Below are 44,393 nucleotides of genomic sequence, written 5' to 3'. Positions count from 1 at the left end.
CGTCCGGCCGGGGCCCGTGAGCGGGGCACCTGCCGATCCTTCGCCGCATGACCTGGGCATACCCGGTCACGTCTCTTGGGGAGGGGGTCGTTTCGCTCCGCCCGGGGCTGCGCGATCCTCGCGCTCTGCTCCGGGCCTGGCCGCCCCTGGGGCGTCCCGGCCGGAACGCCCGCTGCCGGGCAGGCGCGGGCCGCTTCACGGGAGGCGGCGACCGCCGGCCAAGGCTCCACCACTCCGGCGGACGCGACGGACGCGACGTCGTGGACGCGCGTGGCGGCCGGGTGTGGCGGCCGCGCATGGCGGACACCGTGCCGAGCGGCTCCGTTCCGCCTGTCGGCTCCCTGAGGTCATCCGATCTACCGATGACCGTACCCCCTGATCCCTACCGGTATGCGGGAGATATACCGTCTGCGGAATCATGCCCGATCCGCTCTTCCTCCTCGTCGCCGGGGCCGCCGTGGTCGCCGGCGCGGCCGTGCAGAGCAGCGTCGGCCTGGGGCTCGGACTGGTCGCCGCCCCGGTCATCTCGCTGCTGGACCCCACCCTGATGCCCGTGACCCTGCTCATCGCCACCGGCGTGCTCCCGGTGTTCACCCTCGTGGCCGAGTGGCGGCACGTCGACTGGAGCGGCCTGGTCTGGGGGGTCCCCGCCCGCGTCCCCGGCTCCATCGTCGGGGTGTGGGTGGTGGCCACGCTCGACCCGGGCATGCTCGGCGCGGCCGTGGGGGCCATGGTGCTGGTCGCGGTCGGCCTGTCGCTGCTCCCGGTCACGGTGCGGCCGACCCCGCCGGCTCTGCTCACCGCCGGGGTGGTGTCGGGCGCCATGGGCACCGCCACCTCCATCGGGGGCCCACCCATCGCGCTGGTCTACCAGCACGAGGACGGGCCGCGGGTGCGCGCGACCCTGGCCGGGTTCTTCCTGGCCGGAATCGCCATCTCCCTGGTAATGCTCACCGCGACCGGGCAGGCCGAGCCCCGGCAGCTGGCCGCGGGCGCCGCCCTGCTGCCGTGCGTGGTGGCCGGGTACCTGCTGGGCCGCCCGCTGCGCCGCCTGGTCGACGAAGGGCTACTGCGCACCGCCCTGCTGTGCACGGTCGCGGTCTCGGGCACGGTGCTCATCGTGCGGGCCTTCGTGTGAGCACCGCCGATGCGCCGCGGCCCGTGCGGTAGGCTCCGGCGACCATGGGCACAGGTGAACGCGCAGGCGAACGCACCAGGGGCGGGCGCAGGCCCACCGCCGAGGAGCTGCGGGCGGCGCACGGCACGGTCATCCCCGACGTCACCGGCCCCGGCCTCAGAGTCCTGTTCTGCGGGATCAACCCGGGCCTGTACTCCGGGTGGACCGGGCACCACTTCGCCCGCCCCGGCAACCGCTTCTGGCCCGCCCTGCACCGCGCCGGGTTCACCCCGCGCCTGCTGCGCCCCGAGGAGCAGGACGAGCTGCCCCGGTGGGGCCTGGGCATCACCAACATCGCCGCCCGCGCCACCGCCCGCGCCGACGAGCTCACCCCCGACGAACTGCGCGAGGGCGGACGGGCCCTGGCCGAGCGCACCGAGCGCCTGGCCCCCGGCGTTCTGGCCGTCCTGGGCGTCACCGCCTACCGGTCGGCGTTCGGCGCCCCCAAGGCCCGCATCGGCCCCCAGGAGGGCGTGCGGGTCGGCGGGGTCCCGGTGTGGGTCCTGCCCAACCCCAGCGGGCTGAACGCGCACTGGACGCCCGAGGCCATCGCCGGGGAGCTGCACCGCGTGCGCGAGCGGTACGGCGGCGGCCCCGCCGAATGACGCGGGGCCCGGGCCGCGCCCCGATCCGCGCGCGGCGGGCGAACCGGGGGCGGTGGGCGTCTACGTGGCGGTAGGTTCGGGTAATGCAAGGGTCACGGCGACCGTAGACTCGGGGGGACCGCGCGTCGGGCCGCCGCCCGCACCCGCGAGTCGGAACGCTGACTGAGGGGACTGACGAGAGTTGACGCTGCTCGAATCGGTGCGCAATCCGGACGAACTGAAGAGGCTCCCGGCCGAGCGCATCCCGGCGCTGGCCGCCGAGATCCGTGAGTTCCTCGTCTCCGAGGTCTCCCGCACCGGCGGGCACCTGGGCCCCAACCTGGGGGTGGTCGAGCTGACCATCGCCCTGCACCGCGTCTTCGACTCCCCGCGCGACCCGGTGCTCTTCGACACCGGCCACCAGTCCTACGTGCACAAGATGCTCACCGGGCGCCGGGACTTCTCCCGGCTGCGCAGCGAGGGCGGGCTCTCGGGCTACCCCTCCCGGGCCGAGTCCGAGCACGACTTCATCGAGAACTCCCACGCCTCCACCGTGCTCTCCTACGCCGACGGCCTGGCCAAGGCCAACGAGGTGCGGGGCCGCGCCGAGAGCACGGTCGCCGCGGTGATCGGCGACGGCGCGCTGACCGGAGGCATGGCCTGGGAGGCGCTCAACAACATCGCCGAGTGCAAGCAGCGCCGCCTGGTCATCGTCGTCAACGACAACGGCCGCTCCTACTCGCCGACCATGGGCGGGCTCGCCGACCACCTGGCGACGCTGCGCATGACCCCCGGCTACGAGCACGCCCTGGAGGCCGCCAAGACCGCGCTCAACCGCGCCCCCGTCGTCGGCCAGCCCATCTACGACGCCCTGCACGGGTTCAAGAAGGGCCTCAAGGACGCCATCCAGCCCCAGATCATGTTCGAGGACCTGGGCCTGAAGTACCTGGGCCCCATCGACGGCCACGACGAGGCCGCGGTGGAGAAGGCCCTGCGCCGCGCGCGCGACTACGGCGGCCCGGTGATCGTGCACTGCATCACCCGCAAGGGCAAGGGCTATGCCCCGGCGGAGAACCACGACGAGGACCAGTTCCACGCCCCCGGGGCGTTCGACCCCGAGACCGGGCAGGCCAAGTCCTCCCCGGGCGGCGGCGTGAAGTGGACCAAGGTCTTCAGCGAGGAGATGGTGCGCCTGGGCGCCGAGCGCGAGGACCTGGTCGCCATCACCGCCGCCATGCTCCACCCCACCGGCCTGGCCCCGTTCGCCGAGGCCTACCCCGACCGCACCTTCGACGTGGGCATCGCCGAGCAGCACGCCGCCACCTCGGCCACCGGGCTGGCCATGGGCGGGGTGCACCCGGTCGTCGCGGTCTACGCCACCTTCCTCAACCGCGCCTTCGACCAGGTGCTCATGGACGCCGCCCTGCACCGCCAGGGCGTCACCTTCTGCCTGGACCGGGCCGGGATCACCGGCACCGACGGCGCCAGCCACAACGGCATGTGGGACCTGTCCATCCTGCAGGTGGTGCCGGGCCTGCGGCTGGCGGTGCCGCGCGACGCGCAGCGGCTGCGCGAGGAGCTGCGCGAGGCCGTGGCCGTGGACGACGCCCCCACCGTGCTGCGCTACCCCAAGGGCGCCGTGGGCGAGGACATCCCGGCGGTGGACCGCATCGGCGGCATGGACGTGCTGCGCAGCGCCGCCGACGCCGGCCACCCCAAGGACCTGCTGCTGGTCGCCGTCGGCGCGATGGCCCGCACCTGCTGCGAGGCCGCCGACCGCCTGGCCGACGAGGGCATCGGCGCCACCGTGGTCGACCCGCGCTGGGTCAAGCCCCTGGACCCGGCCCTGGTCGAGGAGGCGGCGGAGCACCGCGCCGTGGCCGTGGTCGAGGACAACGGCCGCGTGGGCGCGGTCGGCGACGCGGTGGCGCGGGCGCTGCGCGACGCCGAGCTGGACATGCCGGTGCGCACCTTCGGCGTCGAGCAGGAGTTCCTCGACCACGCCTCGCGCGAGGCGGTCCTGGAGAAGATGGGCCTGACCCCGCAGGTGCTGGCGCGGCGCCTGATGGGCACCGTCTCCCGGCTCACCGACGCGGGCCGCTCCGAGCGCGCGCTGGCCGACGGCGAGCCCGCGCAGAACTGACCGGACCGCCCGGACCGACGGCCGGTTCCGGTGATCCCCCCGCAGGGCGCGGATGCGGGAGAATGGGGACATGAGTTCTCCCGAGCCCCTGCGTGTGGCGGTCATCGGTTCCGGTCCGGCGGGCATCTACACGGCGGACGCCCTGACCCGGCAGAATCGTGAGCACGTCGCCGTCGACGTCCTCGACCGGCTTCCCACCCCCTACGGGCTGGTGCGCTACGGCGTGGCCCCGGACCACACCAAGATCAAGGGCGTGGCCCGCGCACTGCGCAAGGTGCTGGAGCACCCCCGCGTGCGCTTCCTGGGCGGGGTGGAGTACGGGCGGCACATGGGCCTGGACGACCTGAAGGGCGCCTACCACGCTGTGGTGTTCGCGACCGGCGCCCCGACCGACCGGCGCATGGGCGTGCCCGGGGAGGACCTGCCCGGCAGCGTCGCCGCCACCGACTTCGTCAACTGGTACTGCGGCCACCCCGATGCCGAGGTGGAGCGCTTCCTGCTGGACGCCGAGGAGGCGGCCGTGGTGGGCGCGGGCAACGTCGCCCTGGACGTGGCCCGGATGCTCGCCAAGAGCGCCGACGAGCTGCGCGCCACGGACGTGCCGCAGCCGATGCTGGACGTGCTCGCGGCCAGCAAGGTGCGGCGGATCAGCGTGCTGGCGCGCCGGGGGCCGCTGCAGGCCAAGTTCACCGCCCCCGAGCTGCGCGACATCGGCGAGCTGGCCAACGCCGACGCGGTGGTCGACCCGGCCGAGGTCGACATCGACCCCAACGGCGAGGAGATGCTCGGCGCCGCGCGCGCGGCCCGCACCAACCTGCGCTACCTGAAGGAGTGGGCCGAGCGCGGTCCCGCCGGGCGTGCGCGGGAGGTGCGGTTCCGCTTCTGGCGGCGGCCCGTGGAGCTGAACGGGTCCGAGCGGGTGCGGTCGCTCACGGTGGAGCGCACCGTGCTCGACGCCGACGGGCGCCTGCGCGGCACGGGCGAGACCGAGGAGGTCCCGGCCGGGNTCGGCTCCCGGGGGCTGCCGCTGCCGGACCTGCCCTTCGACGAGGACGGGGCGACCGTCCCGCACAGCGAGGGGCGCGTCGTGGACGCCTCGGGGGAGCGGCTGCCGGGGGCGTACGTTGCCGGCTGGATCAAGCGCGGCGCGACGGGCGTGATCGGGACCAACAAGTCCGACGCGGCCGCCACGGTCCGCTCGCTGATGGACGACGCCGACCGGCTCCGGGCCGCCGGCGCCCCGGCCGAGGAGCCCGACGCGCTCCTGGAGCGCTCCGGGGCCGAGGTGAACGACTACTCGGGCTGGCTGGCGATCGACGCCGCGGAGGCGGCGCTGGCCGACCGCCTGGGCCGCGGCGACCGGGTGAAGCTCCTCGGGTGGGAGGAGTTCCGCCGCGCCGCCCGCGGCTGACCGGGCCGGGCCGCCCCGAGCCGCCCCGACCCGGGGGCCGGTCGTCAGTCCACTTCGGAGGCCGAGGCCTCGAAGGTGTTGCACGACGCCAGCCTCTCGCCGGTCGTCCCTGCGTCGTACCAGTGCAGGCGGTTGTCGGAGGTGCCGTGCGTCGGCAGGTCGCCGCCGCCGTTGAGCACGTCGTTGACCCGGTCGATCTCCCCGGGGTCGAAGCCCAGGCCGCGCATGGCGATCCCGCCCATGCACTCGGCCTGCAGCTCGGTGCGGCGCAGCGCCCGGAGCGAGGCCTCCTCGCTCTCGGCCTCGAACTCCATGTCGTAGGAGCGGTCCAGCACCCCGGTGACCTGCTGGACGTGGTGGCCGTACTCGTGCCCGATGAGCGCGGCCCAGATCGCCTCCTGGTCGCGGGAGGGGAACTCCCGCGAGAGCTCGGTGACGTTGGGGACCACGACGGTGACCGTCTGCTCCCGGCCGTCGTAGTAGGCCATGGTGGTGCCCTCGTCGCCGGCGAACATCTCCGGGTCGGTGTCGGTGGTGGCGAACTCCGGGTCCGCCACGCGCAGGCCCAGCTCCTCCAGGCGCGGGCGCCACAGGTCGTTCAGGCACACGCCCAGCTCGTCGGTGAACCGCTCCCAGGAGGCCTCCGAGGAGGGGTGCAGGTCGGGCACGGCGCAGTCCACCGGTTCGGGCATGTCCAGCGCGTAGGCGGGGTGCTCGTACACCGAGACCTCGACCGCACCGGGCGCCTCGGTCAGTGCGGCCGCGTACTCGCCGCTGACGCTCTCGGAGCGGACCGGGTCGGTGTCGCTGCCCGTGGACTGGGTGAAGACCAGCATCAGCGCGGTCAGAGCCGCCCCGACCGACACCAGCGCCGAGACGGTGATGGCCGTCCAGACGGCCGCGCGCGAGGGGCCGCGCCGCCGGGGCGGGGGAGCCGGGGGGTACGGCGGGTACGGGGGAGCGTACCCGGGGTACGGGGCGTAGGGGCCCGGGGGCGGTACCGGCGCCGCGGGACCGGGCGCCTGCGGAGGCGGCGGGGGCCCCGCGGGGGCGCGGTCGCCGCCGGGTGTGTGCTCCACTGGGCCCCGTCCTTCCGCCTGGCGTCTCCTCCCGGCCCGGGTCCGGGCAAGGGTGGATGATCAACCTTAATCGGACACGGGAGGCGACGGTAGCGCGAAAGCCGCCTCCGGGGCGAGCGGAGGCGGCCGGGGCCCTTCAGTCCCGGTCAGTCCCGGGAGGGCGCCCGGTACTCCACCCCCGGGGCAAGGATGTCGTGGAGCTCGGCCTCGAACAGGGGTTCCATGTCGCCCATGATGGGCGTCATGTGCTCGGCGACCTCCATGCTGACCAGCCCGTACAGGCGCACCCAGCACGACATGAGCACCCGCAGCGCCCCGTAGGAGGCGTTGTCGATGGTGAAGCCGGTCTTGGCGGCGAACGCGTCCAGGCGGTCGCGCAGCTCCGGGCCGATCTCCTCGTCCGCGGGCAGGGGGATGCGCCGCTCGGCCAGCAGGCGGTCGAACAGGGCGAAGAACGAGGCGGCGAACTCCTGTCCGGCGGCCAGCACGCGGGCGTCGGGGTGCTCCTGCGGAGCGGGTGTGGCGAACAGCAGGGAGAACTCGGCCCGGTGGGCCAGTGCCCAGGTGCGGAAGGCGCGCAGCGAGGCGAGGATGCGCCCGTCGGTGTCGTCGGCGGGCAGCGGCCCGGCGGCGCCGGCCACCGCTTCGGACAGTTCGTGGAACAGGTCCGCCCGGACGGCGTTGAGCAGGTCGTCCAGGCCGGAGAAGTACCGGTACAGGCCCGGGGCGGTCATGCCCATGTCGCGGGCGATCGCGCGCAGCGACACCCCGGACGGCCCCTCGGCGGCCAGGCGCCGCCGGGCGATGTCCTTGATCTCCCGGAGTGTGGCCTCGCGCACACGTTCGCGCCGCCCGGGCGCCGCGGCCGCCCCCGGCCCCGCCTGCGCCTCCGGGTCGCCGCCGGTCCGCGCCGACGCCTCTGCGGGCACATCCGCCTCCTCGTTCACCGCCGCGGCGGACCCGGTCCGCGCGGCACCCCGTTGACAAGTGTGAGCAGTGTCAGTTTTAGTGAACGCCGTAAAGCTTACGGTGTTCACCGGCATCTCACGTTAACAGCAAGCCGAGGTCGTCCATGTTCTCAGCGCTGGGGCGTTTCACCCACAGGGGCCGCGTGTGGGTCCTGGCCGTCACCGTCGTGCTCGCCGTCGCGGCCGGGGTGTGGGGAGGCGGGCTCTTCGGCGCCGTCAGCGACGGCGGCTTCCAGGACCCGGGGTCCGAGTCCGCCCGTGCCGCCGAGACCATCGAGCGCGAGCTGGGGCACGACGGGGTGGACGTGGTCGCGGTCGTCAGCAGCGAGGAGATCCGCTACGACAACCCCACCTTCGCCAACCTGATCACGCGCATGCGCGACGGCCTCCCCGAGGAGCAGGTCGCCTCCGCCACCACCTACCTCGACGACGGGCTCACCGACACCGAGCGCGGGATCCTGCTCGCCGAGGACGGCCACGCCACCTACGTGCCGATCACCATCGAGGGCTCCACCAAGGACGAGCGGATGGAGAACTTCAAGGAGATCGCCGACGAGATCAGCGCGGGCCCGCTCCAGGTGCGCCTGGGCGGCCCCCTGCCGGTCGAGCAGCAGATCTCCGAGCGCGCCGAGAGCGACGTGGTGCGCGCCGAGCTCGTCTCCCTGCCGCTGCTGCTGGCGCTGCTGGTGGTCATCTTCGGCGGCGTGGTCGCCGCGCTCACCCCGCTGGCCGTCGGCGGCCTGGCCATCATCGGGTCCCTGGCCCTGCTGCGCACGCTCACCCACGTGACCGAGGTGTCGGTGTTCGCGGTCAACGTCGCCACCCTCCTCGGCCTGGGACTGGCCATCGACTACGGGCTGTTCATCGTCAGCCGCTTCCGGGAGGAGGCGGCCGCCGGGCGCCCGATCGCCGAGGCCGTGCCGCGCACGCTGTCCACCGCAGGGCGCACCGTCGCCTTCTCCGGCGTCACGGTGCTCATCGCCTTCGCCGGGCTGCTGTTCTTCCCCCAGCCGGTGCTGCGCTCCATCGGCCTGGGCGGCATCGCGGTCGTACTGTTCGACCTGGTCGCCGCGCTGGTGGTGCTGCCCGCGCTGCTCGCCGTGGTGGGGCGGCGCATCGACGCGCTCCCGGTGTTCGGCCGGGTGCGGCGCCGCCGCGCCCTGGGCGCCACCGCCGCGGCCGCCGCCGGGGCCGAGCGCGCCGCCCGGGCGGCGGCCGCCGGGGGCGGGTGGGCCCGCCTGGCGCACAGCGTCATGCGGCGGCCGGTGCTCTACCTGGTCGCGGTGGGCGGGGTGCTGATCGCCTTCGCCTCGGCGCTGGCCTCCACCCACGTCGGCTCCACCGACCAGCGGTACCTGCCCGCGGGCGCCGAGGGGCGGGTCGTCAGCGAGAAGCTGTCGGAGGAGTTCCCGGCCGGCGACGTGGCCACCGCGGACGTGGCCGTGACCGGCGACCTGACGGGGGCGCAGGGCGAATCGGCCCTGGAGGCCTACACCGACCGCCTCGGAGAACTGGACGGGGTCGTCCGGGCGGAGGTGGAGCGCGTCGGCGACGGCGCGGCGCACGTGTCGGTGGCCTACGAGGGCGAGGTGGACGACCCCTCCACCCAGCGCCTGGTGGAGGAGCTGCGCGCCGAGCCCGGGCCCGAGGGCGCCGAGGAGGTCCTGGTGGGCGGCGTGGCCGCGCAGCAGAAGGACACGCTGGACGGCATCATCGAGGCCGTCCCCGCCACCCTGGGGTTCGTGGTGGCCGTGACGCTGGCGCTGCTGTTCATGGCCTTCGGGTCGCTGGTCCTGCCGGTCAAGGCCGTGCTGATGGGCTTCCTTTCGCTGGGGGCCTCGCTGGGCGTGGTGATCTGGGGATTCCAGGAGGGGCACCTGGCCGGCCTGCTCGGGTTCGACGCCGTCGGCACCATGGACCCCACCTACCTGGTGCTGATCCTGGTGGTCTCCTTCGGCCTGGCCATGGACTACGAGCTGTTCCTGCTCAGCCGGGTGCGCGAGGAGTACCTGCACACCGGCGACAACGCGCACTCGGTGGCGGTCGGGCTGCAGCGCACCGGCAGGATCATCACCAGCGCGGCGCTGCTGCTGGTGGTGGTGCTTGCCGCGATGGGCTCCTCGGCGCTGCTGTCGCTGAAGATCATCGGCATCGGGCTGGCGGTGGCGGTGGTCGTCGACGCCACCCTGGTGCGGGCGCTGCTCGTCCCGGCGACCATGCGGCTGCTGGGCACCGCCAACTGGTGGCTGCCGCGTCCGCTCCGGTGGCTGCACGACCGGATCGGCATCACCGAGGGCGGCGAGGAGGAGGCGGCCCCGGAGCGGACCGGCGCCCCGGCGGAGCCGTCGGCCCGGACGGGCGGCTGACCGGGCCCGCGGGGCGCGGCCGCCGGGGGCCCACCGCGCCGCTCACCGCCCTCCGGGCCGGCCGGCGGGGGAGGGGCGGCGGTCGGTGAAGGGCAGGTCCGGCCTGCGGCGGCGGGCCTCGGCGACGACCTCCTCGACGGTGCGGTCCCAGCTCGGCCGGATCCGCACGGCCGGCTCGGGGCGCCACGGGGAGGGCGGCAGCTCCGGAGGCTCCTGGCCGGTCAGGAAGACCAGGTAGTGCAGGTGGACGGTGCCGCCGCGGTGGTGCAGCGGCTTCGTGCAGGCGTGGATCCCGGTGACCTGGTCCCAGGGGATCACCAGGTCGTCGTCGGAGGAGCGCGGCCAGGGCGCGGGGAACCGGGCCCCCTCGGCGTCCAGCAGCAGGACCGGGCGGCGCGACAGGTGGCGGGAGGCGGCCAGCAGCCCGCCGCCGCCGAAGAGCACGATCGCCAGCACGCCCATGGTGATGTCGAGGGCGCCGCCCTTGGCGACCAGCGCGGCCCCGATGCCGGTGAACACGGCGCACGCCACGGCCAGCCAGGCCCCCTCCCAGGTGGCCCGGAGCCGATTGGCGACCGCGAAGGCGGCGCCGCCGTCGTCGGCGTTCATACCTCCAGGGTAGGCCGTCGCCCGGCGAACGCCGGGAAAGCGGTGGCCCACGGCGCGTACGCGCCCCCGTGGGCGCCATGCGCCGCACGGGGCCGAAGGAAGCCCTCGCCCGGTGCCCTGCAGGGCGTGCCGTGCCACCGGGTGGGGAGCGGCCGGACGTGCCTGTACGGGGTGGTGCGGGGCGGTGGCGCTTCCGGCCGCGCAGGTTCGCGGGGTCGGCCTCGGGGCCGGCGTTGCCGGTCTCCGGGTGCCCGGCTCGGAGGGCCTGTCCTCGCTTGACGGTCGAGGGGTGCCCTTCCCGAGCGGCCATGGGTGGGGCTCCCACCAGCCCCGCTGACGCCGCCCCGCCGGGTACGGCAAGGGCGGAGGCCGACCGGAGCTGCACGGGGGAGCGGGGACCGCACGGGTCGGGCGAGGCACGCACGGCAGGCGGCCGGTCATGACCGGAGCCGTGGGCGGAGCGGCCGACGCCGGTCATGCGGAGGGTCGGGGCGCCGTTCAGGGCCATGTCCGGGACGGTCCTGCCGGTCCCGGAACGGGCTCCGCCCTGTGCCGGGCTGTCGGCACAGGGCGGAGCGTGCGGCCCTCGTCGAGGCGGGGCCGGGCCGGTCCCCTACAGGGCCTTGTAGCCCTCGGGGTGGAACTTCGCGCCGTTGACGCGCTCGGAGACGCCGCTGAAGTCGAGGTACGGCGTGATGCCGCCCAGGTGGAACGGCCAGCCCGCGCCGGTGATCAGGCACAGGTCGATGTCGGCCGCCTCGGCGACGACGCCCTCGTCCAGCATGATCCGGATCTCCTTGGCCAGCGCCTCCAGCGCCCGGTCCAGGATCTCCTGCTCGGAGGAGGCCTTGCCGCCGCCGCTGAACAGCTCCTTGACCTCCGGGTCGATCTGGAAGTCGGCGCCGAAGACCTGCGTCTTGCCCGCCTCGACCATGCGCCGGTGCTGCTCGGAGACGCTGAAGCGGTCGGGGAAGGCCGTGGCCAGGGTCTCCGACACGTGCAGCGCGACCGCCGGGCCGACCAGCTGGAGCAGCAGCAGCGGCGACATGGGCAGGCCCAGCGGCGCCACCGCGCGGTCGGCGGTCTCGGGCTCGGTGCCCTCCTCCACGGCGCCCAGCACCTCGCCCATGAACAGGGTGAGCAGCCGGTTCACCACGAAGGCCGGGGCGTCCTTGCACAGCACCGCGGTCTTCTTGAGCTTCTTGGCGGTGGCGAAGGCCGTGGCCAGCGCGGCCTCGTCGGTCTTCTCGCCGCGCACCAGCTCCAGCAGCGGCAGGACCGCCACCGGGTTGAAGAAGTGGAAGCCCACGACCCGCTCGGGGTGCTCGAGCCTGCTCGCCATCTCGGTGACCGAGAGCGAGGAGGTGTTGGTCGCCAGGATCGCCTCGGGGGAGACCACGGCCTCTACCTCGGCGAAGACCTGCTGCTTGACCTCCATCTTCTCGAAGACGGCCTCGATGACGAAGTCGGCGTCGGCGAACGCGTCCTTGGTCAGCGAACCGGTCACCTGGGACTTGAGGCGGTTGGCCTTGTCCTGGCCGATCCTGCCCTTGGCCAGCAGCTTGTCGACCTCGCCGTGGACGTAGTCCACGCCCTTGTCCAGGCGCTCCTGGTCCAGGTCGGTCAGCACGACCGGCACGTCCAGGCGGCGGGCGAACAGCAGCGCCAGCTGCCCGGCCATCAGCCCGGCGCCGACCACGCCGACCTTGTTCACCTTGCGGGCCAGCGACTTGTCCGGGGCGCCGGCGGGCCGCTTGGCGCGCTTCTGCACGAGGTCGAAGGCGTACAGGCCGGCCTTGAGCTCGTCGGTCATGATCAGGTCGGCCAGCGCGTCGTCCTCGGCGGCGAAGCCCTCGTCGCGGGTGCGCTCCTTGGCGGCGGCGACCAGGTCCAGGGCGCGCACGGGGGCCGGGGCCGCGCCGTGCAGCTTGCCCTCGACCAGGAACCGGGCGTTGTTCACCGCCTGGTCCCAGGCCTCGCCCTTGTCGACCTCGGGCCGCTCGACGGTGATGTCGCCCTTGACGACCTTGGCCGCCCAGCGCAGCGACTCCTCGACGAAGTCGGCGGGCTCGAACATCGCGTCGGCGATGCCCAGCTCCCGCACCTGCGGGCCCTTGATCATCTTGTTCTGGTTCAGCGGGTTCTCGATGATCAGCTTGAGCGCCTTCTCCGCGCCGATCAGGTGCGGCAGCAGGTAGGTGCCGCCCCAGCCGGGGACCAGGCCCAGGAACGCCTCGGGCAGCGCGAAGGCCGGAACGCCCGAGGAGACGGTGCGGTAGCGGCAGTGCAGCGCCGCCTCGACACCGCCGCCCATCGCCGCGCCGTTGACGAAGGCGAAGGTGGGCACGTCCAGCTCGCCCAGCCGGCGGAGGACGTCGTGGCCCAGCTTGCCGATGGCGTGCGCCTGGTCGCGGTTCTCCAGCAGCGGCACGCCGGTCAGGTCGGCGCCGACCGCGAAGATGAACGGCTTGCCGGTGATCGCCACCGCGGCGATGTCGGTGCGCGCCGCCGCGGCGTCGATGGCCTCGTTCAGGCTCAGCAGGCCGCCCGGGCCGAAGGTGTTGGGCTTGGTGTGGTCGTGGCCGTTGTCCAGGGTGATCAGGACGGCGGTGCCGGCACCGTAGGGGAGTTCGACGTCGCGAGACAGGGCCTTGGTGACGACCTCGTCGGCGAAGAGCTCCCGCGCCTGCTCGATCGGGCTGCTCACTTGGCGTTTCCTTCCCAGTTCGTGTTCTCCCACAGCACGGTCCCGCCCATGCCCATGCCGACGCACATGGTGGTCAGGCCGTAGCGGACCTCGGGGTGCTCGGCGAAGAGCCGGGACAGCTGCATCATCAGCCGCACGCCCGAGGAGGCCAGCGGGTGCCCCAGGGCGATCGCGCCGCCCCACGGGTTGACCCGGGCGTCGTCGTCGGCGATGCCGAAGTGCTCCAGGAACGCCAGCACCTGGACGGCGAAGGCCTCGTTGATCTCGATGAGGCCGATGTCGTCCATGCTCATGCCCTGCCGGGCGAGCAGCTTCTCGGTGGCCGGGACCGGGCCCACGCCCATGACCTCGGGCTCCACACCGGCGAAGGAGAAGTCCACCAGCCGCATGCGGGCGTCCAGGCCCATCTCGGCGGCGACGTCCTCGGCGGCCAGGATGGCGCCGGTGGCGCCGTCGTTCAGGCCGGCGGCGTTGCCCGGGGTCACGTTGCCGTGCGCGCGGAACGGCGTCTTGAGCTTGGCCAGGTCCTCCATGGAGGTGCCCGCCCGCGGGGGCTCGTCGGCGCTGGCCAGGCCGAAGCCCTGCTCGACCGAGCGCACCAGGGTCTCGACCAGGTCCTGCTGGATCTTGCCCTCGGCGTAGGCCTTGGCGACCTTGTCCTGGCTGCGCACCGCGTAGGCGTCGGCGCGCTCCTTGGTGATGGAGGGGAAGCGGTCGTGCAGGTTCTCCGCGGTGTTGCCCATGACCAGGGCGGAGGGGTCCACCAGCTTCTCGGACAGGAAGCGCGGGTTCGGGTCGACGCCCTCGCCCATGGGGTGGCGGCCCATGTGCTCGACGCCGCCGGCGATGACGACGTCGTAGGCGCCGAAGGAGATCCCGGCTCCGGCGGTGGTGGCCGCGGTGAGCGCACCGGCGCACATGCGGTCGATGGCGTAGCCGGGGACGCTGCGGGGCAGCCCGGCGAGGAGGGCCGCGCTGCGGCCGATGGTCAGCCCCTGGTCGCCGATCTGGGTGGTGGCGGCGATCGCGACCTCGTCGACGCGCTCCGGCGGCAGCTGGGGATTGCGGCGCAGAAGTTCCCGGATGACGCGGACGACGAGGTCATCGGCGCGCGTCTCGGCGTAGAGGCCCTTGCCGGCCTTGCCGAACGGGGTCCTGGCCCCGTCGACAAACACGACATCGCGGGCGGTTCGCGGCACGATTGCCCCTCCTTCACAACCTGATGAGTGGTTTTCTCCCCACATGCTACTCGCCGGTAACTAGTGCCGCGAGCAACGGGGGCGCGCCGCGCGCAACACACTGCCGCACAGGCGCTCCCGGCGTGGCCCGCCGGGTCGGGAGGGGGCGGCGAGCCGGGTGGGGACAGGGAGGCCACGGGCGCGGTCCGCCGGGGTGTGCCGGGCGTGTTCCCGGGGTTCTCGGGGAGTTCCCTTCGCGTAGCGGTCGTGCCGCTCAGGCGCTCCCGGCGCGGCCGGTCGGGCCGGCGGTCGGTGGGCCGGGAGGGAGCAGGGTGGCCGCGGGAAGGGGCGGCCGGCAGGACAGGGAGAGAGGCGCGGGAGTGGTCCGTCGGGGGCGTGGGGGTATGTCCCGGGAAGACCGGGGATCCCCTTCGAGGGCCGTGCCGGCCTCTGCGGCGTCCGTACGGGGGCGGGACGAAAGAGCGCCCGCCCGGCCGGTGGCCGGACGGGCGCGTCGATCGGTGGGGCGGGACGCGCGGCTCTCGGGGCGCGCTCCTGGGAACAGGCCTCAGAACAGGGAGGCGGCCTCGCGGTGGCGGCCGGCGGCGCTGTAGGCGCCGGCGAGGTCGCGCCGCATCTTGAAGGTGAGCATCCGGATCTCGGGGTCGCCGACGGCGGCGAGCCCGTTCCGGTAGGCCTCGAGCAGCGCGTCGATGGCCTCCCGGTCCATGCCGGCCTGGGTGTAGGCGCGCCCCAGCCGGTGGTGGATGACCAGGGTGTCGTAGTGGCGCGGGCCGAGCCGGCGCGAGCGCTGGGCGAGCACCAGGCGCAGCTGGCGGATCGACTCCGGGTAGCGGCCGGCCGCGCTGAGCGCCAGGCTCAGCCCGACGCGCAGCCGCTCCCGCTCGACCGGGTCGGCCGAGTCCTCGATCGCGCGCTCGTAGTGGGCGACCGCCGCCTCGTGCTCGCCGGACCGGCGCAGCGCGTCGGCCAGGCGCGTGCGCGCGTCGACGGTGTCCGAGGCCATCGGCCCCAGCCGCTCGGTGCGGTGGCGCAGCAGCACCTCCCACAGCTCGGCGGCCTGGGCGGGCCGGGCGCTGTCGGAGCAGATCCAGGCCAGGTTCTCCCGGATGACGTCGGTCTGCGGGTGCTCTTCGCCGAACACCTTGACCGCCTCTTCGAGCGTCCGCTCGAACTCCGCGCGGGCGGCCTCGCGGCGGCCGATCTGTGCGTACTTGCTGGCCAGGTTGTTGCGCGCGGCGATGCTGCGCGGGTCCTGCGCGCCGAGGCGCTGGACGTGGTCGTCCAGGGTGCGCTCCAGGGAGGCGACGCGCATGCCGGGGGTGCGCCCGGCCGCCTCGGCATCGACGGAGGGCGCGGGTTCCTGAGCCGGCACGGTCCTGCCGCCGCGGCGCATCAGGTTCCGCCACAGGGACACCAGGCCCACCTCCCGTTCGCGCACTTCGTAACCCTCACCGGAGGACTGCACGGGCACAGGACCGCCCGCACGCTTCACTCTCCGGTCTTTTCCGCCCCGCAACGACAACAGCACGATTCCATAACTTAATCCGGTTCGGCGGGGCCTGGAAGCCTCCACGACGGGGTAATCGGGTGTGAACTCTATCACTTATCGGCTTTTTAGGGGCGCAAGAGGTTTAAGGCCCGAATCGCCGTTTTTGTCATCCTCTGGTGGAGGCGGGGGAAGGAGCCGCGCGGCCCCCGTCCAGAAGGCCGCCGGGCCCGACGGGCCCGCCACCGCCGGCCACCGGAGGAGGCTGCTCAGGCCCCGTACCCGAAGAGCCGCCGGGCACGCCCCGATCGGCCCACCCGTCCCGTCATGGGGCGGGTCGGCGAACGGCCCTGCCCGACCCTCGCCGCCTCGCCGTGCTCCGTCGCGTTCCGCCGCGGCGCCCCGCCCGCAAACGGCGTCCCATGGCACGGTGTCACGCCGTCCGTCCCGACGGGGGCGGGACGCCGCCCCCGGGACGGTGCGGGGCGTTGCGCGGCCGTGACCGTCCGTCGCCGGGCGGACTGCGGTCACCCGGCAAGGGTGCGTACTGGGGCCGGTGCCCCCGGCAGCCAGGGCGGGAGGAGCCCGCACCGCTCGACAGGAGAACGGTTCGCCAACAGGGCGGCGTCCGCCGGAGCCGGAGCCGCCTGGAGCGGCGGCGCCTTCACCGGCACAGGCCGCCACGGCGCCCTCCGGGAGGAGCCCGCCGATACGCCCCCGCCGAGCGGCCTTCAGGCGCCCCGTACGGGAGCCGGCGGTGGCGTCCGCCGCTCCGGGGCCGCCTCCGTCACTTCGCCTCGGTCTCCGCCCCGCCTCGGGCGTCGGCCTGGGCCACGGCCTCGGCCAGGGGTTCGGCCGTCAGGCCCAGCTGCCACTCGCGCGCTCCGTTGCCGCGCAGGTGCCCGGCCACGGTCTCGGCGTCGATGCGCTCCGGCGGGGACCAAGCCAGCCGACGCACCGAGTCGGGCTGCAGCAGGTTCTCGGCGGGCATGACCACCTCCTCGGCGATCCGCGACACCGCGGCGCGGGCGGCCTCCAGGCGGCGGGCCGCCTCCGGGTCGCGGTCGTGCCAGCGGTTGGTCGGCGGCGGGCCGTCCCCCGGGGCACTGGGCTGCGGAAGCTCCTCGGGACGCATGTCGCGGGCGCGGTTGACCGCCTTGATCCACTGGGGGACGTAGCGGCGGGCCAGGCGCACCGAGAACGGCTTGAGGGCGCCCAGCTCCTGGGCGCTGCGCGGCATGGCGGTGGCGGCCTCGACGATCGCCGCGTCGGGGAGCACCCGGCCCGGGGAGAGGTCGCGCTCACGGGCGATGCGGTCGCGCTCCAGCCACAGTTCGCGGACCACGCCCAGTGCGCGCTGGTTGCGCACCCGGTGGATGCCGGAGGTACGCCGCCAGGGGTCGGGGCGCGGCTCCTTGGGCGGGGCGGCCAGGACGGCGGCGAACTCCTCCCGGGCCCACTCCAGCTTGCCCGCCTCCCGCAGCTCCGCCTCCAGGGCGTCGCGCAGGTCGACCAGGACCTCCACGTCCAGGGCGGCATAGGTCAGCCAGTCCTCCGGCAGGGGGCGCACCGACCAGTCGACGGCCGAGTGCTCCTTGGCCAGGCGCAGGCCCAGCACCCGCTCGACCATCGACCCCAGGCCCACCTTCTGGTAGCCCAGCAGGCGGCCGGCGAGCTCGGTGTCGAACAGCGAGGAGGGGCGCAGGTCGACCTCGGTCAGGCAGGGCAGGTCCTGGTGGGCCGCGTGCAGCACCATCTCGGTGCCTTCCAGCGCCTCGCTCAGCTCGGCGAGCTCGGGGCAGGCGACCGGGTCGATGAGCGCCGACCCCGCCCCCTCGCGGCGCAGCTGCACCAGATAGGCGCGCTGGCCGTAGCGGTACCCCGAGGCGCGCTCGGCGTCCACCGCGACCGGTCCGCTGCCCTGGGCGAACGCCGCCACCGTGGCACGCAGCGCCGCGCCGTCGGCGACGACCGCGGGAAGCCCCTCCCTCGGCGTGCGCAGCAGCGGGGCGCGGTCCGCGCTCTGGTCCTGCGCCTGCGTCGATCCGTCCGGTTCGGGAGCACCTGTCGTTGAATTCAGCACGTTCGCCACAGCACTACGGTATGCGCTTCCGAGAGCGAAGCCGTGTCGGGAGTGCGGCCGGTGCGGGGCGCCGGGGGCCGGGAAGCGCCGTCCCCGAGGGCCTGCGGCGCCGCGGTGGAAACGGGCGAAACGCCACGTCGGGGCTTGTTCGGGAGGCGTCGGGCGGGCACGGCGGCGCGGTCCGTTCAGCCCTCCGAGGGCGCGCGCCGGGAGGACAGGTCGGCCACGTCCGCCGGCGGGAGGCCGGAGGCGGCCGAGAGCAGGGCGAGCCAGGCGGCCATGTCCCCGGACAGGTCCTCGCCCTCCGGGGACCACGATGCGCGCAGCTCCAGCTCCGTGCTGAGCCCTTGGTCGGCCTTGGCGGCGAAACCCTCCGTGGTCGCGCGGGTCACCGTCCCGCTGAGCAGGCGGTGGTCGGCGCCGCACGCCTCCAGGGCGTCGGTGAGCCAGCTCCAGGCCACCTGCCCCAGCAGCGGGTCCGCGGCGATCTCGCTCTCCACCTCCGAGCTGACGTAGGCCACCACCCGGAAAGGGCCTGGCCAGTCACGGGTGCCGTCGGGGTCGTAGAGCACGATGAGGCGGCCCAGGGCGGGCTCGTCGCCGCCCTCGGTGGTCACCCGGGCCGACAGTGCGGTCGCGTGCGGGGCCAGGCGGCGGGGGGCGGGGATCTCCTCCACCGTGATCTCGGGGCGGACCGCGGCGGAGTGCAGGCTCTCCACGGCGCGGCGGAACACGGGCGGCGCGTCGTCGACCCTACCGAGAGGGGGCATGATGGAAACGTCTGCCTTAATCATGGTCGTTGGGGAACAGCCGGCGCGCGGACCGGCGAGCCGGGGGGCGATCGCGGCGCGTGACGGGACCAGCCACCCGCCCACGGTGGCACGAGTCACCTCGTACGGCGCGGAGATTCCCCGGCGTGTCGGGGTTTCGTGATGATCTTGGAATCCGCGGTGCGACGGATTCGTTACCCCGATGATCCTGTCGCGGACGCCGTGGTCACCCTGCGTGTCGGCCGGGGGCGGCCGTGCCGATCGCCCGGGTCGGGTCACGGCGGTGCCCGGTGCGTGGCACGATCGAGGTGTGACGCTCCAAGACTCTCCTTTCCTCCGCGCCTGCCGGCGCCTCCCGGTGGACCGCACGCCGGTGTGGTACATGCGCCAGGCCGGGCGCTCGCTGCCCGAGTACCGCAGGGTCCGGGCCGACGTCCCCATGCTGGAGGCGTGCGCCCGCCCCGACATGATCGTCGAGATCACCATGCAGCCGGTGCGGCGACACGGCGTGGACGCGGCGATCTACTTCAGCGACATCGTGGTGCCGCTCAAGGCGATCGGCCTGGACCTGGACATCAAGTCCGGGGTGGGGCCGGTCGTGGCCGACCCGGTCCGCGACGCCGACGGGATCAAGCGCCTGCGCGAGCTGAGCCCCGACGACGTGCCGTTCGTCACCGAGGCGGTGGGCACGCTGGTCGGCGAGCTCGGCACCACCCCGCTGATCGGTTTCGCGGGGGCGCCGTTCACCCTGGCCTCCTACCTGATCGAGGGCGGGCCGTCCAAGAACCACGAGCGCACCAAGGCGCTCATGTACGGCGAGCCCGAGCTGTGGAACGACCTGATGCGCCGCCTGTCCGGGATCACCCTGGAGTTCCTCAAGGTGCAGATCGCGGCCGGCGCCGGCGCGGTGCAGCTGTTCGACTCCTGGGTGGGCGCGCTGAGCGCCGAGGACTACCGGACGTCGGTGCTGCCGCACACCTCCTGGATCTTCGAGCGGCTCGGCGAACTGGACGTGCCGCGGATCCACTTCGGGGTGGGCACCGGTGAGCTGCTGAGCCTGCTGAGCGAGGCCGGGGCCGACGTGGTCGGCGTGGACTGGCGGGTGCCGCTGGACAAGGCCGCCCAGCGGGTGCAGCCGGCCACCGCGCTGCAGGGCAACCTGGACCCGGCGGCGCTGTTCGCCCCGTGGGAGGTGGTCGCCGAGCGCGCCGGTGACGTGCTGTCGCGCGGCCGCGCGGCCGAGGGCCACATCTTCAACCTGGGCCACGGCGTGCTCCCCGATACGGACCCGGACATGCTCACCCGCCTGACCGAGTTCGTGCACGAGGAGTCGCAGACCTGATCCGTCCGCGGACACGCGTCGACTCCCCGCGGGGCGGCCGGACGGCCGCCCCCGCGTGCTTTCCGGAGGCCGCCGAGGCGAACCGGCCGGCAGCGCGGTCGGCTCCCCAGCGCGCGGCGGGGGCGCTGTCGTGCCCCGGGACCGGCCCGGCGGCACGGGGCCGCGCCGGGGGCCGCAGGGTCAGTCCATCTCCTGTGCATCGTCCGCCGGCCGTTCGGGGACGGCGGGGGCGTCCTCGCCCCCTTCAGGGGCACCCTCCGTGCCCTTCCCGCCAGGCCCTCCGGGGGACCCGGACCCGCCGGGTGCGCCGACCGCGGCCGTCCCGCGCTCCTTCTGCCCGTTCGGCTCGTCGCGGTCCCTGCGGCGGCTCCAGCGCCGGGGGACGGGCACGGCGGGTCGGCCCTGGCGCCTGCGCCACCAGGCCAACGGGGCCAGCACCACGGCCGCGGTCGCCAGGAACGGCAGCAGCCAGCCGGCCGCCACGGCGACCCCGTCGGCCAGCGTCATCAGTGCCCGCCACCCGTAGGCCAGGCCGCCGAGGAAGCCGATGGAGTCGTCCCCGGTGTCCACCGGGCGCCCCGACGGGGCGTGCAGCTCCAGTTCCACCGTGCCGAAGGAGGTCGAATCGCTCAGTGCCTCCTGGCGGGCCTGCAGCGCCTCCAGTTCGGCCTGGCGGTCGGCGATCTCCGACTCCACCTTGAGCACGTCCTCGACCGTGTCGGCCTCGGCCAGTAGGTCGCGCAGCCGGTCCAGGGACGACTCGGCCGAGGCGACCCGGCTGTCGACGTCGGCGACCTCCCCGGTCACGTCCTCGGCCTCGCGCTCCAGCGCGGTGCGCGAGCCGAGGCCGCCCAGGTCCTCCAGCGCCGCGTCGTAGGCGTCCTGCGGAACCTTGAGGACCAGCCGCGCCGAGGGGGCGCGGGTCCCCGAGGGGGAGAACCGCTCCGAGGCCACGTGCCCGCCGGCGTCCGCCACCAGCTCCTTGGCCTGGGCGGAGGCCTCCTCGACATCGTCGGCCTCCACGGTCATCGTCGCCGTGTGCACCACCTGGCGCTCCGCCGGGTCGACGTCGAGGCCGTCGGCGCCCTGCCCGGCCTGCGCACCCTCGCCGTCCCCGGCCTCCTCCGGCACGCCCGCGGCCGGCCCGCCACCGTCGTCCGCGCCGCGCTCCCCGGGGCCGACCGCCCCGCGGTCGCCCGACTCGGAGGAGCCGGCACCGCACCCCGCCGCCAGGAGCGCCGCCAGCGCCACCGCCGGCGGGGCCGCCACCGCACGGGGGAGTACCCGGGACGGCGCCCGGGCCGTGTTCGCCTCTCGGTCCGCGGATGTCGGTGCAGAATCGCTCATACGACTTCGACGTGGCCGTCGTCACACGGGTTGCCGGAGCGGGGTAACACCTCGGTCACGCCCCCGGCCTCCCCGGATCGCCCCAGGTCCGAAAGGGGAGGGGCGGCGCGACTGTGCGCCACGCTACGCCCGGGCCGGTCACCGGTGGCGCCTGTCATCTGGAAAGCTGGCAGACATGCAGACACGACCGCATGTCGCGGTGGTCGGAGGCGGGCTTTCCGGGCTCACCGCCGCCTACCGCCTCGCCCGCGGCGGAGCGGGCGTCACGCTGCTGGAGGCCGGGGAGCGCACGGGCGGAAAGCTGGAGTCCTCCCCGGTGGCGGGCGTCCCGGTGGACGCGGGCGCCGAGTCGGTCCTGGCGCGCCGCCCCGAGGCCCTGCGGCTCATCTCCGAGCTGGGCCTGGACGACCTCGTCGAGCACCCCGCACCCGGCCCCGCGCGGATCTACAGCCGCGGGCGGCTGCGCGCCTTCCCGGCCGGCCAGGTCATGGGCGTCCCCGGAGACCTGCGCGCGCTGGCCCGCAGCGGTGTGCTGTCCTGGGGCGGCACCCTGCGCGCCGCCCTCGACCTGGTCCTGCCGCGCACCCCGGTCGGCGGCGACGTCCCCATCGGGGCCTACATCACCGCTCGCATGGGGTCCGAGGTCGTCGACCGGCTCGTCGAGCCCATGCTCGGCGGCGTGTACGCCGGGCGCACCGACCGGCTGTCGCTGGACTCGGCCCTGCCGCAGATCGCGCCGGTCGCCCGCACCGAGCGTTCCCTGGTCCGCGGCGTCGCGGCGCTGAAGCGGCGCCAGGCGGCGGCCGCCGGGGACGGTCCGCCCGCCCCGGTCTTCGCCACCCTGCGCGGCGGGCTGGCCGTGCTCGTGGACGCCCTGACCGAACAGGCCGAGAAGCACGGCGCCGACCTGCGCACCCGGACGCCGGTGCGGGAACTGCGGCCCGGCCCTGAGAGCGGCTGGGTCCTGGACGCCGACGGCGCCGGGCGGGTCGCCGCCGACGCGGTGGTGCTGGCCTGCCCGGCCCCCGCCGCCTCCCGGCTGCTCTCCGGCGCCGCTCCCGAGGCCGCCCGGGAGCTCGGCGGGATCGACTACGCGAGCATGGCCATCACCACCTTCGCCTTCCGCGCCGCCGACTTCCCGCCGGAGCTGAACGGCAGCGGCTTCCTGGTGTCCCCCCGCGAGGGGCTGACCATCAAGGCCGCCACCTTCAGCAGCCTCAAGTGGCCCTGGCTGAAGGAGGAGCTGGACCGGGAGCACCCCGGCCGGGACCTCGTCATCGTCCGCTGCTCCGTCGGCCGGGCCGGTGAGGAGCGCGTCCTGGAGCGCGGCGACGGCGAGCTGGCCGAGGCCGCCCTGGCCGACCTGCGCACCGTGTGCGGACTGCGGGGCGAGCCCCTGGAGCGGCGGGTCACCCGCTGGGAGGGCGGCCTTCCCCAGTACGACACCGGACACGCGGCGCGCGTGCGCCGCGCCCGCGCCGCCCTGGCGGCGGCGCCCCCGCTGGCGCTGTGCGGGGCCGCCTACGACGGCGTCGGCATTCCCACCTGCATCGCGAGCGCCTCCGGCGCCGCGGAGGAGCTTTTGACCGCGGGCGGATGAGCCGCCCCGCGCGGCCGGGGCCGACCGCCCCGCCGCGCACGTGCCCCAGACCGAGCGAGGAGCAGACAGTGAGCACCGACACCACCCGGACCGCCGCCGACCCCGAGGAGCTGAACCGGCTCATCCGCTACACCATGTGGTCGGTGTTCAAGGCCGGCGACCTGGAGGGCCTGGACCGGGCCGCGGCCGCCGGGGAGCTGACCGCCCTGTTCGAGGACGGCAAGAGCGGCGTCACCACCCGCGGCGCCTACGACCTGCAGGGCTTCCGCGCCGATGCGGACATGATGTTCTGGTGGATCGGCGACACCCCCGAGGCCGTCCAGGAGATGTACACCTCCTTCCGCCGCACCGCCCTGGGGCGCGCTAGCGAGCCGGTGTGGTCGGTGGTCGGGCTGCACCGCCCCGCCGAGTTCAACCGCGGCCACGTGCCGGCCTTCCTAGCGGGCGAGGAGCCGCGCGACTACGTGTGCGTCTACCCGTTCGTGCGCTCCTACGAGTGGTACCTGCTGCCCGACGACGAGCGCCGCGCGATGCTCGCCGAGCACGGGCGCATGGCCGCCGGGTACGCCGATGTGCGGGCCAACACGGTCTCCACCTTCGCGCTCAGCGACTACGAGTGGATGCTCGCCTTCGAGGCCGAGGAGCTGTACCGCATCGTCGACCTGATGCGCCACCTGCGCGGCGCCGAGGCCCGCCGCCACACCCGCCTCGAGGTCCCCTTCTACACCGGCCGCCGCAAGTCCCCGGCCGAACTGGTGGAGGCCCTGGCCTGAGGGCCGTGCCCTGCCCGTCCGCGGGCGGCGCAGGCCCGGAAACGCGCGAGGGGCGCCGGAGTCCTCCTCCGGCGCCCCTCGCGCATGCCGCCCGTGCTCAGCTCGTGCGCGGGCGCCTCACCCCTCGCGGGCGGCGGGGACGGGGTCGTCCCCGGGGTCCGTGCGGCCGGCGCGGCGGACCGTGACGACGTAGAACGGGATCGCCAGGATCAGCACCAGCACCAGGCCCGACCCCGAGTACAGCAGGGTGGACCCGGCCGGTGCGTTCATCGCCCAGGCCGCCAGGCACGCCACGCTGCCCAGGATCCAGGCCAGCACCACGAACGCCAGCCGCCCCGTGGGCTTGGGGTACTCGATCCGGCTCACCATCAGCCAGGCCACCACCAGCACNGCCCCCCCCCAGCCCCGCCGCCGAGCCCACCAGGACCGGCGGGTCCAGCAGCACCACGGTGATCACCGCCATGGCGCCGAACGGGCTGGGCAGCCCGGTGAACGACGAGCACCCCGGGGTCTCGCAGGAGAACCGCGCCAGGCGCACCACGACCGCCAGCAGCACCGCGGCGGCCGCGGCGATCGGCAGAGGCCCCCCGTCGCCGGTGATCGTGCCCCAGGCCACCACGAAGAACGCCGGGGCGAAGCCGAAGCTGATCACGTCGGCCAGGTTGTCCAGCTCGGCCCCCATGCCGCTGCCGCCCAGCTTGCGGGCCACCCGTCCGTCGAACAGGTCGCAGGCGGCGGCCAGGAGCAGCAGGACCACGGCGGTGGCCACCGCCCCGCGGTCCAGCGGGCCGTGGCCGCCGGCGGCGATGTGCGCCGACTGCGCGGCCGCCAGCTGCCAGACCGCCATGAACCCGCACAGGGCGTTGCCCAGGGTCAGGTAGTCGGCGAGCGCGAGCCGGGTGCGCGGTGCGGCCTCCCGCTCGGCGGGGGCCGCCGCGCGCGGGCGCGGCAGCAGGGCGCGGCTAGTCGCGGTCAAGGCGCGTCGCTCCCGCCCGGACCTTCTGCCCGACCTCCACCGCCGGGGCGACACCGGGCGGGAGGTAGACGTCGACGCGGGACCCGAAGCGGATGAGGCCGATCCTCTGCCCCTTCTCCGCCTTCTGCCCCTCAGTGAGATACGGGACGATACGCCTGACCATCGCCCCGGCGATTTGGACGACCGTGACCTCGCCGATCTCGGTGTCGAAGGTCCAGATGACGCGTTCATTACGCTCGCTGTCCTTGTCGAAGGCGGGGCGGAAGCCTCCGGGCCGGTGCTCGATCCGGGCGGCCACACCCGCGATGGGGGCACGGTTGACGTGCACGTTGAGGGGGTTCATGAAGACGGCGACGCGGATGCGGCCGTCGGACTGGACGTCGATGCTCTGCACCACGCCGTCGGCGGAGGAGACCAGGCGGCCTTCGGCGGGGTCCCGCTCGGGGTCGCGGAAGAACCAGGCCATGCCCGCGGCGAGGCCGACGGCGGGGACGGCGAGCNGGCCGCCGCGCAGGGGGGGCCCAGCCAGGGAGCCGACCCCTTGGCCATGCGCACGGGCACGGCGGGGCCGGGGGAGGGGGTGGGATCTGAGTCGTCGGTCATCGGATGCTTTCGTCGTGAAGCCTGGCGGCCGGCGAGCGTTGAGGGGCGGGCTCGCACGGCCGTTCGGGTGGCCCGGCAGGGCACCGTGGACGCCGGACGGGGGCCCACCGGGGCCCACCGCCGACACCCATAAGGGAGGATGCTATTCCACCGAGCCGTCCGCCTCCAGGGTGAGGGCAACTGAGTTGATGCAGTAACGGTCGTCGGTCGGCGTGGGATAACCCTCTCCGCTGAACACGTGACCGAGGTGGGAATCGCAGCGTGAGCAGCGAACCTCGGTACGTATCATGCCAAGGGAGCGGTCCTCGTGCAGCGTTACGGCGGAGCTGTCGGCCGGGTCGAAGAAGCTGGGCCAGCCGCAGTGTGAGTCGAACTTCTCATCGGAACGGAAGAGCTCGGCGCCGCAGGCCCTGCACCGGTAGACGCCCTTCGCCCCGGCGGAGACGTACTCGCCGCTCCACGGGCGCTCGGTGGCACCCTGACGCAGCACCGCGAACGCCTCGGGGTCGAGCAGGCTCCGCCACTCCTCCTCGCTCTTGCGGACCGGCGCCCCTGTCCGCTCCGCGTCCTTGCCGTCCATGGCTTCCTCATCCATAGGGGTGACGCTACCTCGGACGGGCCGGGAAGCGCGCTTCACCTGGTCCTGCGGGGCGTCGGGGCAGGTGGGGGCGGGGCGCAGCGGCGCCCCGCCGCGGGTTCCGCCTCCCAGCGCCCGTGCGCGCCTCGCCCGTGCGCGCGGCGGCCCCTCAGAGGCCCGTGAAGCGGTCGGGGCCTTCCGGTCCGGGCCACGGCCCGGCTCCCGGCATTCCAGGCGCGCGGGGGGCGGCTCGTCGCCGTTCCGGCGGCGGTCGTCGGGGCGGGCGGCCGAGGCGTCCGCCGTGCCCTGCGTCAATGCCGCGGGGCAGGCCGACTGTGGCCCCCGTGCCCCGCCCGTCGGCGGGCCGCCTCCCGCCCCGCGNCCCCGGGCGGCCCCCCGCCGCGAGGCCGCCCCGCCCCCCGGCGGACGACTCCGGCATAGGGAGTGAAGAGAGGAATCGGGCTGATCATTCGCGTTCTGCGCGTTCATCGCGAACCACCTCGGGTACGTGCATTTTCAGGGTGTCGGAAACGGTGGGAGCGAACGATCCATGCTCGTTTCGTATCGCCGAGGGTTGATGACGCGAGGGCACCCGGCCGCCGCGGAGCGGCGGGCGACGGTGGGGGCGGTGCTCTACCTGCGCCTCCTCGCCGGCTACTGGGTGCGGACACAGGTCGATCAGTGCGCCGTGCGGGCCCGGCAGGGCGGGCGGCGCGTGCTCGAGGCGGTCGCGGTGGCGCGGCCGGGTTGGGAGGTGATCGCGCAGGCGGCGGCCGAGGTGCGCTGGGCCGTCGCGCTGACCGGTTCCATGGCGGCCGCCCGGGCCGACCGCATGCGGCCCCGCCCGCTGGGCGACCGCGGGCTGGCGGTGGCGATGGCGCTGACCGCGCTCGTCGGACTGGGGGTGGCCGCGCTCCTGGGGGTGGCCCTGGCCCACTGGGCCGACTCCGATCCGGGGGACCTGCTGCCGGCCTCCATCGGGGCGGTGGCCGTCGGGGTGCTGCTCCTGGCGCTGCTCTACGTGGTGCTGGCGGAGAAGTCGGACCGGCCGCCGCCGGACTGAGCCCGGCCGGGCCGCAGAGAACGACGCGGGCCGGGGCCGTCCTCCCCGGCCCGTCGCCGTACCGCTTCGGCCTGCCACTGGAGAACCGAAGGGCGTTCTCTAGAGAGAACTACCCACAACCGGCGGCGGAACCCCACGGGATCGCCCGGAATCCCCGGAAGGGCGGGGATTCCGGGCGATCCCGCGTGCGGTGGGGGAGGCTCACGCCTCGAAGTCGTACTGCAGGACGTAGGCCGACCCGTCGAGGGTCATCTCGTTGAGCTCCACCGCGACGCGGTCGTCGGTGAGCGCGGTCCGCAGCACGTCCAGAACAGGGGTTCCGGCGCTCAGGCTGAGCGCCTCGATCTCGGCGGGGGTGGGCATGCGGACCCGGATCTCCTCGGTGAAGTGCGCCGGGGCGTGGCCGAGTTCGGCCAGGCGCGCATAGATCCCGCCAGGCCCGGTGTCGACCTCGGCGATGGCGGTGCCGTGCGCCAGTTCCCGGGGGAGGTAGGAGGTGGCCAGCTGCATGGGCCGCTCGTCCAGCCGGTAGCGGCGGCGCCGGCGCAGGACCGGGGCCTGGTCGGGGAGGGAGAGCGCGCGGGCCACGTGCGGCTGGGCCGGGACCTCGTCGATCTCCACGCTGTCGGTCTCGAAGGGGCGGTCGCCGGCGTCGGCCTGCCAGATCGCCCTGCCGTCGCCCCACAGTTCCCGGGAGAGGCGTTTGGGCCCGTGTCTGCGCAGGGGGCGGAAGGCGCGCACGTAGACGCCCGATCCGCGGATCGGGACCACGATGCCCTCGTTGATCAGCACCGACAGCGCCTGGCGGGCGGTCGCCCGGGCGACGCCGTAGCGCTTCATCAGGTCGTTCTCACCGGGGACGCGGTCGCCGTCGGAGAGCCGCCCTGAGGTGATCGCGGCCCGCAGCTCCTCGGCGATCTCCCGGTAGACGGGAGGGGGGTCGTTGTCGGACGTCGGCACTGTCTTCATCCTCTCGCCCGGAGTGCGTGCTTCCGCAGGGACGCGGGGACCTCTGGCGGATTGGTTGTGTTCTTACCCTTAATCCCCCTCCTACCCCGTCGTGCGAGGGGGCGGCCGGGAAGGGCGCTTCGCCCCTCCGCACAGGCGGTATGTCCGTGCCGGGGCCGATTCATGCACGGATGGGGTGCAGCCGAAACCGGCCATCCGCCCGCCCCGATCGCCGGGAGCGGGGCGGTGCCGGACGGCCGAAAGTGTTCGGGGCGTGCCCCGGGGTGCCCCGGGGCACCTGGGGGCGGAGGGGGCGGGCCGGGCGCCTCAGGCCCGGGTGTAGCGGGAGAAGAGCGTCCCCTCCGACTCCAGCAGGTGCTCCAGGCGCAGGTCGGCCGTGTGCGACGGGGCGTCGCCGGCGACGATGCGCGAGGCGGCCGGGCCCAGCAGGTGCGGGCTGGTGGTCAGGCACACCTCGTCGACCAGCCCCGCGGCGGTGAACTCGGCCAGCAGGTGGGGGCCGCCCTCGCACAGGACCCGGTACAGCCCCCGCTCGGCCAGTGCGCGCACCGCCGCGGCGGGCTCGACCGACCGGTCTCCGGCGACCACCACCTCGGCGCCGGCGTCCTTGGCCGCGCGCACCCGCCCCTCGGGGGCGTCGGCGGTGGTGAAGACCAGCGTGGGCGCGTCGCCGGGGGCCCCGGCCAGCAGGTCGGGGTGGACGTCCAGGGTGCGCGTGACCACCGCGACCGACGGCGTGTCCGGCCGCCCCTCGCGCAGCCGCCCCCACACCTCGCGCGGGCGCACCGGCCGGTAGCCCTCGATGCGCGCGGTGGCCGCCCCGGCCAGCACCACGTCGCACAGCCCCCGCAGAACCCCCATCACCCGGCGGTCCGCCGGCGAGGACAGCTCGGCGGTGCGGCCGCTGGGCCCCCAGGCGCCGCCGTCGGCGCTGGAGACCATGTTGCAGCGCACCCAGGGCCGGTCCAGAGCGGCGGGGTAGGCGTACAGGGCGGCCAGGTCGACCTGGGCCGACGGGGCGGGAAGCAGGGCGCGGAAGCGCGGGTCGGTGTCCATGCGGGCAGGTTAGACGCCCGTGGCCGCCCCGTGCGAGACGCGGCGCAGCAGCAGCAGGGCGCGGTCGATCACCGTCGCCGTGCCGCCGGCGGGCACGAACGGGCGGTCGGCCACGTCCGGCTCGGCGGTGTCCAGCACCGCTTCCCAGGCGATCCCGAACTCCCGGCCGGGCAGGGTGAAGTCGACCGGCTCGGGCCCGGAGTTGAGCAGCAGCAGGAAGGAGTCGTCGCTCACCCTGCGTCCGCGCGGGTCGGGCTCGGTGATCGCGTCGCCGTTGAGGAACACCCCCAGCCGGGTGGACCCGTCGTGCCAGTCGGACTGCTCCATGGTGCCGCCGTCCGGGCGCAGCCAGGCGATGTCGGGCAGCGACCCGGCCGCCCCGGCGCGCCCCTGGAAGAAGCGGCGGCGGCGGAAGACCGGGTGCTCGCGGCGCAGCCGGGCCAGGCCGCGCACGTACTCCAGCAGGTCCGACTCCTCGGCGGCGGCCTTCCAGTCCACCCAGGCGATCTCGTTGTCCTGGCAGTAGGCGTTGTTGTTGCCGCGCTGGGTGCGGCCGGCCTCGTCGCCGTGCGAGAGCATCACCACGCCCTGGGAGCAGAACAGGGTGGCCAGGAAGTTGCGCACCTGGCGGCGGCGCAGCGCCAGCACCTCGGGCCGCTCGGTGGGGCCCTCCACGCCGTGGTTCCAGGACCGGTCGTCGTCGCTGCCGTCCCGGTTGTCCTCGCCGTTGTCCTCGTTGTGCTTGTGGTCGTAGGAGACCAGGTCGGCCATGGTGAAGCCGTCGTGGCAGGTGACGAAGTTGACCGAGGCCACGGGGCGGCGGCCGTCGTCCTGGTACAGGTCGCTGGAGCCCGACAGCCGGGAGGCCAGTTCGGGGACGACGGCGTGGCCGCGCCAGAAGTCGCGCACGGTGTCGCGGTACTTGCCGTTCCACTCGGTCCACAGCGGCGGGAAGTTGCCGACCTGGTAGCCGCCGGGGCCCACGTCCCAGGGCTCGGCGATCAGCTTGGCCTGGGAGATCACCGGGTCCTGCTGGACGATGTCGAAGAAGGTGCTCAGCCGGTCCACGTCGTGGAACTCGCGGGCCAGCGCCGAGGCCAGGTCGAACCGGAAGCCGTCGACGTGCATCTCCAGCACCCAGTAGCGCAGCGAGTCCATGATGAGCTGCAGCGAGTGCGGGTGGCGCACGTTCAGGCTGTTGCCGCAGCCGGTGTAGTCCACGTAGTAGCGGGGGTCGTCGTCGACCACCCGGTAGTAGGACAGGTTGTCGATGCCGCGCAGGGACAGGGTGGGGCCCATGTGGTCGCCCTCGGCGGTGTGGTTGTAGACCACGTCCAGCAGGACCTCGATCCCCGCCTCGTGCAGGGCCTTGACCATCGCCTTGAACTCCTGCACCTGCTGGCCGCGGGAGCCGTTGGCGGCGTAGCCGCTGTGCGGGGCCAGGTAGGCGAGGGTGTTGTACCCCCAGTAATTGGTGAGCCCCCGGGCGATCAGTGCGTGTTCGGGGACGAAATGGTGCACCGGCATCAATTCGACGGCGGTGACGCCCAGCGAGCGGAAATAGTCGACCATCGCGGGGTGGCCGAGGCCGGCGTAGGTCCCCCGCTGGTGCTCGGGGATGTCCGGGTGGAGTCTGGTCAGCCCCCGCACATGGGCCTCGTAGATGACCGTCTCGTTGTAGGGGATGCGCGGGCGCGACTCGTTGCTCCAGTCGAAGAAGGGGCTGACGACGACGCATTTGGGCACATAGGCGGAACTGTCCCGGTTGTTCTGCCGGGACGGGTCGTCGAAGTGGTAGGAGAAGAGGGACTCGTGCCAGTGGACCGACCCGTCGATCGCCTTGGCGTAGGGGTCGACCAGCAGCTTGTCGGGGTTGCACCGCAGGCCGTGCTCGGGCTCGTAGGGGCCGTGGACCCGGTAGCCGTACCGCTGGCCCGGTCCCACACCGGGCAGGTAGCCGTGCCAGACGAAGCCGTCGAACTCGGTCAGCGGGACCCGGGTCTCCGTCCCGGCGTCGTCGAAGAGGCACAGCCGGACCGCCTCGGCGGCCTCGGAGAACAGGGAGAAATTGGTCCCCGTCCCGTCGTAGGTGGCGCCGAGGGGGTAGGGGGTTCCTGGCCAGACTTCCACCATGGGGTCGCCGCTCCGCTCGGGGTCGTGGACGGTCGTGAATTCGGTGCTGTTTTCGCCTGTCACCGGTAGTGTGCCCGCTTTTCGGGCGTCGTTCGGGGGACCGACGCGGTTCGCCTGAGGAATCCTGCCGGAACCGGCGGGCGGACGGCGGCATTTCCTCGCAATCCGGGCGGGAATCGGTACGGAGAACGGCACTGCGGGGGCGGGACCGCATCGCCTCTGCGACGCCCGGCGGTGTGCGGCGGTGCGGCGGTGCGGCACATGGCCGGGTCCGGTCAGCGGTGCCGGTCAGCGGGGCCNGGGGGGCGCCCCCCCCCCCGCCACGATCGGCGGGGGACCGGCGGACCGGCCTCAGGCCTTCGGGCGGGCCCGCTCCAGGATGGCGGCGGTGTCGACGCCGCGCGGCAGGGCGCCGAACACGTCCCCGGCGCCGTCCCCCAGGCGGGAGGCGACGAAGGCCTCGGCGACCGGCGCAGGGGAGTGGCGCAGCAGCAGGGAGGCCTGCAGGCACAGCGCCATCGAGCGGACCAGCCCGCGCGCGCGGAACTCGATGTCCTCCAGGTCCGACAGCGACTCCTGCACGCGCTTGACCTCGGCGTCCAGACGCGCGTCGGCCCCTTCGGCCAGGCGGACCTCCGCCAGGAACGCCTCCAGCGCCTCGGGGCTCTTGGCCACGGCGCGCAGCACGTCCAGGGCGGCCACGTTGCCCGAGCCCTCCCAGATCGAGTTCAGGGGCGACTCGCGGAACAGGCGCGGCATCCCCGACTCCTCCACGTACCCGTTGCCGCCCAGGCACTCCAGGGCCTCGGCGGCGTGGGCCGGAGCGCGCTTGGTCACCCAGAACTTGCCCACCGCCACGGCGAGCCGACGGAAGGCCGCCTCCTGCCCGTCGCCGCGGACGGCGCGGTCCACCGCTCCGGCCAGGCGGGTCATCAGGACGGTGGCGGCCTCCGACTCCAATGCCAGGTCGGCCAGCACGTTGCGCATCAGCGGCTGGTCGATGAGCGCCTTGCCGAAGGCCCGCCGCTCGCTCGCGTGGTGGACCGCCTGGAGCAGGGCCGCACGCATCCCGGCCGAAGAGCCGATGACGCAGTCCAGGCGGGTGCCGTTGACCATCTCGATGATCGTGCGCACCCCCTGGCCCGGCTCACCGACCGGCCAGGCCAGGGCGCCGTCGTACTCGATCTCCGAGGAGGCGTTGGAGCGGTTGCCGAGCTTGTCCTTGAGCCGCATCAGGTGCACGGTGTTGCGGGACCCGTCCTCCAGCACGCGCGGCACCAGGAAGCAGGTCAGTCCTTCGGGCGCCTGGGCGAGGGCCAGGAACACGTCGCTCATCGGTGCGGAGGTGAACCACTTGTGGCCGGTGAGGCGGTAGGAGCCGTCGGATCCGGGGACCGCCCGGGTGGTGTTGGCCCGCACGTCCGAGCCGCCCTGCTTCTCGGTCATCGACATGCCGGCGATCAGGCCCTGCTTGGTGAGCGGAGCCCGCAGCCCGAAGTCGTAGGTGCGGGCGGTGAGCAGCGGTTCGAAGCGCTCGGCCAGCCCGGGGGAGCGGCGCAGGGCCGGGACCGCGGCGTAGGTCATGGAGACCGGGCAGCCGTGGCCGCCCTCGACCTGGGACCACACGTAGAACTTGGCGGCCCGCGCCACGTGGGCGCCCGCGCGCGCCTCGGACCACGGAGCGGCGTGCAGCCCGTGGGAGACGGCGGTGTCCATGAGCACGTGCCAGGCGGGGTGGAAGTCGACCTCGTCGACGCGGTGCCCGTAGCGGTCGTGGGTGCGCAGCTCGGGGGTGTTGCGGTCGGCCTGCTCGCCCCAGGCGCGCGCCCGCGCGCTCCCGGCGAGCCGGCCGAGCTCGTGCAGCTCCTCGCCCGCCCAGCCGGCTCCCTGCCGCTCCACCCCCTCCAGCAGGGCGGGGTCGGCGGCGACGTCGTGCCCCTCCAGCGGTGTGGCCTGGTTGAGCACTTCGTGCGTGGCGGGCATGGCGCACCTTCCTCTCCGGATCGCGGCCCCTCCGGACCGCCGGGCGAATCCGAACGGCATTCGGTCACGAGGCGCCCAGGATAGCCCGCCGGCCCCGGACCCGGTCAGGGCCAGAGCAGCTCGCGCTTCCAGGCGTCGTCGATGGAGGAGCGGGTGAAGTGCAGACGGGTGTGCAGCCGCTGCGGGTGGCCCTGCCAGAACTCGGCCTCCATCGGCACCAGCCGGTAGAGCGCCCAGGAGGAGGGGACCACCTCCGGGTCCGCCTCGACCGCGGCCAGCCCCTCCTCGAAGGCGCGGGCGACCTCGTCCGGGTCGCCGAGCGGGGCGGACTGCCGCCCGTGCATCCCCGCCGCGCGCCCCTCGGGCGAGCGCTCGCGGAAGTCCAGCGCGTTCTCCTCGGGCGTCCCGATCAGCACGGGCCCGCGCAGCCGGATCTGCCGGGCCTGCTCGCGCCAGTGGAACACCATGGCGGCCTCGGGGCGCTGCGCCAGCTCCCGGCCCTTGCGGCTGGAGGAAGGGGTGGCGAAGGAGAACCCGCGCTCGTCGGCGTCCTTGAGGATCAGCACGCGGGCCGACGGCGATCCCCCGGCGTCGGCCGTGGCGACCACCGCGGCGTGCGGCTCGCTGACACCGGCCTCGACCGCCTGCCGCAGCCACTCCTCGAACAGCTCCAGGGGCTCGTCGGGCGCCGAGGAGGGATCGAAGCCGGGGGCGGAACCGGCGAAGACCGGGACGTCGCGCAGGAGCCGTCTGATCCCGTTCCCGCGTGCTGGCGCCATGTGGTTCCTCCTGTGGTCGAGGGGGATTCGGGTCGGTCGGGGGAAGCGGGGTGGTGGAGTCAGGGGATGATCCCGACGCTATCGCGCCCCGCCGTCACGGCCAGGGCCGCAGCCCCGGGACCTCCCCGCCGGGGACCTTCACGGGCCCCTGCGGCGAGCGCCCGGCGAGCCAGGCCGCTGGGCGCTGCTGGGCCAGGGCGTAGGCCACGCCGGAGAAGTGGGCGGCCACATGCTCGCGCGTCCAACCGGGGAGCGTGGACGCACCGCGTGCGGAGTCGTCGTCCATTGCGTCGAAACGACGAGCAGCCGTTCAGTGCGCACGCGAGTGGCGGAGGAGGGCGGGAGGGGGCATGGGAGTGAACTCGTACCGGGGTGGTCGGGTCTGGAACACGGTCGGCGGGGCGTCGCTCCTCCGGCCGCCACTGGTGGCATGCACGGAGCCGTGCGAAAAAGCCATGTGCTCCACACTAGAGGAGGCGGGCACCCTTGACGGGCTGTTCGGCGAGGACATCGACGCCATCTCCAAGGGGGTGCCACCGACTTTCACCGGGCGGTGGACCGGGTGCCGAACTAAAGGAATCAGGAGTCGATCGTGAAGGTGTCCGTCTTGATCACGGTGCCTTCGAGAGGAAAGGGGAATTTTACAGTGTCACCGAAGTGCATTCGGTTCATTGGCGTGTACACACTGCCTGTAGGTGTGGAGTGGAGGATGAGCGAACCATCCCTGGGGTCGGCGAATAAATAGAGGGGGACGCCGAAGGCGGCATGCATGACGGCTCTGTCGAGTACTTGCCCGGCTCCAGCGGAGTGAGGTGCGACGTCCACCGCCAAGTAGACCTCGTCCGGCGAGGTGACCCATTCATTGCCGTCGGGTCCCTCCTCGTTCAAATCCACCACGACCACGTCGGGAATGGCGTAGTCATCACCGTCGAGGAGTCCGACGGCAGTCCGCTGCATGGGGGCTATCGGGGGCTGGAGCTGGTGGAGGAGCTGACGGTATATCCTTTCCTTAATCCCTATGCGGCGCAGTGTCGAGGGCGGGGTCGCGACGAACACGCCGGACAGGAGCTCGATTTTGAAGCCTTCTGGAAGCGCTTCCACGAGGCAGTCAGCGAGAGAGCGTGGCGGGCGAGGGCCTTTTTGGGGGCTGGTCAATGATCTCAGTCGTCGGGGTAGAGAGGGAATGAGGAGGTGTCGATCTCAATGCCGTCGAGGGGGTGGGGGAGCTTTACAAGGGCGCCGAACTCCATTTTGTGTACCCCCTTGAACTCGCCATCGCGTGGATCGGAATGAAGGGTGAGGGAGCCGTTGCGGGGATCGACGATCAAATAGATTGGGATCCCGAGTTCGGCATAAATATTCGGCTTCACCTTGATGTCGCTGAGGGCGTTGCTGTTAGAGGCCACTTCGAGAACGAACTCTACCGTGTCCGGAGGGTTGAGCCACAGTGGATTCCTGGCGGCGCCCTCGGGGAACACCAAGAGGTCGGGGACTGTTGACGGCCCGTCATCGTTGTCGAGGCCCACGGACGTATTGTGCGAAGTGACCAGGTCCTCGGGGAGTTGGGACTCCATTTGGAGCATGATGGTCCGAACAACGAAGTTATGCGGATTCATAGGGGTGGGGGACACGACGATTTCTCCTCCGAGAACCTCGACCCGGCATCCTGGGGGGAGCTTCTCGGCCAACTCGTCGGCGAGGGCGCGTAGAGACCCCGGAGTCGGCATGTCTGGTTCCGATGCGCCGTGCGCTGCATCGGAGCCAGGACTCGGGGCGTCGATCTCGGCAACGGACATGGGGTCTGCTCCTCTGTTAGACGCGGACATCGTAGAGACCGGCCCCTTCCTCTGTCCGGGAAACCGTGGAATCCCCCGGAAAATCGTCGTCGACCTGTTCACGAGCCTAGTCACGGGCGTGAGGGAAGGCCAGTTCCCGTCCGTCCGACACACGAATGCGGCCGCCGCCCAGGGGATGGGCGGCGGCCGCATTCGGGCCGCCGTGGAACCGGACGGCGGCCGGTCCGGTCCTCAGCCGGCCGCGACCCTCGGGAAGGCCGGAGCCTCCAGGAGGGCCTCCTCGTATCGGCGGACCACCAGCTCGGCCACCTCGGGCGCGTCGCCCAGGGCCGCCGACACCGCCGCCGCCCCCTCGGCGGCGGCCTGGTCGGCCACCCGGTCGGCGAAGAACCCCGGCGCCAGCAGGTAGGTCGCCGCCGCCACGTGCGGCGCCCCCGCGTCCCGCAGCCGGGCCGCCGCCTCGCCCGGGGTGGGCGAGGCCATCGACGCGTGCGCCGCGACCACCTCCCGCCACGGGCCGCGCCGCGCCAGCTCGGCGGCCGCCGCCTCGATCACCGCGTTGGCCTCCGGGTCGCTGGAGCCCGCCGACGCCAGCACCAGGGCGGTGTCCGGCGACGCCTCCAGGCCCGCCTCCCGCAGCCGCCGCTCGACGGCCTCCAGCAGCAGCGGGTGCGGCCCCAGCGTGCGCGCGTAGCGCAGGCGCAACCACGGGAACGCCGCCGCCGCCCGCTCCAGCACCCCCGGCAGGTCCACCTTGCTGTGGTAGGCCGCGGTCAGCAGCGCCGGCAGCACGACCGCCTCGCCCGCGCCCTCGGCGGCCAGCCCGGCCAGCGCCTCCTCGGCCCCCGGCTCCACGTGGTCCAGGTAGGCCACCCGCACGTCCAGGTCCGGGCGCAGCTCCCGCACCCGCCCGAAGACGCGCTCCACGGTGGCCGAGGACCGCTCGTCCTGGCTGCCGTGCGCCACCGCCAGCAGCGGCACCCGCGCGCTCCCGCCGCTCACAGGTGGATCCCGCACTCGGTCTTGGAGAACCCCGCCCAGCGGCCGCTGCGCGGGTCCTCGCCCTCCTCCACGCGGCGCGTGCAGGGCGCGCAGCCGATGGAGGGGTAGCCGTCGTACTGCAACGGGTTCACCAGGACCCCGTGCTCGGCCATGTAGGCGTCCACGTCCTCCTGCGTCCACCTGGCGATCGGGTTGACCTTGACCATCCTGCGGCGCCGGTCCCACTGCACGACCGGGACGTCGCGCCGGGTGGAGGCCTCGTCCCGGCGCAGGCCGCTCAGCCACGCGTCGTAGGGCTCCAGGGCGCGCTTGAGCGGCTCCACCTTGCGCAGGTGGCAGCAGATGGAGGGGTTGCGGCCGTGCAGCCGCGGCCCCAGGTCGCGGTCCTGCTCGGCGACGGTCCGCAGCGGCTCGACGTTGACGAGGTTGATCGGGTACATCGCGGCCACCGCGTCGCGGGTGCCGATCGTCTCGGCGAAGTGGTAGCCGGTGTCCAGGAAGATCACGTCGATGCCCGGGGCCACCCCGGAGACCAGGTCGACCATGAGGGCGTCGGCCATGGAGGAGGTCATGCACAGCCGGTCGCCGAACCGCTCGGCGGCCCAGGCGATGACCTCTCGGGCGGGGGCGCCCTCCAGGTCGGACGCCGCCCGCTCGGCCAGGGCGCGCCCGTCCTCGTCGGTCCCGGCCGCCGGTCTGGCGCCGGTATCGGCTTCGGTGGTGCTCATTCGTTCCCATCCGTCCCGGTCGGGCCCGCGTCGCCGGCGACGGCGGCGGCGCGCAGGCCGACGAACTTCACCCGGAAGACCCGGGCGCAGGAGTAGCAGGCCCAGGCGTATCCCGCGCCCCGCTCGCCGTCGCCCTCGTGCGGGGCGAGGTCCTCGTCGCCGCAGTAGGGGCAGTAGTGGGGGGCGGCTCTCTCACTCACGTTCGTCCACCGTCCGTCGCATCACTTCAGGTCGGCGTCGTCGGCGCGCGCCGCCCAGACGGCGAACGCCTCGCCGTCCTCGCGCTGGTCCAGGAAGCGGCGCAGCACCCGCTCGACGTAGTCGGGCAGTTCCTCGGCGGTCGTCTTCAGCCCGCGCACCTTGCGCCCGAAGGCGGAGTTGAGGCCCATGGCCCCGCCCAGGTGCACCTGGTAGCCCTCCACCTGGCGCCCCTCGTCGTCGGTCATCAGCTGCCCCTTGAGGCCGATGTCGGCGACCTGGATGCGGGCGCAGGAGTTGGGGCAGCCGTTGATNCCCGCCGCCGCTCCAGCTCGTCGATGAGCGTGGCGCCGCGGTCCTTGGTCTCCACGATGGCGAGCTTGCAGAACTCGATTCCGGTGCAGGCCATGGTCTGGCGGCGGAACACGCTGGGCCGCACCCGCAGGTCCTCGGCCTCCAGCGCCTCCACGATCGACTCGGTGCGGTCGGGCTCCACGTCCAGCACGACCAGCTTCTGGTCGGCGGTGGTGCGGATCCGGTCCGAGCCGTGCGCCTCGGCGATGTCGGCGATGCGCGAGAGCTTGGTGCCCGAGACCCGGCCCACGCGCGGCGCGAAGCCCACGTAGTTGCGGCCGTCGCGCTGGCGGTGCACGCCGACGTGGTCCCGCTCCAGCCCCGGGTCCAGCCGCGGCGCCGGACCGTCGGGCAGGGCGTAGCCCAGGTACTCCTTCTCCAGCACCTCGCGGAACTTCTCCGGCCCCCAGTCCTTGACCAGGAACTTGATCCGGGCGCGGTGCCGCAGCCGCCGGTAGCCGTAGTCGCGGAAGACCGAGGTGACCCCGGCCCACACCTCGCTCACCCGCTCGGGGGCGACGAACACCCCCAGCCGCTTGGCGAACATCGGGTTGGTCGACAGCCCGCCGCCGACGTGCAGGTCGTAGCCGGGCGTGCCGTCCGGGCCGACGACGCCGACGAAGGCGACGTCGTTGATCTCGTGGTTGGTGCAGTAGGAGGAGCAGCCCGAGATGGAGGACTTGAACTTGCGCGGCAGGTTGGAGAACAGGGGGCTGCCGATGTGGTCGTCGTAGACCCGGCGGATCTCCTCGGTGGCGTCGATGACCTCGTCCTCGGCCACGCCCGCCAGCGGGCAGCCCAGGACGACCCGCGGGGTGTCGCCGCAGGCCTCCATGGTCGACAGCCCCACCGCCTCCAGCTTCTCCCAGATGGCCGGCACGTCCTCGATGCGCACCCAGTGCAGCTGGACGTTCTGCCGGTCGGTGATGTCGGCGGTGTCGCGCCCGTAGGCGGTGGAGATCTCGGCGACGGCCCGCAGCTGGGCCACGGTGAGCTGGCCGCCGTCGATGCGCACGCGCAGCATGAAGTAGCGGTCGTCGAGCTCCTCGGGCTCCAGCACGGCGGTCTTGCCGCCGTCGATGCCCGGGGCGCGCTGGGTGTACAGGCCGAACCAGCGGAAGCGGCCGCGCAGGTCGGCGGGGTCGATGGAGTCGAACCCGGCCTTGGAGTAGATGTCGATGATGCGCCGGCGGACGTTGAGCCCGTCGTCGTTCTTCTTGTTCTCTTCGTTCTTGTTCAGCGGCTCGCGGTAGCCGAGGGCCCACTGGCCCTCCCCGCGGCGGGGGCGGGCTGAGGCGGCGGGAGGCATGTCCGGTGTCCTCCGAGCGGATCTGCGGGGCGTCGGGCCGGGCCGCCGCGCACCGCTCCCCCGACTGTCGCTGCCCGGTCGCGCCTTCGGGGCCGGGGCAGGGCTGATCGCCGGTTCGGCTGGAGGACGTCGGCGCCGCTCGCGCCCCTGGTGTACGGGCGGGATTGGGGTGCGCGGGGGCCTGAGGTGGCCCCGCGCGCTGCGGCGGGTCAGCCGACGGTGCGACAGATGGCGCTGCTCACCCGAAGCAGGTCCACGTGCCGGCGCACGTAGAGCATGGGGTCGATCGCAGCCATCATGGCAACGACCATGACACGCGGCGCGCCCGGATGTCCAGGTCTGGGCGGGCCCACCCGTCCGTGAAGCACGTCACGTGGACGGTGTGCGGCGGGCGCGCCGCCGCCGTCCCGGTCGCGGCCGGGTCACGGTTGCCTATGCGGACCGACACGAATGGGCGACGTCCCGGGGCGAGGCGGTGGCGGCGGCCCTTGCGGACTCTAACGTGGTCGTGTGAGGGGCGTTGCGGAGCGTGTGCGGACCTGGGCGCGCGAGTGGGCCGAACGCCGCCCGGTGCCGGGCGGCGCGGTGCTGCTCGCGGCGCGGACCGTGCGCGCGGTCGCCCGCACCCGGATCATCGGCCTGGCGGCCGAGTCGGCGTTCTTCTCCCTGCTGTCGCTGCCGGCCCTGCTGCTGGGGCTGGTCGGCACCCTGGGCCACCTGCGGGGGGTCCTCGGCGAGGACACCGTGCTGGAGATCCGCACCTGGATGCTGGAGCTGGCCGCCGAGGCGCTGACCCAGCGCACCGTGGACACCCTCGTCGCCCCGATGGTCGACGAGTTCCTGCGCGGCGCCCAGGGCGGTGTGCTGTCGGTGACCTTCCTGGTGTCGCTGTGGTCGGGCTCGCGGGCGATGAACGTGTTCATCGAGGCGATCACCATCGCCTACGGCCTCGACGGGCTGCGCGGCTACCTCGCCCGGCGGGCGCTGGCGTTCGTGGCCTACCTCGGGGCGCTGGTCTTCGCCCTGGCGGTGCTCCCGCTGATGGTGGTCGGCCCCGACGTGGTGCACAGCATGCTTCCGGTGACCGTGGGGCACCTCAACAACCTGTACTGGCCGGTCGTGGGGGGCCTGACGGTGCTGGCGGTGGCGATGCTGTACGCGCTCAGCGTCCCCGCCCGGGTGGCGTTCTGGCGGCACCTGCCCGGCGCCGTGCTGGCCGCCCTGATCCTGCTGCTGGGCAGTGTGGTCCTGCGGGTGTACCTCGACGCCTCCTTCGGGCAGGTCACCATCTACGGGTCGCTGGCGGCCCCCATCGCGGTGCTGGCGTGGCTGTGGGTGATGGCCCTGGCGGTGCTCATCGGCACCTCGCTGAACGCCGAGATCGACCTCATGTGGCCGACCCAGCGCACCGCGGCGGCCCGCGCCGAGCTGGCGGGGCGGCGCGTCGCCCGGGCCACGCGGCAGGTCGAGCGGCACGAGCAGGCCCTGCAGACGGCGACCGAGCGGGACGAGCGCTCCCGCGAGGAGCGCGAGGAGCGGGAGGAGCGGCAGGGCGGCACTCAGAGCGGCCCCATGCGGCTGTGGAGCGGGGTGCGGGTCCGGATCGACGAGCGCCTGTCCCGGGCCGTCCGGCCCGGCGCGTCCGAACGCCTTCCCGGCCGTGGGGCGAGCGCGGGCACCGCGGGCACCGCAGGCGGTGGCGCCGAGGTCGGGACCGGTGACGCCGGGAACGATGACCGCGACACGGGCGACGACGGAGCCGCCGGGGACTCGGGAGCCCTGCGGGCCCCGCGGGGAGGCGAGCGCGAGGGAGAGGAAGACCTCGCCCCGCGGCAACGCCGCGAGGACGCCCGGCCCGAATCCGACGGTCCGGCAGAGCCCGAGGCAGCGCCTGAGGCAGAGCCCGAGGAACCCCCCGAAACCGCCGAAGCGCCCGCCGCACCGTCCTCAGGCCGGTCCCAGAGCCCCCCGCAAGACTGAATCCGCACCGGCGTCGGGCATCCTTGACGAGGACGGCCCCGACGCGCGTCCGCCCCCGTACTCCCCGTCCCCGAGTCACGACAGGTTGAGCACAGCATGCCCCGCACCTCCACGCGCGACCGCCGCAAGACCGGTGCCTTCGCGATCGTCGTCGCAGTCATCGCCCTCGCCGCCTTCCTCCTGATGGTCAAAGAGGAAGGCCTTCAAGGAACACTGCGCGTGCTCACCGGCGAGGAGGCCACCGGGACCGCCGTCGGCGGCGAAAGCGCCGACGCCCAGGAGGCGCGGAGCGCGCTGGAGGAGATCCCCGTCGCCGAGCCGGCCCCGCGCGGGGACTACGAGCGCGACGAGTTCGGGTCGTCCTGGATCGACACCGACGACAACGGGTGCTCGACGCGCAACGACGTCCTCGCCCGCGACCTGGCCGATACCGATGTCGGTCAGGACTGCAAGGTCCTGGGCGGGATCCTGGACGACCCCTATACGGGCGAGACGATCGACTTCTCCGCCGACGACCCGCAGGCCGTGCAGATCGACCATGTGGTGCCGCTCTCTCTCGCTTGGAGGATGGGCGCCTCGGAGTGGGACCGCGACACCCGTGTGGAGTTCGCCAACGACCCCGGCAACCTGCTCGCTGCCGACGGCCCGGCCAACATGTCCAAAGGCGACGCCGGCCCCGGTGAGTGGCAGCCCTATGAGGGCTTCCAGTGCGACTACGCCCTGGCCTACATCGACGTGACCGACCGCTACGGGTTGCCGCTGGCGCAGGAAGACCACGACGGCCTCCGGGACATGCTCGACACCTGTGCGTGAGGCGCGGGCCTGACGCCACCCCGTTCGCCCCGCCGGACCCCGCTTTAGAGGCGGTCGGAATCGCCTCTAGAGCCGTCGACTCGCGTAGAGGGAGACCGGCGGGGCGGGCGCACCGTTCGGCCGCTCCAATGCTGCTCCGGTGTCTTTTCCCCGTCGGACCGGGGCGGCCGTCGGCGCGTTCCGGTTCCGAAATGTCGCGGAACCGCGTCGGAACCATCACGGATCCATGGCCGGAAGCGGTCACTGCGACACGACCCGAACACCTCTGAAGGGGCGCCCGAGGGCGCTCCCGGGAGGGGCCTTCACCTGCCGCCCCCATGACCCCTTGTGCATTGTTGCTGGTGAAAGGCGTGAGTAGGCGGTGACGCGCAGTGGCTCCACGGGGTTGCAGGGATCCGCGCCACCCTGCGCGGCCGTGTTCTCCAAGGGCAGGGCGAGCCCAGCGGTGTCAGAGGGGGGACAGTATGCTCTTCCAGGCCCGTGTCGCCCCAAAGCGCCGACGGATCCGTACACCGCCGGCCCCGGACACGGTCTGCACCGGGGCGGCCGAGCGACATCGCCCGCAGCCCCCGCGATCCGCCCTTCACGCCTCCTGACAGGCGGCCTCTCGACGAGTCGATGAACAGGTTCCCGAACAGCATGAGCGCAGCATTTCCCCCGCGGGCCGGACGGCCCTCCGCCGGCCCCCGCGTCCGGCAGGCGGCGGGCGGTGGCGCATGAACAACCCCGATCCCGGCGCGCACCACTACTCCGTCATCGTGGTGATCTCTCCGGACGAGCGCAGCGCGGAGGTCACCATCGCGGGGCGCACCCAGGTGGTCACCGGTGAGACGCCCCGGCAGACCCGCAGCAGCGCCCTGGACGCCGCGGCGTCCTACGCCGCGCACCTGGGCCGACCCGTGCTGGTCAACGCCCGCGACGCCAACGGCTCCTGGCAGCTGTCGGTGTCGCCCACCGGTGTGGTGCAGACGGTCGGCGGGACCGACTCCGAGCTCATCGGACAGCAGGAACAGAAGAAGTCCTCCGGCAAGGGGCGCGTGATCGCCCTCTCGGTGGTGGGCGGCGTGCTCGTGCTCGGCCTGCTCGGCGGGGGCGGCTACGTCGCCCTCGGGCTCCTGCCCTCCGGCGGCTCCGACAACGGCGGCGGTGGCGGCGGGGACGACGACCGGCCGATCGTGTTCGACGGCCGGCCGGTCCCGCCGGGCTTCAGCGACCAGGCCGTATGGACGCGCCCTCTGGCGCCCGATGCCAACCCCTCCGTCGCCCCGGACGGCGGCTCGGTGGCGTTCATCGACGAGGCGGGCACGCTCAACCTCGTCGGTCCCGAAGGCGAGGAGCTGTGGTCCTCCGAGGTTCCGGAGGAGCTGGCCGGCTCCGACGCAACCCCCTACTTCGTCGCTGAGGGCGACGCCTACGGGGTGGCCCTGTTGGGCGAGGGGTCGGTGTGGCAGTGGCCGGCCGAAGGGGGCGAGCCCGTCGAGACCGAGGTCCCCGACGGTGCGCGGGTCTCCTTCGCAGGGAACGCCCCGCTGGTGGAGGACGGCGACGACGCCTACGTCCCCGAGGGCGGTGAGCTGACCGCGGTCGAGGTCCCCGAGGGCTACGGCGCCATGCTCAACGACGGCCGGGACGTCCTCACCGCGGTGCGCACCGGCCCGTGGGAATGGGTCGGCCCCGGAGGCGAGCGGGTGGAGCCCGATGAGCCCCGGGGAGCCGACGAGATGGACGAGCTTCTGACGGCACGGGCCGAGACGGTCGTCGTCGTCTGGAGCGCGGGCGGCGAGTCGGTCCTCGCCGTCCACGATTCGCGCGACGGATCCGTCATCGCGCAGTCTCCCGTGGACCCGGCGGATCTGGAGGACGCGCGCTGGGTGGAGGGCGACGGTGTCGCCGCCTACGGCCCGGTCGTGTTCGACCTGGCCGCGGGCGAGGCGCAGGATGTCGGCCTCGATCCCGTCAGCGCCTCCGGTGACCGGGTCTACGGCGAGCTCGACGGCGAATCCGTCGCCGTCGACGCTGCGGGAGAGCCGACCGTACTCGAAGAGGACACGGCCCGTCCCTGGGGCATCCTCGGCGACCGGGCGGTGGTCGTCTCCGGCGACTCCGTGTACGCGCTCTCCCCTGAGTGATCCCCCTCAACTGAAAGAAAGGAGCAGGATGTCGCACGCACGACGCGCTTTCGGTGTCGCGGCAGCGGGCCTGCTGGCGGCCGGATTCTCGGCCTCCCCGGCGTTCGCGGACGCGGACGAGGCGGCCAACGAGCCGGTCGAGGCTCCGGTCGAGCCGGCGGAGGGTTCCCCCGCGGACATCGGCATCACGCTCGAGGTCGACCTGTTCGACACGCCCGGAGACGACCCCACCGAGCCGGGTCCCCCCGGTGACGGTGGTGGTGACCCCGGTGACGGTGGTGGCGACCCGGGTGAGCCG

33 protein-coding genes and 5 pseudogenes are annotated in these 44,393 nt (G+C 73.8%); 13 read left to right on the top strand and 25 right to left on the bottom strand.

What is annotated here, in order from left to right:
• Positions 1-418 precede the first annotated feature (418 nt).
• From D450_RS0124380 to D450_RS0124365, 4 genes are all read left to right on the top strand, one after another.
• The gene (locus D450_RS0124380; RefSeq protein WP_017541242.1) at positions 419-1,138 is read left to right on the top strand and encodes a sulfite exporter TauE/SafE family protein; all 720 of its coding nucleotides are present in this window, start codon (positions 419-421) and stop codon (positions 1,136-1,138) included.
• 44 nt (positions 1,139-1,182) lie between these two features.
• Positions 1,183-1,782 carry a G/U mismatch-specific DNA glycosylase gene (gene mug / locus D450_RS0124375; protein WP_017541241.1) on the top strand — a complete coding sequence of 200 codons (600 nt, stop codon included), beginning with the start codon at positions 1,183-1,185 and terminating at the stop codon, positions 1,780-1,782.
• Positions 1,783-1,963: 181 nt separating this feature from the next.
• Positions 1,964-3,904, top strand: coding sequence for a 1-deoxy-D-xylulose-5-phosphate synthase (gene dxs, locus D450_RS0124370; RefSeq protein ID WP_017541240.1), 1,941 nt, complete (start codon positions 1,964-1,966; stop codon positions 3,902-3,904).
• 70 nt (positions 3,905-3,974) lie between these two features.
• Positions 3,975-5,315, top strand: coding sequence for an FAD-dependent oxidoreductase (locus D450_RS0124365; protein WP_026128749.1), 1,341 nt, complete (start codon positions 3,975-3,977; stop codon positions 5,313-5,315).
• A gap of 44 nt (positions 5,316-5,359) precedes the next feature.
• Here the strand turns inward: D450_RS0124365 and D450_RS0124360 are convergent, their stop codons facing one another.
• Positions 5,360-6,394 (bottom strand): neutral zinc metallopeptidase, encoded by a 1,035-nt coding sequence (locus D450_RS0124360; protein ID WP_017541238.1) that lies wholly within the window; start codon positions 6,392-6,394, stop codon positions 5,360-5,362.
• 146 nt (positions 6,395-6,540) lie between these two features.
• Positions 6,541-7,323 carry a TetR/AcrR family transcriptional regulator gene (locus tag D450_RS0124355; RefSeq protein WP_017541237.1) on the bottom strand — a complete coding sequence of 261 codons (783 nt, stop codon included), beginning with the start codon at positions 7,321-7,323 and terminating at the stop codon, positions 6,541-6,543.
• A gap of 143 nt (positions 7,324-7,466) precedes the next feature.
• Here D450_RS0124355 and D450_RS0124350 point away from each other — a divergent pair, with 143 nt between their 5' ends.
• A complete protein-coding gene (locus D450_RS0124350) occupies positions 7,467-9,728 on the top strand; it encodes an MMPL family transporter (protein WP_017541236.1) in 2,262 nt (753 codons plus the stop codon).
• Positions 9,729-9,770: 42 nt separating this feature from the next.
• Here D450_RS0124350 and D450_RS0124345 read toward each other — a convergent pair whose 3' ends face one another.
• The 6 genes from D450_RS0124345 to D450_RS0124320 form a co-directional block, all read right to left on the bottom strand.
• The gene (locus D450_RS0124345) at positions 9,771-10,337 is read right to left on the bottom strand and encodes a hypothetical protein (RefSeq protein ID WP_017541235.1); all 567 of its coding nucleotides are present in this window, start codon (positions 10,335-10,337) and stop codon (positions 9,771-9,773) included.
• A 613-nt stretch (positions 10,338-10,950) separates the two neighbouring features.
• Positions 10,951-13,044 carry a 3-hydroxyacyl-CoA dehydrogenase NAD-binding domain-containing protein gene (locus D450_RS0124340; RefSeq protein ID WP_017541234.1) on the bottom strand — a complete coding sequence of 698 codons (2,094 nt, stop codon included), beginning with the start codon at positions 13,042-13,044 and terminating at the stop codon, positions 10,951-10,953.
• Complete coding sequence (locus D450_RS0124335; protein ID WP_026128748.1) at positions 13,041-14,243, bottom strand: thiolase family protein; 1,203 nt, start codon at positions 14,241-14,243, stop codon at positions 13,041-13,043. The genes D450_RS0124340 and D450_RS0124335 overlap by 4 nt, the downstream gene beginning before the upstream one ends.
• Positions 14,244-14,790: 547 nt before the next feature.
• Positions 14,791-15,684 (bottom strand): tetratricopeptide repeat protein, encoded by an 894-nt coding sequence (locus tag D450_RS0124330; RefSeq protein ID WP_026128747.1) that lies wholly within the window; start codon positions 15,682-15,684, stop codon positions 14,791-14,793.
• Positions 15,685-16,519: 835 nt separating this feature from the next.
• Positions 16,520-17,824 (bottom strand): HRDC domain-containing protein, encoded by a 1,305-nt coding sequence (locus D450_RS0124325; protein WP_017541231.1) that lies wholly within the window; start codon positions 17,822-17,824, stop codon positions 16,520-16,522.
• Positions 17,825-18,000: 176 nt separating this feature from the next.
• Positions 18,001-18,585: a DUF3000 domain-containing protein gene (locus D450_RS0124320; protein WP_026128746.1), complete on the bottom strand. Its 585-nt coding sequence runs from the start codon at positions 18,583-18,585 to the stop codon at positions 18,001-18,003.
• A gap of 310 nt (positions 18,586-18,895) precedes the next feature.
• On the opposite strand from D450_RS0124320, the gene hemE reads away from it, so the two are divergent.
• Positions 18,896-19,927: a uroporphyrinogen decarboxylase gene (hemE, locus tag D450_RS0124315; RefSeq protein ID WP_083932779.1), complete on the top strand. Its 1,032-nt coding sequence runs from the start codon at positions 18,896-18,898 to the stop codon at positions 19,925-19,927.
• Positions 19,928-20,107: 180 nt separating this feature from the next.
• On the opposite strand, the gene D450_RS0124310 is transcribed toward hemE, so the two are convergent.
• Positions 20,108-21,196, bottom strand: coding sequence for a DUF4349 domain-containing protein (locus tag D450_RS0124310; RefSeq protein ID WP_017541228.1), 1,089 nt, complete (start codon positions 21,194-21,196; stop codon positions 20,108-20,110).
• A gap of 253 nt (positions 21,197-21,449) precedes the next feature.
• Between D450_RS0124310 and hemG the strand changes: the two genes are divergently transcribed.
• Together hemG and hemQ are read left to right on the top strand one after the other, a co-directional pair.
• Positions 21,450-22,874, top strand: a complete 1,425-nt coding sequence (gene hemG / locus D450_RS0124305; protein WP_241483270.1) for a protoporphyrinogen oxidase — start codon at positions 21,450-21,452, stop codon at positions 22,872-22,874.
• 68 nt (positions 22,875-22,942) lie between these two features.
• The gene (gene hemQ / locus D450_RS0124300; RefSeq protein ID WP_017541226.1) at positions 22,943-23,647 is read left to right on the top strand and encodes a hydrogen peroxide-dependent heme synthase; all 705 of its coding nucleotides are present in this window, start codon (positions 22,943-22,945) and stop codon (positions 23,645-23,647) included.
• Positions 23,648-23,764: 117 nt separating this feature from the next.
• Here the strand turns inward: hemQ and D450_RS31185 are convergent.
• From D450_RS31185 to msrB, 3 genes and pseudogenes are all read right to left on the bottom strand, one after another.
• Positions 23,765-24,623: pseudogene (locus tag D450_RS31185) on the bottom strand (CDP-alcohol phosphatidyltransferase family protein).
• Positions 24,610-25,226: pseudogene (locus D450_RS0124285) on the bottom strand (phosphatidylserine decarboxylase). Before D450_RS0124285 ends, D450_RS31185 begins: the two co-directional pseudogenes overlap by 14 nt.
• A 142-nt stretch (positions 25,227-25,368) precedes the next feature.
• The gene (gene msrB / locus D450_RS0124280) at positions 25,369-25,821 is read right to left on the bottom strand and encodes a peptide-methionine (R)-S-oxide reductase MsrB (protein ID WP_017541222.1); all 453 of its coding nucleotides are present in this window, start codon (positions 25,819-25,821) and stop codon (positions 25,369-25,371) included.
• A 559-nt stretch (positions 25,822-26,380) separates the two neighbouring features.
• Between msrB and D450_RS0124275 the strand changes: the two genes are divergently transcribed.
• On the top strand, positions 26,381-26,866 hold the full coding sequence (locus tag D450_RS0124275) for a hypothetical protein (RefSeq protein ID WP_017541221.1): 486 nt from the start codon (positions 26,381-26,383) through the stop codon (positions 26,864-26,866).
• 201 nt (positions 26,867-27,067) lie between these two features.
• Here the strand turns inward: D450_RS0124275 and D450_RS0124270 are convergent, their stop codons facing one another.
• The 13 genes and pseudogenes from D450_RS0124270 to D450_RS35500 all read right to left on the bottom strand — a co-directional run bounded on the left by D450_RS0124270 (position 27,068) and on the right by D450_RS35500 (position 39,472).
• Positions 27,068-27,826, bottom strand: coding sequence for a GntR family transcriptional regulator (locus tag D450_RS0124270; protein ID WP_017541220.1), 759 nt, complete (start codon positions 27,824-27,826; stop codon positions 27,068-27,070).
• Positions 27,827-28,141: 315 nt separating this feature from the next.
• Entirely contained in the window at positions 28,142-28,891 is a 750-nt protein-coding gene (locus tag D450_RS0124265) for a pyrimidine reductase family protein (RefSeq protein WP_017541219.1), read from the bottom strand.
• 9 nt (positions 28,892-28,900) lie between these two features.
• Positions 28,901-31,024 (bottom strand): glycogen debranching protein GlgX, encoded by a 2,124-nt coding sequence (glgX, locus tag D450_RS0124260; RefSeq protein WP_026128745.1) that lies wholly within the window; start codon positions 31,022-31,024, stop codon positions 28,901-28,903.
• A 351-nt stretch (positions 31,025-31,375) separates the two neighbouring features.
• Complete coding sequence (locus tag D450_RS0124255; protein WP_017541217.1) at positions 31,376-33,007, bottom strand: acyl-CoA dehydrogenase family protein; 1,632 nt, start codon at positions 33,005-33,007, stop codon at positions 31,376-31,378.
• A gap of 104 nt (positions 33,008-33,111) precedes the next feature.
• On the bottom strand, positions 33,112-33,786 hold the full coding sequence (locus D450_RS0124250) for a pyridoxine/pyridoxamine 5'-phosphate oxidase (RefSeq protein ID WP_017541216.1): 675 nt from the start codon (positions 33,784-33,786) through the stop codon (positions 33,112-33,114).
• A 94-nt stretch (positions 33,787-33,880) separates the two neighbouring features.
• Positions 33,881-34,078 (bottom strand): annotated as a pseudogene (locus D450_RS0124245) (hypothetical protein); the annotation flags it as partial.
• A gap of 287 nt (positions 34,079-34,365) precedes the next feature.
• Positions 34,366-34,887 carry a Uma2 family endonuclease gene (locus D450_RS0124240; RefSeq protein ID WP_017541214.1) on the bottom strand — a complete coding sequence of 174 codons (522 nt, stop codon included), beginning with the start codon at positions 34,885-34,887 and terminating at the stop codon, positions 34,366-34,368.
• Between the two features lie 59 nt (positions 34,888-34,946).
• Positions 34,947-35,582 (bottom strand): Uma2 family endonuclease, encoded by a 636-nt coding sequence (locus tag D450_RS0124235; RefSeq protein ID WP_241483269.1) that lies wholly within the window; start codon positions 35,580-35,582, stop codon positions 34,947-34,949.
• Positions 35,583-35,813: 231 nt separating this feature from the next.
• A complete protein-coding gene (locus tag D450_RS0124230) occupies positions 35,814-36,584 on the bottom strand; it encodes a sirohydrochlorin chelatase (protein WP_017541212.1) in 771 nt (256 codons plus the stop codon).
• Positions 36,581-37,312, bottom strand: coding sequence for a phosphoadenylyl-sulfate reductase (locus D450_RS0124225; RefSeq protein WP_017541211.1), 732 nt, complete (start codon positions 37,310-37,312; stop codon positions 36,581-36,583). The genes D450_RS0124230 and D450_RS0124225 overlap by 4 nt, the downstream gene beginning before the upstream one ends.
• The gene (locus tag D450_RS0124220) at positions 37,309-37,512 is read right to left on the bottom strand and encodes a hypothetical protein (protein WP_017541210.1); all 204 of its coding nucleotides are present in this window, start codon (positions 37,510-37,512) and stop codon (positions 37,309-37,311) included. The genes D450_RS0124225 and D450_RS0124220 overlap by 4 nt, the downstream gene beginning before the upstream one ends.
• A 21-nt stretch (positions 37,513-37,533) precedes the next feature.
• Positions 37,534-39,173, bottom strand: a pseudogene (locus D450_RS31180) (nitrite/sulfite reductase).
• A gap of 209 nt (positions 39,174-39,382) precedes the next feature.
• Positions 39,383-39,472: a putative leader peptide gene (locus D450_RS35500; protein WP_333563675.1), complete on the bottom strand. Its 90-nt coding sequence runs from the start codon at positions 39,470-39,472 to the stop codon at positions 39,383-39,385.
• 211 nt (positions 39,473-39,683) lie between these two features.
• Between D450_RS35500 and D450_RS0124205 the strand changes: the two genes are divergently transcribed.
• From D450_RS0124205 to D450_RS0124190, 4 genes and pseudogenes are all read left to right on the top strand, one after another.
• The gene (locus tag D450_RS0124205; protein ID WP_241483268.1) at positions 39,684-41,153 is read left to right on the top strand and encodes a YihY/virulence factor BrkB family protein; all 1,470 of its coding nucleotides are present in this window, start codon (positions 39,684-39,686) and stop codon (positions 41,151-41,153) included.
• Between the two features lie 96 nt (positions 41,154-41,249).
• A complete protein-coding gene (locus D450_RS0124200) occupies positions 41,250-41,966 on the top strand; it encodes an HNH endonuclease family protein (protein ID WP_017541206.1) in 717 nt (238 codons plus the stop codon).
• Between the two features lie 716 nt (positions 41,967-42,682).
• Positions 42,683-44,095, top strand: a complete 1,413-nt coding sequence (locus D450_RS0124195) for a hypothetical protein (protein ID WP_017541205.1) — start codon at positions 42,683-42,685, stop codon at positions 44,093-44,095.
• 28 nt (positions 44,096-44,123) lie between these two features.
• Positions 44,124-44,393: pseudogene (locus D450_RS0124190) on the top strand (hypothetical protein); the annotation flags it as partial.

Source organism: Nocardiopsis halophila DSM 44494 (assembly GCF_000341245.1).
Classification (GTDB): Bacteria; Actinomycetota; Actinomycetes; order Streptosporangiales; family Streptosporangiaceae; genus Nocardiopsis_A; species Nocardiopsis_A halophila.
Note: the sequence above shows the minus strand (reverse complement) of the source record. Positions and strands in the feature narration are given on the sequence as shown.

Coding starts and splice junctions, on each gene's coding strand:
- D450_RS0124380 (WP_017541242.1), top strand. CDS start 419: ATGCCCGATCCGCTCTTCCTCCTCGTCGCCGGGGCCGCCGTGGTCGCC.
- mug (WP_017541241.1), top strand. CDS start 1,183: ATGGGCACAGGTGAACGCGCAGGCGAACGCACCAGGGGCGGGCGCAGG.
- D450_RS0124350 (WP_017541236.1), top strand. CDS start 7,467: ATGTTCTCAGCGCTGGGGCGTTTCACCCACAGGGGCCGCGTGTGGGTC.
- D450_RS0124345 (WP_017541235.1), bottom strand. CDS start 10,337: ATGAACGCCGACGACGGCGGCGCCGCCTTCGCGGTCGCCAATCGGCTC.
- D450_RS0124320 (WP_026128746.1), bottom strand. CDS start 18,585: ATGCCCCCTCTCGGTAGGGTCGACGACGCGCCGCCCGTGTTCCGCCGC.
- hemG (WP_241483270.1), top strand. CDS start 21,450: ATGCAGACACGACCGCATGTCGCGGTGGTCGGAGGCGGGCTTTCCGGG.
- msrB (WP_017541222.1), bottom strand. CDS start 25,821: ATGGATGAGGAAGCCATGGACGGCAAGGACGCGGAGCGGACAGGGGCG.
- D450_RS0124275 (WP_017541221.1), top strand. CDS start 26,381: ATGACGCGAGGGCACCCGGCCGCCGCGGAGCGGCGGGCGACGGTGGGG.
- D450_RS0124265 (WP_017541219.1), bottom strand. CDS start 28,891: ATGGACACCGACCCGCGCTTCCGCGCCCTGCTTCCCGCCCCGTCGGCC.
- glgX (WP_026128745.1), bottom strand. CDS start 31,024: ATGGTGGAAGTCTGGCCAGGAACCCCCTACCCCCTCGGCGCCACCTAC.
- D450_RS0124255 (WP_017541217.1), bottom strand. CDS start 33,007: ATGCCCGCCACGCACGAAGTGCTCAACCAGGCCACACCGCTGGAGGGG.
- D450_RS0124250 (WP_017541216.1), bottom strand. CDS start 33,786: ATGGCGCCAGCACGCGGGAACGGGATCAGACGGCTCCTGCGCGACGTC.
- D450_RS0124235 (WP_241483269.1), bottom strand. CDS start 35,582: ATGTCCGTTGCCGAGATCGACGCCCCGAGTCCTGGCTCCGATGCAGCG.
- D450_RS0124225 (WP_017541211.1), bottom strand. CDS start 37,312: ATGAGCACCACCGAAGCCGATACCGGCGCCAGACCGGCGGCCGGGACC.
- D450_RS35500 (WP_333563675.1), bottom strand. CDS start 39,472: ATGATGGCTGCGATCGACCCCATGCTCTACGTGCGCCGGCACGTGGAC.
- D450_RS0124200 (WP_017541206.1), top strand. CDS start 41,250: ATGCCCCGCACCTCCACGCGCGACCGCCGCAAGACCGGTGCCTTCGCG.
- D450_RS0124195 (WP_017541205.1), top strand. CDS start 42,683: ATGAACAACCCCGATCCCGGCGCGCACCACTACTCCGTCATCGTGGTG.